Source organism: Stenotrophomonas aracearum (genome assembly GCF_031834615.1).
In the GTDB taxonomy this organism is placed as follows: Bacteria; Pseudomonadota; Gammaproteobacteria; order Xanthomonadales; family Xanthomonadaceae; genus Stenotrophomonas; species Stenotrophomonas aracearum.
Genome location: NZ_CP115543.1, coordinates 4,030,741 through 4,085,242 on the forward strand (window position 1 = coordinate 4,030,741; position 54,502 = coordinate 4,085,242).

57 protein-coding genes (2 of these 57 running past the window's edge) are annotated in these 54,502 nt (G+C 67.9%); 22 read left to right on the top strand and 35 right to left on the bottom strand.

Features of this window, described 5'->3' with window-relative positions; genetic code table 11:
* The 3 genes in view from PDM28_RS18055 to PDM28_RS18065 are tightly spaced (at most 50 nt apart) and all read left to right on the top strand, a layout consistent with a single transcriptional unit that may run on beyond the window.
* Positions 1-144, top strand: partial view of a DeoR family transcriptional regulator gene (locus PDM28_RS18055; RefSeq protein WP_102946284.1) — the 3' end only. The gene continues 633 nt to the left of window position 1, outside the view; 144 of the gene's 777 nt are visible here — the last part of the coding sequence; its start codon lies beyond the left edge, outside the window; the stop codon is at positions 142-144.
* The gene (nagA, locus tag PDM28_RS18060; RefSeq protein ID WP_311183097.1) at positions 141-1,256 is read left to right on the top strand and encodes an N-acetylglucosamine-6-phosphate deacetylase; all 1,116 of its coding nucleotides are present in this window, start codon (positions 141-143) and stop codon (positions 1,254-1,256) included. The genes PDM28_RS18055 and nagA overlap by 4 nt, the downstream gene beginning before the upstream one ends.
* A 50-nt stretch (positions 1,257-1,306) precedes the next feature.
* Positions 1,307-3,115: an MFS transporter gene (locus PDM28_RS18065; protein ID WP_311183099.1), complete on the top strand. Its 1,809-nt coding sequence runs from the start codon at positions 1,307-1,309 to the stop codon at positions 3,113-3,115.
* 16 nt (positions 3,116-3,131) lie between these two features.
* Here the strand turns inward: PDM28_RS18065 and PDM28_RS18070 are convergent, their stop codons facing one another.
* Positions 3,132-3,695, bottom strand: a complete 564-nt coding sequence (locus PDM28_RS18070) for an HdeD family acid-resistance protein (RefSeq protein WP_311183100.1) — start codon at positions 3,693-3,695, stop codon at positions 3,132-3,134.
* Between the two features lie 64 nt (positions 3,696-3,759).
* Positions 3,760-4,461, bottom strand: coding sequence for a ComFC family protein (locus PDM28_RS18075; protein WP_311183101.1), 702 nt, complete (start codon positions 4,459-4,461; stop codon positions 3,760-3,762).
* 70 nt (positions 4,462-4,531) lie between these two features.
* Here PDM28_RS18075 and bioB point away from each other — a divergent pair, with 70 nt between their 5' ends.
* From bioB to bioC, 5 genes are all read left to right on the top strand, one after another.
* Positions 4,532-5,566 carry a biotin synthase BioB gene (bioB, locus tag PDM28_RS18080; RefSeq protein ID WP_311183102.1) on the top strand — a complete coding sequence of 345 codons (1,035 nt, stop codon included), beginning with the start codon at positions 4,532-4,534 and terminating at the stop codon, positions 5,564-5,566.
* Positions 5,567-5,646: 80 nt separating this feature from the next.
* Entirely contained in the window at positions 5,647-6,858 is a 1,212-nt protein-coding gene (gene bioF, locus PDM28_RS18085; RefSeq protein WP_311183103.1) for an 8-amino-7-oxononanoate synthase, read from the top strand.
* Positions 6,859-6,880: 22 nt separating this feature from the next.
* Complete coding sequence (gene bioH / locus PDM28_RS18090; RefSeq protein ID WP_311184731.1) at positions 6,881-7,654, top strand: pimeloyl-ACP methyl ester esterase BioH; 774 nt, start codon at positions 6,881-6,883, stop codon at positions 7,652-7,654.
* Between the two features lie 3 nt (positions 7,655-7,657).
* Entirely contained in the window at positions 7,658-8,440 is a 783-nt protein-coding gene (locus PDM28_RS18095) for an SDR family oxidoreductase (protein ID WP_311183104.1), read from the top strand.
* A 47-nt stretch (positions 8,441-8,487) separates the two neighbouring features.
* Positions 8,488-9,372: a malonyl-ACP O-methyltransferase BioC gene (bioC, locus tag PDM28_RS18100; protein ID WP_311183105.1), complete on the top strand. Its 885-nt coding sequence runs from the start codon at positions 8,488-8,490 to the stop codon at positions 9,370-9,372.
* On the opposite strand, the gene PDM28_RS18105 is transcribed toward bioC, so the two are convergent.
* Together PDM28_RS18105 and PDM28_RS18110 are read right to left on the bottom strand one after the other, a co-directional pair.
* Positions 9,373-9,990 carry a YdcF family protein gene (locus tag PDM28_RS18105; protein WP_311183106.1) on the bottom strand — a complete coding sequence of 206 codons (618 nt, stop codon included), beginning with the start codon at positions 9,988-9,990 and terminating at the stop codon, positions 9,373-9,375.
* Complete coding sequence (locus PDM28_RS18110; RefSeq protein WP_311183107.1) at positions 9,975-10,934, bottom strand: pyridoxal-phosphate dependent enzyme; 960 nt, start codon at positions 10,932-10,934, stop codon at positions 9,975-9,977. Before PDM28_RS18110 ends, PDM28_RS18105 begins: the two co-directional genes overlap by 16 nt.
* Before the next feature lie 113 nt (positions 10,935-11,047).
* Between PDM28_RS18110 and PDM28_RS18115 the strand changes: the two genes are divergently transcribed.
* The 9 genes from PDM28_RS18115 to PDM28_RS18155 all read left to right on the top strand — a co-directional run bounded on the left by PDM28_RS18115 (position 11,048) and on the right by PDM28_RS18155 (position 21,416).
* Positions 11,048-11,578, top strand: coding sequence for a hypothetical protein (locus PDM28_RS18115; protein WP_311183108.1), 531 nt, complete (start codon positions 11,048-11,050; stop codon positions 11,576-11,578).
* A 532-nt stretch (positions 11,579-12,110) separates the two neighbouring features.
* On the top strand, positions 12,111-14,000 hold the full coding sequence (gene mnmG / locus PDM28_RS18120; RefSeq protein ID WP_311183109.1) for a tRNA uridine-5-carboxymethylaminomethyl(34) synthesis enzyme MnmG: 1,890 nt from the start codon (positions 12,111-12,113) through the stop codon (positions 13,998-14,000).
* A gap of 47 nt (positions 14,001-14,047) precedes the next feature.
* The gene (locus PDM28_RS18125) at positions 14,048-14,581 is read left to right on the top strand and encodes a gamma carbonic anhydrase family protein (protein WP_311183110.1); all 534 of its coding nucleotides are present in this window, start codon (positions 14,048-14,050) and stop codon (positions 14,579-14,581) included.
* 85 nt (positions 14,582-14,666) lie between these two features.
* A complete protein-coding gene (locus PDM28_RS18130; protein WP_311183111.1) occupies positions 14,667-15,356 on the top strand; it encodes an RDD family protein in 690 nt (229 codons plus the stop codon).
* Positions 15,353-16,345 (top strand): stage II sporulation protein M, encoded by a 993-nt coding sequence (locus tag PDM28_RS18135; protein WP_311183112.1) that lies wholly within the window; start codon positions 15,353-15,355, stop codon positions 16,343-16,345. Before PDM28_RS18130 ends, PDM28_RS18135 begins: the two co-directional genes overlap by 4 nt.
* Positions 16,335-17,951 (top strand): DUF4129 domain-containing protein, encoded by a 1,617-nt coding sequence (locus PDM28_RS18140; RefSeq protein ID WP_311183113.1) that lies wholly within the window; start codon positions 16,335-16,337, stop codon positions 17,949-17,951. The genes PDM28_RS18135 and PDM28_RS18140 overlap by 11 nt, the downstream gene beginning before the upstream one ends.
* The gene (locus PDM28_RS18145; protein ID WP_311183114.1) at positions 17,948-19,123 is read left to right on the top strand and encodes a DUF4350 domain-containing protein; all 1,176 of its coding nucleotides are present in this window, start codon (positions 17,948-17,950) and stop codon (positions 19,121-19,123) included. The genes PDM28_RS18140 and PDM28_RS18145 overlap by 4 nt, the downstream gene beginning before the upstream one ends.
* A complete protein-coding gene (locus PDM28_RS18150; protein ID WP_311183115.1) occupies positions 19,120-20,121 on the top strand; it encodes an AAA family ATPase in 1,002 nt (333 codons plus the stop codon). Before PDM28_RS18145 ends, PDM28_RS18150 begins: the two co-directional genes overlap by 4 nt.
* On the top strand, positions 20,118-21,416 hold the full coding sequence (locus PDM28_RS18155) for a DUF58 domain-containing protein (RefSeq protein ID WP_311183116.1): 1,299 nt from the start codon (positions 20,118-20,120) through the stop codon (positions 21,414-21,416). The genes PDM28_RS18150 and PDM28_RS18155 overlap by 4 nt, the downstream gene beginning before the upstream one ends.
* Positions 21,417-21,473: 57 nt before the next feature.
* On the opposite strand, the gene PDM28_RS18160 is transcribed toward PDM28_RS18155, so the two are convergent.
* Together PDM28_RS18160 and PDM28_RS18165 are read right to left on the bottom strand one after the other, a co-directional pair.
* Positions 21,474-22,652: a glutathionylspermidine synthase family protein gene (locus PDM28_RS18160; protein ID WP_311183117.1), complete on the bottom strand. Its 1,179-nt coding sequence runs from the start codon at positions 22,650-22,652 to the stop codon at positions 21,474-21,476.
* Positions 22,653-22,656: 4 nt separating this feature from the next.
* Entirely contained in the window at positions 22,657-23,220 is a 564-nt protein-coding gene (locus PDM28_RS18165) for a DUF1190 domain-containing protein (protein ID WP_102946268.1), read from the bottom strand.
* A 194-nt stretch (positions 23,221-23,414) separates the two neighbouring features.
* Here PDM28_RS18165 and ilvD point away from each other — a divergent pair, with 194 nt between their 5' ends.
* Positions 23,415-25,247: a dihydroxy-acid dehydratase gene (gene ilvD, locus PDM28_RS18170; RefSeq protein ID WP_311183118.1), complete on the top strand. Its 1,833-nt coding sequence runs from the start codon at positions 23,415-23,417 to the stop codon at positions 25,245-25,247.
* 41 nt (positions 25,248-25,288) lie between these two features.
* Here the strand turns inward: ilvD and PDM28_RS18175 are convergent, their stop codons facing one another.
* The 4 genes from PDM28_RS18175 to aroE form a co-directional block, all read right to left on the bottom strand.
* The gene (locus tag PDM28_RS18175) at positions 25,289-26,434 is read right to left on the bottom strand and encodes an ATP-binding protein (RefSeq protein ID WP_311183119.1); all 1,146 of its coding nucleotides are present in this window, start codon (positions 26,432-26,434) and stop codon (positions 25,289-25,291) included.
* A 113-nt stretch (positions 26,435-26,547) separates the two neighbouring features.
* Complete coding sequence (dinG, locus tag PDM28_RS18180) at positions 26,548-28,650, bottom strand: ATP-dependent DNA helicase DinG (RefSeq protein WP_311183120.1); 2,103 nt, start codon at positions 28,648-28,650, stop codon at positions 26,548-26,550.
* Positions 28,651-28,759: 109 nt separating this feature from the next.
* Positions 28,760-29,113: a hypothetical protein gene (locus PDM28_RS18185; protein ID WP_311183121.1), complete on the bottom strand. Its 354-nt coding sequence runs from the start codon at positions 29,111-29,113 to the stop codon at positions 28,760-28,762.
* Complete coding sequence (aroE, locus tag PDM28_RS18190; RefSeq protein ID WP_311183122.1) at positions 29,110-29,952, bottom strand: shikimate dehydrogenase; 843 nt, start codon at positions 29,950-29,952, stop codon at positions 29,110-29,112. The genes PDM28_RS18185 and aroE overlap by 4 nt, the downstream gene beginning before the upstream one ends.
* Before the next feature lie 53 nt (positions 29,953-30,005).
* Between aroE and PDM28_RS18195 the strand changes: the two genes are divergently transcribed.
* Positions 30,006-30,878 (top strand): TolB family protein, encoded by an 873-nt coding sequence (locus PDM28_RS18195; protein ID WP_311183123.1) that lies wholly within the window; start codon positions 30,006-30,008, stop codon positions 30,876-30,878.
* Between the two features lie 8 nt (positions 30,879-30,886).
* Here PDM28_RS18195 and PDM28_RS18200 read toward each other — a convergent pair whose 3' ends face one another.
* The 4 genes from PDM28_RS18200 to PDM28_RS18215 are packed head-to-tail and all read right to left on the bottom strand — an operon-like array spanning position 30,887 to position 33,429.
* A complete protein-coding gene (locus PDM28_RS18200) occupies positions 30,887-31,156 on the bottom strand; it encodes an SHOCT domain-containing protein (RefSeq protein WP_311183124.1) in 270 nt (89 codons plus the stop codon).
* A 34-nt stretch (positions 31,157-31,190) separates the two neighbouring features.
* Complete coding sequence (gene hemB, locus PDM28_RS18205; protein WP_311183125.1) at positions 31,191-32,180, bottom strand: porphobilinogen synthase; 990 nt, start codon at positions 32,178-32,180, stop codon at positions 31,191-31,193.
* Positions 32,181-32,202: 22 nt separating this feature from the next.
* Positions 32,203-33,120 (bottom strand): bestrophin family protein, encoded by a 918-nt coding sequence (locus PDM28_RS18210; RefSeq protein ID WP_311183126.1) that lies wholly within the window; start codon positions 33,118-33,120, stop codon positions 32,203-32,205.
* Between the two features lie 60 nt (positions 33,121-33,180).
* Entirely contained in the window at positions 33,181-33,429 is a 249-nt protein-coding gene (locus PDM28_RS18215) for a hypothetical protein (protein ID WP_102946260.1), read from the bottom strand.
* Between the two features lie 201 nt (positions 33,430-33,630).
* On the opposite strand from PDM28_RS18215, the gene PDM28_RS18220 reads away from it, so the two are divergent.
* A complete protein-coding gene (locus PDM28_RS18220) occupies positions 33,631-34,056 on the top strand; it encodes a hypothetical protein (RefSeq protein WP_311183127.1) in 426 nt (141 codons plus the stop codon).
* A gap of 87 nt (positions 34,057-34,143) precedes the next feature.
* Here PDM28_RS18220 and PDM28_RS18225 read toward each other — a convergent pair whose 3' ends face one another.
* The 3 genes from PDM28_RS18225 to PDM28_RS18235 all read right to left on the bottom strand — a co-directional run bounded on the left by PDM28_RS18225 (position 34,144) and on the right by PDM28_RS18235 (position 39,089).
* The gene (locus tag PDM28_RS18225) at positions 34,144-35,943 is read right to left on the bottom strand and encodes a DUF885 domain-containing protein (protein ID WP_311183128.1); all 1,800 of its coding nucleotides are present in this window, start codon (positions 35,941-35,943) and stop codon (positions 34,144-34,146) included.
* A gap of 104 nt (positions 35,944-36,047) precedes the next feature.
* Positions 36,048-38,273 carry a S9 family peptidase gene (locus tag PDM28_RS18230; RefSeq protein WP_311183129.1) on the bottom strand — a complete coding sequence of 742 codons (2,226 nt, stop codon included), beginning with the start codon at positions 38,271-38,273 and terminating at the stop codon, positions 36,048-36,050.
* Between the two features lie 126 nt (positions 38,274-38,399).
* Positions 38,400-39,089 carry a glutathione S-transferase N-terminal domain-containing protein gene (locus tag PDM28_RS18235; RefSeq protein ID WP_311183130.1) on the bottom strand — a complete coding sequence of 230 codons (690 nt, stop codon included), beginning with the start codon at positions 39,087-39,089 and terminating at the stop codon, positions 38,400-38,402.
* Between the two features lie 107 nt (positions 39,090-39,196).
* Between PDM28_RS18235 and PDM28_RS18240 the strand changes: the two genes are divergently transcribed.
* On the top strand, positions 39,197-39,832 hold the full coding sequence (locus PDM28_RS18240; protein ID WP_311183132.1) for a TIGR00645 family protein: 636 nt from the start codon (positions 39,197-39,199) through the stop codon (positions 39,830-39,832).
* A gap of 186 nt (positions 39,833-40,018) precedes the next feature.
* Entirely contained in the window at positions 40,019-41,038 is a 1,020-nt protein-coding gene (locus PDM28_RS18245) for an energy transducer TonB (RefSeq protein ID WP_311183133.1), read from the top strand.
* 64 nt (positions 41,039-41,102) lie between these two features.
* Here the strand turns inward: PDM28_RS18245 and PDM28_RS18250 are convergent, their stop codons facing one another.
* The 18 genes from PDM28_RS18250 to PDM28_RS18335 form a co-directional block, all read right to left on the bottom strand.
* Positions 41,103-42,287: an ABC transporter permease gene (locus tag PDM28_RS18250; RefSeq protein WP_102946251.1), complete on the bottom strand. Its 1,185-nt coding sequence runs from the start codon at positions 42,285-42,287 to the stop codon at positions 41,103-41,105.
* A complete protein-coding gene (locus tag PDM28_RS18255; protein ID WP_070209537.1) occupies positions 42,284-43,030 on the bottom strand; it encodes an ABC transporter ATP-binding protein in 747 nt (248 codons plus the stop codon). Before PDM28_RS18255 ends, PDM28_RS18250 begins: the two co-directional genes overlap by 4 nt.
* Positions 43,027-44,538, bottom strand: coding sequence for an alpha/beta hydrolase (locus PDM28_RS18260; protein WP_311183134.1), 1,512 nt, complete (start codon positions 44,536-44,538; stop codon positions 43,027-43,029). The genes PDM28_RS18255 and PDM28_RS18260 overlap by 4 nt, the downstream gene beginning before the upstream one ends.
* A gap of 79 nt (positions 44,539-44,617) precedes the next feature.
* Complete coding sequence (locus PDM28_RS18265) at positions 44,618-45,319, bottom strand: sigma-70 family RNA polymerase sigma factor (protein ID WP_311183135.1); 702 nt, start codon at positions 45,317-45,319, stop codon at positions 44,618-44,620.
* A 5-nt stretch (positions 45,320-45,324) separates the two neighbouring features.
* Positions 45,325-46,086: a flagellar type III secretion system pore protein FliP gene (gene fliP / locus PDM28_RS18270; RefSeq protein WP_311183136.1), complete on the bottom strand. Its 762-nt coding sequence runs from the start codon at positions 46,084-46,086 to the stop codon at positions 45,325-45,327.
* Positions 46,073-46,423 carry a hypothetical protein gene (locus PDM28_RS18275; protein ID WP_311183137.1) on the bottom strand — a complete coding sequence of 117 codons (351 nt, stop codon included), beginning with the start codon at positions 46,421-46,423 and terminating at the stop codon, positions 46,073-46,075. The genes fliP and PDM28_RS18275 overlap by 14 nt, the downstream gene beginning before the upstream one ends.
* A complete protein-coding gene (locus PDM28_RS18280; protein WP_311183138.1) occupies positions 46,420-46,722 on the bottom strand; it encodes a FliM/FliN family flagellar motor C-terminal domain-containing protein in 303 nt (100 codons plus the stop codon). The genes PDM28_RS18275 and PDM28_RS18280 overlap by 4 nt, the downstream gene beginning before the upstream one ends.
* A 15-nt stretch (positions 46,723-46,737) precedes the next feature.
* On the bottom strand, positions 46,738-47,412 hold the full coding sequence (locus PDM28_RS18285; protein WP_311183139.1) for a hypothetical protein: 675 nt from the start codon (positions 47,410-47,412) through the stop codon (positions 46,738-46,740).
* A gap of 59 nt (positions 47,413-47,471) precedes the next feature.
* A complete protein-coding gene (locus PDM28_RS18290; protein ID WP_311183140.1) occupies positions 47,472-48,650 on the bottom strand; it encodes a flagellar hook-basal body complex protein in 1,179 nt (392 codons plus the stop codon).
* Positions 48,651-48,664: 14 nt separating this feature from the next.
* The gene (locus PDM28_RS18295) at positions 48,665-49,093 is read right to left on the bottom strand and encodes a flagellar hook assembly protein FlgD (RefSeq protein ID WP_311183141.1); all 429 of its coding nucleotides are present in this window, start codon (positions 49,091-49,093) and stop codon (positions 48,665-48,667) included.
* Positions 49,083-49,778 (bottom strand): hypothetical protein, encoded by a 696-nt coding sequence (locus PDM28_RS18300; RefSeq protein ID WP_311183142.1) that lies wholly within the window; start codon positions 49,776-49,778, stop codon positions 49,083-49,085. Before PDM28_RS18300 ends, PDM28_RS18295 begins: the two co-directional genes overlap by 11 nt.
* Complete coding sequence (locus tag PDM28_RS18305; protein ID WP_311183143.1) at positions 49,775-50,227, bottom strand: hypothetical protein; 453 nt, start codon at positions 50,225-50,227, stop codon at positions 49,775-49,777. The genes PDM28_RS18300 and PDM28_RS18305 overlap by 4 nt, the downstream gene beginning before the upstream one ends.
* Positions 50,224-51,552, bottom strand: coding sequence for a FliI/YscN family ATPase (locus tag PDM28_RS18310; RefSeq protein WP_311183145.1), 1,329 nt, complete (start codon positions 51,550-51,552; stop codon positions 50,224-50,226). The genes PDM28_RS18305 and PDM28_RS18310 overlap by 4 nt, the downstream gene beginning before the upstream one ends.
* The gene (locus PDM28_RS18315) at positions 51,549-52,217 is read right to left on the bottom strand and encodes a FliH/SctL family protein (protein WP_311183146.1); all 669 of its coding nucleotides are present in this window, start codon (positions 52,215-52,217) and stop codon (positions 51,549-51,551) included. Before PDM28_RS18315 ends, PDM28_RS18310 begins: the two co-directional genes overlap by 4 nt.
* 1 nt (position 52,218) lies before the next feature.
* Complete coding sequence (locus PDM28_RS18320) at positions 52,219-52,662, bottom strand: hypothetical protein (RefSeq protein ID WP_311183147.1); 444 nt, start codon at positions 52,660-52,662, stop codon at positions 52,219-52,221.
* The gene (fliF, locus tag PDM28_RS18325) at positions 52,659-54,044 is read right to left on the bottom strand and encodes a flagellar basal-body MS-ring/collar protein FliF (protein WP_311183148.1); all 1,386 of its coding nucleotides are present in this window, start codon (positions 54,042-54,044) and stop codon (positions 52,659-52,661) included. The genes PDM28_RS18320 and fliF overlap by 4 nt, the downstream gene beginning before the upstream one ends.
* Before the next feature lie 2 nt (positions 54,045-54,046).
* On the bottom strand, positions 54,047-54,340 hold the full coding sequence (gene fliE, locus PDM28_RS18330) for a flagellar hook-basal body complex protein FliE (RefSeq protein WP_311183149.1): 294 nt from the start codon (positions 54,338-54,340) through the stop codon (positions 54,047-54,049).
* Positions 54,340-54,502: the 3' end of a flagellar basal body rod protein FlgC gene (locus PDM28_RS18335; protein ID WP_311183150.1), read on the bottom strand. Its footprint extends 212 nt past the window's final position; 163 of the gene's 375 nt are visible here — the last part of the coding sequence; its start codon lies off the right edge, out of view; its stop codon occupies positions 54,340-54,342. Before PDM28_RS18335 ends, fliE begins: the two co-directional genes overlap by 1 nt.

Below are 54,502 nucleotides of genomic sequence, written 5' to 3' on the forward strand. Positions count from 1 at the left end.
AAGTTCGGCCACGTCAGCCTGCACCGCATCGCCCGCCTCGACCAGGTCCACACCATCATCACCGACGCCAGCATCGACCCGGACTACCTGGACGGGCTGCAGAAGCTGGGCATCGAAGTGATCATCGCCGAGTCCCCGCCGTGAACCCTGCCGCCTTCCTGCATGGCCGCGTACTGACCCCGTCCGGGTGGGTGCGTGGCGACATCCACTTCGACCAGCGCATCGTTGCGATCCGCAGCGAGCACGCCGACCCGCGTGGCGACAACGAGGTGCCGTACATCCTGCCGGGCTTCATCGACCTGCATGTGCATGGCGGTGCTGGGGTGGACATCATGCAGGGCGGCGACACGGCGGTGACCGTAGCGCGCGCGCATGCGCGGCATGGCACCACCGCCCTGCTGGGCACGACCATGACCGCCGAGGCGGACGACATCGTGCGTGCGCTGCAGGGGTTGGCAGGTGCGATCACGCAGCGCGCGCCGGGCACCGCCCGCGTGCTGGGCGTGCATCTGGAAGGGCCCTTCATCAGCGCCGAACGGCTGGGCGCGCAGCCGCCGCTGGTGGTGGAAGCCACGCTGGACGACGTGCGCCAGCTGCACGCCATCGCACCGATCAAGGTGCTGACCATGGCGCCGGAGATCGGCCAGCACCTGGCGCTGATTCCCGCCTTGAGTGCGCTGGGCATCCGCGTGCAGCTGGGTCACAGCGCCGGCAGTTATGAAGAGGGCGTAGCGGCGCTGGACGCCGGCGCAGCGGGCTTCACCCATCTGTTCAACGGCATGACCGGCGTGGACCACTACCACCCCGGCATCGCCACCGCGGCACTGGCGCATGCGCAGTACGCCGAACTCATCCCCGACCTGCAACACGTCCACCCCGGCGCGATCCGCACCGCATTGCGCGCGATCCCGCGCCTGTACTGCGTGACCGACGCCACCGCCGCCACCGGCATGCCCGATGGCGAGTACGCGCTCGGCGTGCAGCGGGTGCACAAGTGCCTGGGCTGCGTGCGCCTGGAAAGCGGTTCGCTGGCCGGCAGCGCACTGACCATGGACCAGGCGCTGCGCAACCTGGTTGCGCTGGGACTGGCGCTGGATGACGCCTCCGACCGTGTTTCACGCTTCCCGGCCGACTATCTGGGGCTGGAAGACCGGGGTCGCCTGCAACCTGGCGCCTGGGCGGACCTGGTGGTGCTCGACCGCGACCTGCGCGTGCAGCAGGTCGTGGTGGAAGGCGAACGCATCACGCTCGACTAAGTCACTCCGCGCCGGCTGCGGCGCGCTCAAAACGTAGACAGGACCGCACCATGAACGACGCTTCCGCCGCCATGCCCGTGCCCGCTGTCGCCGACGCACCGCGTTGGCCGGTGCGCTATCTGCTGTTCATTGGCGGCATGGGCGGCCTGCTCTACGGCATCGACATCGGCATCATCGCTGGCGCGCTGCCTTATCTCGAGGCCACCGCTACGGCCAGCTGGCATCTCACCACCCAGCAGCTGGGCTTCGTTGTGGCAGCGGTACTGCTGGGCAGCGTGCTCTCATCATTGTTTGCCGGCGCGGTGGCCGACCTGATCGGGCGGCGCGGGGCGATGGTGCTGGCCGGGCTGTTGTTCACCGCCAGCATTCCGGTGATGGCGCTCTCGGAGGGCTACGGACCGCTGTTGATGGGGCGGCTGTTGCAGGGCATCAGCGGCGGCCTGATCGGTGTGGTGGTGCCGCTGTACCTGGCTGAAGTCCTCAGCCCGGAGCGGCGCGGGCGCGGTGCGGCCATGTTCCAGCTGCTGCTCACCATCGGCCTGGTGTTGGCGGCGGTGATCGGCCTGTACCACGCCCACAGCGTTGACGTGGCCACGGCAGCCGTGGCGCACCTGCCCGGCGATGAGCAGCAGCGCCTGCTGTTCGCGGTGAAGGACCATGCATGGCGCACCATCTTCTGGAGCTGCCTGCTGCCGGGGCTAATGTTCACCGGCGGCGCGCTGCTGATCAGCGAATCGCCGCGTTGGCTGGTGCGCCGCGGTCGCATCGACAAAGCCCGCCGCGCACTGCAGCGCACCGTGGCGCCGACCGAGGTGGAAGCCACCCTGGCCCGCATGCAGGCGCCTGACGCCCCCGCCAGCGACGGCACGCCCGCAGAGCGCGACCCGCTCCTGAGCCGCCGTTACGTGTGGCCATTCATACTGGCCTGCCTGGTGCTGGCCTTCACCCAGGCCACCGGCATCAATTCGGTGCTGGCCTATGCGGTGAACATCCTGCACCAGGCCGGCCTGCCCGGAGCGGTGGCCAACTGGGCCGACGTTTCGATCAAGCTGCTCAATGCGCTGATGACCGTGGTCGCGTTGGTGCTGGTGGACCGCAAGGGCCGCAAGTTCCTGCTGATGCTGGGTACCGGCGGCATCACCGTGGCGTTGCTGTGCGCGGCGCTGCTGTTCGTGCGCAGCGAGCATGGCCGGTTGGACGTGCACGCCACGCTGCAGCAGCAGCTGGTCGGCGATTCCCTTGCGCTGCCGATGGACGCCGCGCAGTGGCGCCGCCTGGACGGCAGCGCCGAGGGGCAGCCGCTGCAGCTCACCGTGTCTTATTCCTATGGTGGCTTCAGCAACGTGCGCTCGCTGCGCAGCGACAACCCGGTCGATACCACCCTGCAGATCCGCCGCGAAGACGCGGTCTCGGCCGACAGTGTGATCGGCGCGTTCTTCCGCCGTATCCACCTCAATCCGTTCCCGGACCCGGCCGCCGCTGCAAGCGCGCCGCTGGTGATCGAACGTGCGGTGATCGGCCCGGTACCGTCGCCGACCCATGGCTGGCTGGTCGCCGGCTGCATCCTGCTGTTCGTGGCCTTCTTCGCGGTAGGTCCGGGCGTGTGCGTGTGGTTGGCACTGTCCGAGCTGATGCCCACCCGGATCCGTTCCAACGGCATGAGCATCGCGCTGCTGATCAACCAGTTCGTGTCCACCGTGATCGCCGCGATCTTCCTGCCCACGGTAGGCCACCACGGCTACGCCAGCATGTTCTTCTTCTGGGCCGGCTGCACGTTGCTGTACTTCCTGGTGGCCGCGTTCCTGCTGCCGGAAACCAAAGGCAAGACGCTGGAAGAGATCGAGGCGCGGTTCCGGTAAGAGCGCTTCGGAAGCCTCAGCGAAGCTTCCGCAGCCGGAACGCCACGGCGATCTGCAGGAAGCCGTACAGCAGGCTGCCGATACCGATCCACAGCGTGGTTACCGCCACCCCGCCCAGCGGGTTGGCGAACATCATGCCGCCCAGCACGATGGCCAGCAGGCCGCTGAGGATGAGCAGCCATTCGCCTTCGATCTGCTTGCGCACCCGGATCGCGTAGACGATGCGGTACACGCCGGCCATGACCAGCCAGATCGCCAGCAGCAGTACCAGGACCTTTGCGGTCACCAGTGGATTGATCACCGCCAGTGCACCGAAGCCGACGGACGCCACTGCGTACACCAGCGCCCAGCCGCGCGGCGCGCCGCTGTTGCCGCCGAATACCGCGAACAGGCTGATCAGGCCTTCGATCAGGGCCATGACCCCGATGGCCCAGGCCAGGCCGGCTGCCGCCGACAGGGGACGCATCACCGCGATCAGGCCGAAGCCGATGGCCACCAGCCCGTACAGCAGCAGTACCCACCAGCTGCGGCCCACCCACGACAACAACGAGGTACCGCGCAGATCCGACGCCTGGCTCATGACGGTGTTCCTGTGAAGGAGGTCAAGCGCGATGCTAGGCCTGCATGGGCGCCGCGACAAGGCGTCATGGCGCGCGGGCGCATACCCACAGCGTGGCCTGCTCCATCCCGGACCGTTTCAGTGCGCGCATGGCCGCGTCCAGGGTGGCGCCAGTGGTCATCACATCATCGACCAGGGTCAGCCGGGACGGCGGGGTGGCCGTTACGGCGAAGGCCCCGCGCAGGTTCTGGCGGCGGGCCTCCGCGTCCAGCGTCGACTGCGCCACCGTGGCGCGGCTGCGGCACAGCCCCGACCACAGCGGCACGCCCAGTTCACGCGCCAGGGGCCGGGCCAGCTCCCGCGCCTGGTCGTAACCGCGCTCGCGCAGCCGCCGCCGGTGCAGCGGCATCGGCATCAGCGGGTCCAACGCGAACTCCGGCACTGCCTGCAGCATCAACTGCGACAACAGCCGCCCCGCCGCCAGGTCCTGATGGAACTTGAAACGCAGCACCAGTCGGTCAATCGGCGGCGCATAGATGAAGGTGGCCGCAGCGCCCATCTGCCGTGGCGGCTGACGCAGACATGCCCCGCAGGCGGCTACAGGCTCGTCCGGCGGCAAAGGCAGCGCGCACAGCGGGCAGGCATGGTCGTTCCACGGCAGCTCGGCATAACAGGCGGCGCACAGGTCCAGCCCCTCGTTACCCGGATCGGCGCAGACCAGGCACCGCAGCGGCAAGACCTGATGTCCCAGCCACCACACGGCATCGTAAACTTTGCGGATATCCATATGGTTGACAGTCTCGTGCAACCTCACCAGACTGCCGCCCCTCGCTTCCGCAATCTGTCAGGACACTCCCATGGCTTCTGTCATCCGCCACGACTGGCACCCCGAGGAGCTGCTGGCGCTGTTTGAGCTGCCCCTCCCGGAGCTGCTGTACCGGGCCGCAGGCGTGCATCGGGAAGCGTTCGATCCGGCCGAGGTGCAGGTGTCCACCCTGCTCTCGGTGAAGACCGGCGGCTGCCCGGAAGACTGCGCGTACTGCCCGCAGGCGCAGCGCTATGACACCGGGGTGAGCGCGCAGAAGCTGATGGCCACCGACGAGGTGGTCGCCAAGGCGCGCCAGGCCAAGGCGGCGGGCGCGTCGCGGTTCTGCATGGGTGCGGCCTGGCGTTCGCCCAAGGACCGCGACATTCCGAAGGTGGCGGCGATGATCCGCGAGGTGAAGGCGCTGGGGCTGGAAACCTGCGCCACCCTGGGCATGCTCGACGGCCCGCAGGCAGCCGCGCTGCGCGAGGCCGGGCTGGACTACTACAACCACAACCTGGACACCGCGCCGGATTACTACGACTCGATCATCCATACCCGCAAGTACCAGGACCGGCTCGATACGCTGGAACACGTGCGCCAGGCCGGGCTGAAGACCTGCTGCGGCGGCATCGTCGGCATGGGCGAGACCCGTGCGCACCGCGCAGGGCTGCTGCTGGCGCTGGCCAACCTGCCGGCCCACCCCGATTCGGTGCCGATCAACCGGCTGGTGCAGGTGGCCGGCACGCCGCTGCACGGCAGCGCCGAGCTGGACCCGTTCGAGTTCGTGCGCATGATCGCAGTGGCCCGCATCACCATGCCCAAGGCAATGGTGCGGCTCTCGGCAGGGCGCGAGACGATGAGCGACGAGCTGCAGGCGCTGTGCTTCCTGGCCGGGGCCAACTCCATCTTCTACGGGGAGAAGCTGCTGACCACCGGCAACCCGGACACCGAGCGCGACCTTGCCCTGTTCAGCCGGTTGGGACTGCGCCCGATGGCGGTGCAGGTCGACGCGGAAGGGCATGACCACCCGGGCACCGTGCATGCCGACATCACCTGCGGCGGCGGTTGCGGACAAGCGGCCTGAGCCCCGCCCCGGGCGGTGCAGCGCAACGCCCGGCAACCGGGTACGCTAGCTCCCCTGCCCGCCCATGAGACATGACGACCATGGCCCGTCCTGACCTGCACGACCGTATTCAGTCCCAGCGCAAGCTTCGCGATGCGCAGGGCCGGATCCGCGTGCGCCGCACCGTGACCCGCCGGGATGGCGTGCGTCTGGAACTCAATGGCCAGTGGCTCACTGGCTTCTGCAGCAACGACTACCTGGGCCTGTCCCAGCAGTTCGGCGTGGTCAGTGCGCTGCAGGACGCTGCCGCGCGCGAAGGCGCCGGCGCCACCGCCTCGCACCTGATCTGCGGCCACCATGCGCTGCACGAGGCGCTGGAGCAGGAAGTGGCCGACTGGCTCGGCTACCCGCGCGCGCTGCTGTTCGGCAGCGGCTTCGCCGCCAACCTGGCCGTGCAGCAGGCGCTGCTGACCGAAGAAGATGACGTGTGCGTGCAGGACCGGCTCAACCACGCCAGCCTGCTCGACGCCGCGCGGCTGGCCGGTTGCCGCCTGCGCCGCTACCCGCACCTGGACACCGAAGGCGCGCTGCGCCAGCTCAAGCATGCGGCCGAAGGCGCGGCGATGCTGGTCACCGACGGCGTCTTCAGCATGGACGGCGATATCGCGCCGCTGCGCTCGCTGTCGCTGGTGGCGCGCATGCAGCAGGCCCTGCTGTATGTCGACGACGCGCACGGCGTGGGCGTGGTTGGCGAGCATGGCCGGGGCTGCGTGGCCGAGGCCGGGCTGGGCGTGGCCGACGTGCCGCTGCAGCTGGTGACGCTCGGCAAGGCACTGGGTGGCAGTGGTGCGGTGGTGGTCGGCGATGACGCGCTGATCCAGCATTTGGCCGAAACCGCACGCCCCTACATCTACACCACCGCCGTGCCGCCGGCGCAGGCCGCTGCCGCCCTGGCGGCGGTGAAGCTGGCCCGCCGCGACGACTGGCGCCGCGAGAAGCTGGCCGAACTGGTCGGCGTGTTCCGTGCCGGCGCACGCCAGCACGGGCTCGAACTGATGCCGTCGGACACGCCGATCCAGCCGCTGCTGTGCGGCGCCGAGTCGACCGTGATGGCGCTGTCGGCCGAGTTGGAAGCAGCCGGTTTCCTGGTCAGCGCGATCCGTCCGCCGACCGTGCCCGAGGGCAAGGCACGCCTGCGCGTGACCCTGTCCGCGCTGCACACCGTTCCGGAAGTGCGCGCATTGACCGACGCGATCGCGCACGCGCGCGACCATGTGCTGCGCCAGCAGTCACTGGATGCACTGAGCGCGTGATGCACGGGCGGTACCGGTGAGCATGCAGATCGAGGTGACCGGCAGCGGGCCGGCGCTGGTGCTGATCCACGGCTGGGCCCTGCATGGCGGCGTGTTCGCACCGCTGGTGGAGCGGCTGGCCGCACAGTTCGAGCTGCATCGGGTGGACCTGCCCGGGCATGGCCACAGCCGCGACGATGCCACGCCGCTGCGCCTGCCTTTCGTGGTCAACGCGATTGCCGCCGCCACCCCGCCGGCCGTGTGGTGCGGCTGGTCGCTGGGCGGCCTGTTCGCACTGCACGCCGCGGCCACCGTGCCCAAGGTGCGCGGCTTGGCGATGATCGCGGCCACGCCGCGCTTCGTGCGTGGCGAGGACTGGCCGCACGCAGTGGAACCGTCCGTGTTCGAACAGTTCGGCCAGGATCTGGCCACCGACTACCGCGGCACGCTGGAGCGCTTCCTGGCACTGGATGCGATGGGCTCCGAGCACGCCCGCCAGGAGCTGCGCAGCCTGCGCGCGATGCTGGTGGAGCGCGGCGAGCCCGCGCCGCACGCCCTGCAGGAAGGCCTGCGCCTGCTCGAGGGCACCGACCTGCGCGGCGCCCTGCCCAGCCTGCCGGTCCCCAGCCTGTGGCTGGCCGGGCAGCGCGACCGGCTGGTGTCGGCGCGTGGCATGCAGGCCGCTGCGGCGCTGGCACCGCGTTCCAGCGTGCATGTGGTCGCCCATGGCGGCCACGCGCCGTTCCTCGGCCACACCGACGACGTGGCCGCACAGCTGCTCCACTTTGTTTCCACCCTTCCGCCTTTACGGAACTGAGCCATGGACCTTGGAATTGCCGGCCGCTGGGCCCTCGTCTGCGCCGCCAGCAAGGGATTGGGCCTGGGCTGCGCCCGCGCACTCGCCCGCGAAGGGGTGAACGTGGTGATCGCCGCACGCGGTGAACAGGCACTGGAACAAGCGGGTGCGGAACTGCGGGCGCTTCCCGGTGCCGGCAAGGTGGTCACCGTGGTCGCCGACGTCACCACCGACGCCGGCCGCGCCGCCGCACTGGCGGCCTGCCCGCAGGTGGACATCCTGGTCACCAATGCCGGCGGCCCGCCGGCCGGCGACTTCCGCCAGTTCGAACGCGCGGACTGGATCGCGGCGCTGGACGCGAACATGCTGGCGCCGATCGCGCTGATCCGCGCCACCGTGGACGGCATGATCGAGCGCGGCTTCGGCCGCGTGGTCAACATCACCTCGTCGTCGGTGAAGGCACCGATCGACATCCTGGCGCTGTCCAACGGTGCGCGATCGGGCCTGACCGGTTTCGTGGCCGGGCTGGCGCGGCGCACCGTGGCCCACAACGTGACCCTCAACAACCTGCTGCCCGGCCAGTTCGATACCGACCGCCTGCGCGGCAATTTCGCCTACATGGCGCAGCAGCAGGGCGTCGACGCCGGGCAGATCGCCGAACGCAAGCGCACCCATATTCCCGCCGGCCGCTTCGGCAGGGCCGACGAATTCGGCGCGGCCTGTGCATTCCTGTGCAGCGCGCAGGCCGGCTACATCACCGGGCAGAACCTGCTGATCGACGGCGGCGCCTACCCTGGCACGTTCTGACCCGTACCTTCCTGTTTTCCGCAGTTGCTTTCCGCAGTGAGCCTTGCATGACCACCGACTTCGATCCCCAGCATGTCCGCCGCGCGTTCTCGCGTGCCGCCACCAGTTACGACGCCGCCGCTGCCCTGCAGCGCGAGGTCGAAAAGCGCCTGCTCGAGTCGCTGGATTACCTGGAAGCGCGGCAGCCGGAGGTGGTGCTGGACGTTGGCAGCGGCACCGGGCATGCGAGCGCGGCAATGAAGAAGCGCTGGCCGAAGGCGCAGGTGATCGCGCTGGACATGGCCCTGCCGATGCTGCGCGAGTCGAAGAAGCAGGCCGGTTGGTGGAAGCCGTTCTCGCGCGTGTGCGGCGACGCGCGCGCGTTGCCGCTGCTGGACCAGAGCGTTGACGTGATCTACAGCAACCTGTGCCTGCAGTGGGTGGACGACCTGCCGGCGGTGTTCGCTGGCTTCCGCCGCGCGCTCAAGCCGGGCGGGCTGCTGGTGTGTTCGACCTTCGGGCCGGAAACGCTGATCGAACTGCGCGACGCGTTCGCCAGCGCCGACGACGTCCCGCATGTGAGCCGCTTCCCGCCGATCGCGCAGTTTGGCGACGCGCTGATGATGTCCGGGTTCCGCGACCCGGTGCTGGACCGCGACCTGTTCACCCTGACCTACAAGGACATGGACGCGTTGATGCGCGAGCTGCGCGCGATCGGCGCCACCAACGCGCGCCAGGACCGCCGCCACACCTTGACCGGGCGTGGCCGTTTCGCCGCCGCGCGCGCCGCCTACGAACCGCTGCGCCGCGAAGACGGCACGTTGCCGAGCAGCTGGGAAGTGATCTACGCGCATGCGTGGGCGCCCGAAGCCGGCGCGCCGATCAGGGAGCACGGACATGACGTCGCCACGGTGCCGGTGTCGGCCATTCCGATCCGTCGCAGGACGACCTGATCAGGCCCCGGTCGAGATCATGTCGCGGTGGAAGAAATAGATCTCCTGCGCCAGGAACTTCCAGCTGGTGTGGAAACTGCGGAAGCGCGTGCTAGGCGTTGACGAGGCCAGCGCATCGATCCCGAGCTCTCGCGCCAAGCGCAGCGCGCGCGCCATGTGCAGCGGGTCGCTGACGATGATCACCCGGTGCAGCTTGCGCTTCTCCATCAGGCGCTGCGCTTCCACCAGGTTCTGCCGGGTGGTGCGCGACGCGGTTTCGATCAGGATCGCGTTTTCCGGCACGCCCTGCTTCAGCGCATAGCGGCGCGCCACCTGCGATTCGGAAAAACGCGCTCCAGTGCCGCCATAGCCGCCGGTGAAGATCAGCAGTGGCGCATAGCCCTGGTGGTACAGGTCCAAACCATGTCGGATGCGCTCTTCGAACACCGGCGAGGGCTTGGCGTCGTAGGCGGCAGCGCCCAGCACGATGATCGCGTCGGCCTTCGCCGCCTGGTCGCGCTCACCGACCCAGACGATCCACGCGGTCACGCACAGCAGCCACGCCGCCAGCAGCAGGCACAACCGCCACAGCCAGCCGGCCAGTCCGACCCGGTGGCGCCGGGTCATGCCAGCGCCCATGGCAGCGCGTCAAGGTCGACATTGCCGCCGGACAGCACAACGCCGACCCGCTGCCCGGCAAAGCGCGCCGGTTCGGCCAGGATCGCGGCCAGTGCGATGGCCGATGAAGGTTCCACCACCTGCTTGAGCACCTGCCAGAGCAGGCGCATGGCCGCCACGGTCGCCGCGTCATCCACCACGACCACGTCGGCCGCGCCGTGCAGCAGCGCGAAGTTGGGCGCACCCAGGGTGCCGCGCAGGCCGTCGCAGATCGTGTCAGGGACGAAATCCAGGCGCAGCGCGCCTGCGGCCAGCGAACGTGCGGTATCGGCCGCGCCAGCCGGTTCGGCCAGTACCAGCCGGGCATTCGGAGCGGCCGCCTGGAGTGCCAACCGGGTGCCGGCCGCCAGCCCGCCACCGCCCACCGGCACCACCAGGGTGTCGAAGGGTCCGTGGCTGCCGATCAGCTCCAACGCGGCGGTGCCCTGCCCGGCGATCACCCGCGCGTCGGCATAGGGATGCACCAGCGTCGCACCGGTGTCGGCTTCAACCTGGGCGCACATCGCCTCACGTGCGGCGATGCTGGGCGTGCAGCGCCACAAGGTGGCCCCGTGGCGTTCGATATTGGCCAGCTTGGCCGCGACCGCGCCGGCGGGCACCACCACGTGGCAGGCAATGCCCCGGGTGCGCGCGGCCAACGCAAGCGCGGCACCGTGATTACCCGAGGAATGCGTGACCACGCCGCGCGCGGCGACCGTCTCGGGCAGGGCCCAGACCGCATTGCAGGCGCCGCGGAACTTGAACGCGCCGCCACGCTGCAGATGTTCGGCCTTGAACGCCAGCCGTGCGCCGCTCAACGCGTCCAGCGCGCGCGACTGCAGCACCGGGGTTACGCTGGCATGCGGCGCGATCCGCGCGGCGGCGGCCAACAGGTCATCGACGCAGGGCAGGGATGAATCGGTCATGACACAAGATTAACGGATGAAACGGCAACGGTTCATCCGCACCGGCCCGAGTTAAGGGCCGATTCAATGCCCCGGCCCGAAGCTGGACACCTACCCTAGGGGGGACTCGAATCATGAAGATGCGCCTGATGTTCGCCGGCGGCCTGTTGTTGGCCCTGTCCGGCTGCGCGACCTACGACTACGTGGGCGGCGGCGGTGGTGGCAGCGGCTACTACCACGGTGCGCCGTCGGTGGAGTACCGCTACCCGGCCGGCTATCCGTACGGCTACGGCAGCGGTTACTACGGTGGCGGTGGCTACTACGGCTATGGCGGCTACGGTGGCTATTACAACTACCCGATCTACCGTCCGTATCCGAACTACCGCCCGCCGCACAACCATCGCCCGCCGCCGCGTCCCGGCAACGGCAATGGCGGCCAGGTGCGTCCGCCGGACCGTCCGCGCCCGCCGTACAACGGCGGCTCGCCGTGGCGGAACATGGACTCGGTGGGCCGCCCGCAGCGTCCGGATCGTCCGCCGCAGCAGGTCCAGCAGCAGCGCCCGCCCAGCGTGCCGCAGTCCCGGCCGAATCCGCCGCAGCAGCGGAACAATGGCTCGCCGTGGCGGAACATGAACAAGTTGAACCAGCGCTCGGAACGTGAATAAGTTGAACCAGCGCACACAAGAGTGCGGAGACCGCTTGATTTTCACCCGGCTGGCAGTCCACTCTAGGCAGGCAGTGACGACCTCGGTCGAAAAGTGACAAAAACGACCACGGGCGTCACATTGAGCTCTACGTCGATATCCGACAGGAACATCTGGATCCCCCCTGTTCCGGCCCTGTCGGATGTCGGCACCTACAAAGCAGAAGGCCCCGCCAATGGCGGGGCCTTCTGCTTTACGGGCGTAAGCGGGACAAAAAAAAACAGGGCCGACAGTCCCCCGACTGCCGGCCCCTCTGCTTCCCCGGGATGCGCATGGATCAGCCCCTGTTCCAATTCCGATCCGTAGCGCCTGACGGCGCCTGCCATCCTGGGTGCTATTGGGTTATCTGCAGATAACGTGCCAACTTGAGGGTCAGGTGCGGATTTTTTTGCATGCCCCCATTCAGGGAAGCGCCCGGAACGGCGCTAAAATTGTCACCCGCGCCCTGCCCCAGGGCTGATCCGGGCCGTTCCGGCCCCGCTCCGAGCACCCCATGACCGATTCTTTCTACGGCTACGACGTCATCGTGATCGGCGGCGGCCATGCCGGCACCGAAGCCGCGCTGGCGGCTGCCCGCAGTGGCGTACGCACCCTGCTGCTGACCCACAACGTGGAAACCATCGGCGCGATGAGCTGCAACCCGGCCATCGGCGGGATCGGCAAGGGCCATCTGGTCAAGGAGATCGACGCCCTCGGCGGCGCCATGGCGCATGCCGCGGATCGTGCCGGCATCCAGTGGCGCACGCTCAATGCGTCCAAGGGCCCGGCCGTGCGCGCCACCCGCTGCCAGGCCGACCGCAACCTGTACCGCATGGCCATCCGCGGCATGGTCGAGGCCCAGCCGAACCTCACCGTGTTCCAGGCCGCGGTGGACGACCTGGTCATTGAAGGCGACGCGGTGCGCGGTGTGATCACCCAGACTGGGCTGCAGTTCAACGCACCGGCGGTGGTGCTGACCGCCGGCACCTTCCTGGCCGGCAAGATCCATGTCGGCCAGACCCAGTACGCCGCCGGCCGCATGGGCGACCCGCCGGCCACCACGTTGGCTGCACGCCTGCGCGAGCGCCCGTTCGCGATCGACCGGCTCAAGACCGGCACGCCCCCGCGCATCGATGGCCGCTCGCTGGACTACAGCGTGATGGAGGAGCAGCCCGGCGACGATCCGCGCCCGGTGATGTCGTTCCTGGGCAGCGTGGACGAGCACCCGCAGCAGGTGAGCTGCTGGATCACCCACACCAGCGAGCACACCCACGAGATCATCCGCAGCGCGCTGCACCGCTCGCCGCTGTACAGCGGGCAGATCGAAGGCATCGGCCCGCGCTACTGCCCGTCGATCGAAGACAAGGTGGTGCGCTTTGCCGAAAAGACCAGCCACCAGATCTTCGTCGAACCCGAAGGGTTGGACGTGGTGGAGATCTACCCCAACGGCATTTCCACCTCGCTGCCGTTCGATGTGCAACTGGCACTGGTGCGCAGCATCCGCGGTTTCGAGAACGCGCACATCACCCGCCCGGGTTACGCCATCGAATACGACTTCTTCGATCCGCGCGGACTGAACAACACGCTGGAAACCAAGGCGGTGTCGGGGCTGTTCTTCGCCGGCCAGATCAACGGCACCACCGGCTATGAAGAAGCCGCCGCGCAGGGCCTGCTGGCCGGCTTGAACGCCGCGCGCCACGTGCGCGACGAAGCGGGCTGGTGCCCGCGCCGCGACGAGGCCTACCTGGGCGTGCTGGTCGATGACCTGATCACCCACGGCACCACCGAGCCGTACCGCATGTTCACCAGCCGCGCCGAGTACCGGCTGCAGCTGCGCGAAGACAACGCCGACGTGCGCCTGACCGGGATCGGTCGTGGGCTGGGCGTGGTCGACGACCGCCGCTGGGCTGCGTTCCAGGCCAAGCAGGAGGCGGTGGCGCAGGAGTCGGCGCGCCTGCGTGCGCTGTGGGCGACCCCGGCCAATGCGCTGGGTCGTGAAGTGGAAGCGACGCTGGGCGTGGCGGTGAGCCGCGAAACCAACGTGCTGGACCTGATCAAGCGCCCCGAACTGGACTACGCCAAGCTGATGCAGGTGCCCTCGCTGGGCCCGGGCGTGGACGATGCGAAGGTGGCCGAGCAAGTGGAGATCGGCGTGAAGTACGCCGGTTACCTGGACCGCCAGCGCGAGGAGATCGAGCGCCAGCAGCGGCATGAGAACACCGCCATCGACGCCGGCTTCGATTACGCGGGCGTGCGCGGGCTCTCGGCGGAGGTGCAGCAGAAGCTGGAGCGGGTGCGGCCGCAGACCATTGGGCAGGCACAGCGGATTCCGGGCATGACCCCGGCGGCGATTTCGCTGCTGCTGGTGCATCTGGAGCGCGCGCGGCGTAGTCGCGTCGCCTGATTGATTGCTTCAGCCACGCAGGGCGTGGCTCTACCGGAATTTTTCCCATGGTTTCTCTTCGTCCTTTTCTTGACACCTTCCCCGTCGTCGGCGAACGCGCCTATATCGACCCGGCCTGCACCATCATCGGTGACGTGGTGCTGGGCGACGACGTGTCGGTGTGGCCCGGCACGGTGATCCGTGGCGACGTCAACCATGTGCGGATCGGCGCGCGCAGCAACATCCAGGACGGCACCATCATCCATGTCAGCCACCACAGCCCGTACAACAAGGGCGGCTACCCGACCCTGATCGGCGAAGGGGTCACCGTGGGCCATGGCACCATCATCCACGCCTGCACCATCGGCGAGTACAGCCTGATCGGCATGGGCGCCTGCATCCTGGACGGGGCCACGGTCAGCCGGCACAGCTTCGTCGGGGCCGGCGCGGTGATCGGGCCGGGCAAGGTGGTCGGCGAAGGCGAATTGTGGGTGGGCAACCCGGCGCGCCCGGTGCGCACGCTCAGCGCCCAGGAGATCGAGTCGCTGCACTACTCGGCCGACCACTACGTGCGCTTGAAGGACAAGTATTTGGGAATGTGAGCGGCGCGCGGTACAGTCGACACCCGACCCAGGAAGCCGTCGAGAACCGCATGCCGTTGGCAGCCGTCCGGAGTGACGTGTGCGCATGAGCGCGCCCATGCTGGATACCTACCGTGAAGTGATCACGCCCGAAGGCGTGCCCCTGCACCTGCCCGCCGCCGGCCCGGTGCCGCGCGCGCTGGCCTGGGCGATCGACTTCGTGATCCGTGTCGGCGCGCTGATGCTGCTCAGCATTCCGCTCACCGTGCTGGGCGAGTTCGGCCAAGGCCTGTACCTGGGCCTGATGTTCCTGCTGATGTGGGCCTACACCATCGTGCAGGAAGCCCTGTGGGGCCGCACCCTGGGCAAGCGCGTGCTGGGGCTGCGCGTGGTCGCGCAGGACGGCGCGCCGATCGGCTGGATGGCGGCCATCACCCGCAACCTGCTGCGCACCGTGGACATGCTGCCGTTCGCCTATGCACTGGGGCTGCTGTCGAGCCTGTTCGACCGCAACGGGCGCCGCCTCGGCGACCTGGTGGCCGGCACCGTGGTCGTGCACGACAGCGCCCGGCCGCTCTCGGGCAGCGTGGCCATCGACACCGTGCTGGCCCCGCCGCAGCCGCTGCAGCCGGCCGAACAGGCCGCCATCATCGCCTTCGCCGAACGCGCGCCGCGCCTGTCCGGCCCGCGCCAGCAGGAACTGGCCGCAGTGGCCGCACCGATCAGCGGCGGCCAGGGCCAGGTCGGCGTGCTGCGCCTGTATGCCATGGCCAACTGGCTGCTGGGGCGCCGATGAGGCAGGAACAGTTCGTGGCCCGGTACCAGGCCGAGTGGCAGGCATTGGAGCGTTGGTTCGCGCTGCGTGGCGACCGTGCGCGGCACGCGCGCAACACCCTGGACCCGACCACGCTCAACGACGAAGATTTTCCGCAACGCTACCGGCGCCTGTGCCAGCAGTTGGCGCTGGCCCGCCGGCGCGGCTACAGCCCGCAGCTGGTGGCGCGCCTGCAGCTGTTGATGCAGCAGGGCCACGGCGTGCTCTACCGCACGCCGCCCCCGCGCTGGCGGCGTGCGCTGGAATTCCTGCTGGCTGATTTCCCGCAGCTGGTACGCAGCCAGGCGCGCAGCATGTGGGTGGCCACCGCGCTGTTCGTGCTGCCGCTGGTGGGCAGCTTCGCGCTGCTGCAGTGGCACCCGGAACTGGTCCACCTGCTGATGGACAACGCGCAGATCGCCTCGATGGAACGCATGTACGACCCGTCCTCGCCGCACCTGGGGCGGGACAGCGGTACCGACTGGATGATGTTCGGCTACTACATCATGAACAACATCAGCATCGGCCTGCGCACCTTCGCCAGCGGCCTGCTGGCAGGACTGGGCACGGTGCTGGTGCTGCTGTTCAACGGGCTCACCATCGGCGCCGCTGCCGGCCACCTGCAGCACATCGGCCACGGCGACCCGTTCTGGCGCTTCGTGGTCGGCCACGGTGCATTCGAGCTGACCGCCATCGTGATCGCCGGCGGTGCCGGCCTGCAGCTGGGCATGAAGCTGCTGGCGCCCGGACGGCGCCGACGCATCGACGCGCTGGTCGACGGTGGCCGCATCGGCGCACGCCTGTGCCTGGGGGTGGCGGCGATGCTGTTGGTGGCCGCCTTCATCGAAGCGTTCTGGTCGTCCATTGCCGAAGTCCCCGCGTGGGGCAAGTACAGCGTGGCCGCCGTGTTGTGGATGGGGGTGCTGGTGTGGCTGTGGCGCGGTGGACGCGGAGCCGGCGATGCGGATTGACCAGCTCAACGTCACCCTGCGCGCGCGCTCGGAATGGGAAGCGATGGAACTGGGCACCGCACTGGTGCGCCGCCATGCGCGCGCGATCTGGCTGCCGCTGGTGTGCGTGTCGCTGCCGCTGTTCGCGCTGGTCAACGCCGCGGCCTGGTGGGCCGATGCGTTCGGTTGGGCCTGGCTGCTGATGTGGTGGCTCAAGCCGATCTCCGACCGGATCGCACTGTATGTGATGTCGCGCGGCGTGTTCGGCGAGGAGCCACGCCCGCTGCAGACCTTGCGCGCGCAGCGCCACTGGGGCTGGCGCGGCTTCTGGGGCTACCTGGGCTGGCGCCGCTTCAGCCCGTTCCGCTCCCTGCTGTTGCCGGTGAACCTGCTGGAAGGCAGCGATGCCGCACAGCGCAGCGTGCGGCGCCGCGCGGTGCTGGGCGGCACGTTCGGACACGCGGTGCTGCTCACGTCCATGTGCATGGTGTTCGAGCTGGTCGTCGTCAGCGGCTGCATCGCGGCGATCTTCCTGTTCGTGCCGCTGGAGCTGCTCTCCGATTCCTGGCGCGCGGCCTGGGAGATGGTGCGCCAGGACATGCCGGCCTGGGCGAAGCTGGGGGTGAATTTCCTGTTCTGGCTGGCGGCCACCTTGATCGGGCCGTTCTACGCCGGGGCCGGCTTCGCGCTGTACCTCAACCGTCGTACCGAAATGGAAGCCTGGGACGTGGAGATCGCCTTCCGCGGCCTGCGCGAACGCCTGCAGCAGGCGGCGCCATTGCTGGTGCTGGCCCTGGTGCTGTGCTGGCCGATGGGTGCGCTGCATGCGCAGGCGTCCGATGAGGCACCCAGCTGCGGGACGCCGGACGGCTTCCATGAAGATGCCGACGCGGACGCGGACGATGAAGGCATTCCCGAAGACGTACCGGCTGACGATCCGTCCAACACCCCGGCGGTCATTTTCGGTGGCACGCCCGACACCGCCGGCTTCCGCCAGGCCGTGCAGCGCGCCTATGAGGATCCGCTGGTGACGCCCACCCGCGAGGTCAGTCGCTGGGAACGCACGCAGAGCGATGCGGAGAAGGAAAAGGAAAAGCGCGGGAAGGACCGGAACAAGGATGCCAACCCATTCGCCAAGGGTCCGCGCCTGCCGGCGCAGATCGCCGAATGGCTGCTGTGGGGTCTGGTCGGCGCGCTGGTGCTGTTCCTGCTGGTCACCTCCCCCTGGTGGATTCGCTGGTTGCGCGGCACCGGCACGCGCCGACGCCGAACGGAAGGCGCGGTGGTGGAAGAAGCGGTGGAACTGCCCGAGGTGATTCCGCCGGATCCGGCCGCGCGCGCGCGCGACCTGTGGCAGCAGGGCCGCCCACGCCAGGCGCTGGCCCTGCTGTACCGCGCCAGCGTGGAGTCGATGAGCGAACGCGCCGGGGTGGTGCTGCCGCCGGGCGCGACCGAATCGCAGTGCCTGCGTGCGTCGCGACGCATGCCCGACGAAGCCGACCGCACGCTGTTCGCACGCGTGGTGCGGGTCTGGCAGTACGCGGCCTACGCCGGGCGCCTGCCCGAGCCGGATGACTTCGAGAACCTGGCCAGCACCCTGCAGTCGCAGTTCCGGTGGCGCGCATGAGCGCCCGCCTGCGCTGGCTGCTGGTGCTGGGCGTGCTGCTGGCGATCGGCGTGCCGCTGTCGATCGTGTTCCTGCGCACGCACGAAAAAGTGACCCACACCGAACACCTGCCGCCGCAGGGCGAGGCCAGTTACAACCCGTTGTACGTGCTGGGTCAGGCGCTGCGCGCCGACGGACTCACCACGCATAGCAGTCCGCGCATCGACCTGCCGCGCATGCAGCTCGCGCCGGCCGACACGGTGCTGTTGCTGCAGGACAGTGTCGACGTGCCCGCGCCCACCGCGCAGGCCCTGCTGGCCTGGGTCGAGCGCGGTGGCCATCTGCTGCTGCGCACCTCCGTGCCCTACCGGGGCGAGGACGCCGCGCAGGGCCCGCTGCTGGATGCATTGGGCGTGGACACCGAGTACTACGAGGGCGTGTGCAAGCCGTTCCATGTGGCCGACGACCCGGGGCACTCCGAGTTCTGCGCAGGGCTGCGTTTCGGCATCGACCCGCCGCAGGGCATCCGCGTGGAACGCGAGTGGGGCGACGACGACGGCCTGGTGTTCGTCCGGCTGCGCAAAGGGGCCGGCACCATCGATGTGCTGTCGGACATGGAGTTCCTGAAGGGCACGCCGCGCAGCTTCACCGCGGACGACCCCAAGGACAGCCTGGCCGACGGCCTGCACGACACGGCCCACCGAGACCTGACCCGCTACCTGCTTGAGCCCAACTACGGCAAGGGCACGGTGTGGCTGATCTACGGCTCGCGTCCGCCGACCCTGTGGTCGCGCATCTTCTACCAGGGCTGGCCGGTGTGGGTGCCGCTGCTGCTGGCGCTGCTCGGCTGGCTGTGGCAACGCGCGCAGCGGCTGGGCAGCGAACTGCCGGCGCCGGCCACCGAACGCCGCTCGCTGCTCGAACACGTGCGTGGCAGCGGCGAACACCTGCTGCGCTATGGCAAGGCGCCGCTGCTGTACGACGCCGTGCGCCGCGCGTTCCTCGCGCGCCTGCGTCGGCGCGCGCCGACCGCCGCCGCGTTGAGCGGCGACGCGCAGGTGCACGCCATCGCCACCCTGCTGCAGTGGCCATACACCCGCGTCCAGACCGCCCTGCAGGTACCGGCATCGAAGGATGTCGCGGCCCTGCGTGACCGCATCCGCCTGCTGATCCAGATGAGAAACCTGCTATGACCGAGCCGACCGTTCCGCCGCCGCTGTCCCTTCCCGCGCTGACCGGCCAGAGCCTGGTCGAGCGTGTCGATGCCGTGCGCGAGGCCGTCGGCCGCGCCTTCATCGGCCAGGCCGAGGTGCTCGACCAGATCCTGATCGCGCTGCTGGCCGGTGGCCACGTGCTGATCGAAGGCGTACCCGGGCTGGGCAAGACCCTGCTGGTGCGTGCATTGGCGCAGGCGCTGGAGCTGGACTATGGCCGCGTGCAGTTCACCCCCGACCTGATGCCCAGCGACGTCAGCGGGCATGCGGTGTACGACCCGAAGTCGGAAAGCTTCAAGATCCGGCGCGGCCCGGTGTTCACCAACCTGCTGCTGGCCGACGAGATCAACCGCGCCCCGGCCAAGACCCAGTCGGCGCTGCTGGAAGTGATGCAGGAAGGCCAGGTCACCATCGAAGGCAAGGCCTTCGTGCTGAGCCCGCCGTTCCTGGCACTGGCCACGCAGAACCCGGTGGAGCAGGAAGGCACCTACCCCCTGCCCGAAGCGCAGCTGGACCGCTTCCTGCTCAAGGTGATCATCGACTACCCGGCGCTGGAGGACGAGAAGCGCATGGTGGACGCGATCACCACCGGGCGCAGCGCGTCCGACTTCGACCTGTCGCAGGTGCCGCGCGTGCTCAACGCCGCCGAGGTGATCGCGCTGCAGCAGGCCACCGCGGCGATCACGGTGGATCCGGAGGTGGTGGACTATGCGGTGCGCATCGTCGCCGCCACCCGCCACTTCCCCGGCATCGCACTGGGCGCCGGTCCGCGCGGCAGCATCGCGCTGGTGCGTGCGGCGCGCGCGCAGGCGGTCCTGGCCGGGCGCGACTTCGTCACTCCCGATGACGTGCGCGAAGTGGCCCGCCCGGCGCTGCGCCATCGCATTGCGCTGGCCCCGGAGCTGCAGATCGAGGGCCAGTCGGCCGACGATGCACTGACCGCGTTGCTGGCCAAGGTGGAAGCGCCGCGCAAATGAGGCCAGGCCCGCTGCTGCTGGCGTTGCTGGTGGGCTGGGGACTGCTCGGCCTGCCGGTGGCGTTCGGGTTGCTGCCCCTGTGGGCGTGGCAGGCCACCGCCGCTGCGATCGCGGTGTTGGCGCTGATCGACCTGTTGCGGTTGCGCGGGCTGCCTTCGCCAACCGTGCAGCGCGAGCTGCCTGAGGCGCTGGCGCTGAACGTGGAACGGCGCACCACGCTGCGGTTTGAATCCAGCCGCCGCCAGCGCGTGGACGTGTTCGACCTGGTGCCGGGTGCGTGGACGCTGCAGGGCCTGCCGCGTGCGCTCACGCTCAAGCCGCTGGTGGCCAGCAGCGTGGAGTACACGCTCACGCCGACCGCGCGTGGTCGCTTCGCCTTCGAAGGCGTGCACCTGCGCGTGCATGCACCGTGGCGGCTGTGGCGCCAGCGGCGCGTGTTGCCGCCGGCGCTGACCGTGCGTGTGTACCCCAACTTCGCGCCGCTGACCCGCTTCGCATTGTTCAGCGCCGAACAGGCCTCGCGGCTGGTCGGCGCGCACCTCAAGCGGCGGCGCGGTGAAGGCACCGACTTCCACCAGATGCGCGAATACCGCATCGGCGACAGCCTGCGCCAGATCGACTGGAAGGCGACCTCACGCGCGCGCAAGCTGGTCTCGCGCGAGTACCAGGACGAGAAGAACCAGCAGCTGGTGCTGATGATCGACACCGGCCGACGGATGATGGCCAGCGAAGGTGGCATTTCGCATTTCGACCACGTGCTCAACGCGTCGCTGGTGGTGTCCTACCTGGCGCTGCGCCAGGGCGACGGGGTGGGCCTGTTTGCGGCCGGGGGCGAAAGCCGCTGGGTGGCACCACAGCGCGGCATGGGCGCGATCGACGCGCTGCTGCGCGCCAGCTACGACCTGCAGGCGCAGCCGGTGGCCACCGACTACCTGGCGGCGGCTACCGAACTCAGCCTGCGCCAGCGCCGACGTTCATTGGTGATGCTGGTCACCAACGTGCGCGACGAAGACATCGAAGACCTGCTGGTGGCGGTACGCCTGCTGCAGCGCCAGCACCTGGTGTGCGTGGCCAGCCTGCGCGAGCGCGAGCTGGACGCGGCGCTGGAGCAGGAGGTGGAAACGCTGCAGGACGCGGTGCAGGCGGGTGCGATCGCGCGTTACCTGCAGCAGCGCAATGACGCGCATGAGGCGCTGCGCAGTCACCGGGTGATGGTGCTGGATGTGACGGCGGATGCGTTGCCGGGAGCGCTTGTGGAGCGGTATCTGGCGGTGAAGCGCGACGGGTTGCTGTGAGACCTGCCGGGCAGAGCCCGGCACTACCCGTAGAGCCGGGCTCTGCCCGGCCCGCAATCAAACAAAGATGCGCGTTGGCGCTTCGTCGATGATCGCGTGCGGTACGAAGCGGGCGCTGTCGCGGGTGATCCGGCTGTCGTCTTCGCGGATACCCATGCCACAGGCGTGGTCGCCGACCACCCAGCTGCCGATCAGCGGGTAGCCGCCGTCGAACGCGGTGAGCGGGTGCGCGGCCTGGCGGATCGCCGGACCGGTGTACGGGCCTTCGCTCTCCTGCCAGCTGCCGTCGGCCAGATGCATGGCCACGTTCGCACCTTCGCGCGAGAACAGCGGCTTGCGCACCCAACCCGCGGGCAATGCGCTGCCGTCGTCGAACTCGGCCGCGAGCAGGTTGGGGTGGCCCCGGTGGCGCTGCCACAGCAGCGGCAGCACGCCCTTGTTGCTGAGGATGGCCTTCCACGCCGGTTCCAGCAGCTGCACGCCGGAGCTGGGCAGCGCCTGGCCGAACGATTCGGTCATCAGGTCTTCCAGCGGGTACAGCTTGAACAGGCTGCCAATGACCGTGTCGTCCAGCGCGGTGAAGCGGCCATCTTCGGACAGGCCGATGTCTTCGATCGCGATCGCCTCGCCGCGCAACCCGGCCTGGGCCGCGCAGTCGCGCAGGTAGTCCACGGTGCCCTGGTCTTCCTCCGAACTGCCTACCGCGCTGAAGTACAGCGGCGGCGGCAGCTGCGCGCTCAGTTCGGCAAACCGCTCCACCAGCGCTTCATGGATCGCGTTGAACTGGTCGGCCTGCGGCGGCAGGCGGTTCTGGTTGCGCTGGTCTTCCAGCCATTGCCACTGGAAGAACGAGGCTTCGAACAGCGAGGTCGGCGTGTCGTAATTGAGCTCGTAGAGCTTGGCCGGGCCGGTGCCGTCATAGGCGAAGTCCAAGCGGCCGTACAGGTGCGGCTCGCGGCGGCGCCAGCTGTCGGCGATCCAGTCGCGGAAGGCCGGCGGAATCGCCAGCTGGTCCATCAGCTGTTCGCTGCGCACCACCTCGTCGACCAGGTCCATCGCCATGGCATGCAGCTGGGCGCTGGGGTCTTCGATGTCGTTTTCGATCTGGCGCAGGGTGAACGCGTAGTACGCGGTTTCATCCCAGTACGGCAGCCCGTCGATGGTGTGGAAGCGGAAGCCGGACTCGGCCGCACGAGCGCGCCACTGGCTGCGCTCGTCGATACGCACACGCTTCATTGGATCAACCGCCGTAGCTGCTGCGGCTGCTGCTGGTATTGCCGAAGCCGCCACGGCTGGCGGTCACGGCGCGGTTCGGGGTGGCGTTGACCGGGGCCAGGCCGGCCTTGCCGGCGCCGATGCCGCTGGCGGTGTTGAGGCCACCACTGCCGCCCGGGGCCGGACGCGCCCAGCCGTTGGCCTTGTCCTGGTACGCCGGCGATGCCGCCGGAGCCTGCGCCAGGCCGGCGCCACGGTTGCTGAGCATCTGCGACATGAAGAAGCCCATCATCATCGGCCCGATGAACGAATGGCCGGTGGAGGTGGTCTGCTGTTTGCACTGCTCGGCCGGGTAATCGGCTTCGCATTCGGCACGCGAAGCGTACTTGGGCGCCGCGTCGGCCGACTGCTTCTGCGCTTCGGCAAAGGCGGTACGGCAGCTGGAGGGGTCGCCGGTGGCTTCGGTACAGGCCTCCACCGAGGTGTAAAGCCCTTCCTGCGTCTGCACGCCTTCCTGCTTGGAGCAGGCGGTGAACAGCAGCGGTGCGGCGCTCATCAGCAGCAGTGCGGTGGTCCTGGAACGTTTCATGGCGGCGTGCCCCCCTTTTTGCGGTTATCCCCTCAATCATGCCTGATCGGGGCCAACAACCAAAACCGGCAAAGTCGAAAAGATGAACGGCGTTTCAGGATGGCGCGCTGCTACGGTTGCAAACGCAACCGGATTTTTTCGGCAGAATCGAGTGGCAACGCGCCCCCACGGCCCGCCAGATCCTGCCAGCCCCCATGCCTGAATACCGCTCCCGTACCTCCACCGCCGGCCGCAACATGGCCGGTGCCCGCGCCCTGTGGCGCGCCACCGGCATGACCGATGCGGACTTCCACAAGCCGATCATCGCCATCGCCAATTCATTCACCCAGTTCGTGCCCGGCCACGTGCACCTCAAGGACCTGGGCCAGCTGGTGGCGCGCGAGATCGAACAGGTGGGCGGGGTCGCCAAGGAGTTCAACACCATCGCGGTGGACGACGGCATCGCGATGGGCCACGACGGCATGCTGTACTCGCTGCCCAGCCGCGAGATCATCGCCGACTCGGTGGAGTACATGGTCAATGCGCACTGCGCCGACGCGCTGGTGTGCATTTCCAACTGCGACAAGATCACCCCGGGCATGCTGATGGCTGCGCTGCGGCTGAACATTCCCGTTGTGTTCGTGTCTGGCGGCCCGATGGAAGCGGGAAAGACCCGCCTGGCCGAGCACAAGCTGGACCTGGTGGACGCGATGGTGATTGCCGCCGACGCCAGTGCCTCCGACGAAAAGGTGGCCGAGTACGAGCGCAGCGCCTGCCCCACCTGCGGGTCGTGCTCGGGCATGTTCACCGCCAATTCGATGAACTGCCTGACCGAAGCGTTGGGGCTGTCGCTGCCGGGCAACGGCTCGACCCTGGCGACCCATGCCGACCGCGAGCAGCTGTTCCGCCGCGCCGGGCGGCTGGTGGTGGAGCTGTGCCATCGCTGGTACGGCGGCGAAGATGCCACCGCGTTGCCGCGCGGCATCGCCACCCGCGACGCGTTCGAGAATGCGATGACGCTGGACATCGCGATGGGCGGTTCGACCAATACCATCCTGCATCTGCTGGCGGCCGCGCAGGAGGCGGAGGTCGACTTCGACCTGCATGCCATCGATGCGTTGTCGCGGCGCGTGCCGCAGCTGTGCAAGGTGGCGCCGAACACGCCGAAGTACCACATGGAAGACGTGCACCGCGCCGGTGGCGTGTTCGCGATCCTGGGCTCGCTGGCGCGCGGCGGACTGCTGCATACGCAGGTGCCGACCGTGCACAGCCGCACCCTGGCGGACGCGATTGCACGCTGGGACGTGGCGGTGACCGACGATGCGGGCGTGCATGAATTCTTCAAGGCCGGCCCAGCCGGTATTCCCACCCAGATCGCCTTCAGCCAGGCGACGCGCTGGCCGTCGCTGGACGTGGACCGCGCCGAGGGCTGCATCCGAGATGTCGCCAATGCGTACTCGGCCGAAGGCGGCTTGGCGGTGCTGCGGGGCAACCTGGCCGAAGACGGGTGCGTGGTGAAAACCGCCGGGGTGGATGAATCCATCCATGTGTTCGAGGGAACGGCGCGCGTGTTCGAAAGCCAGGATGCGGCCGTGCAGGGGATTCTCGCCGACCAGGTGAAGGCAGGCGACGTGGTGGTGATCCGCTACGAAGGTCCGCGCGGTGGGCCTGGAATGCAGGAGATGCTGTACCCGACCAGCTATCTCAAGTCCAAGGGGCTGGGCAAGCAGTGCGCCTTGCTCACTGACGGTCGTTTTTCCGGCGGTACCTCCGGGCTGTCGATCGGGCATGCGTCGCCGGAAGCGGCGGCCGGGGGCACCATTGGCCTGGTACGCGATGGTGACCGGATCCGGATCGACATTCCGGCGCGGCGGATCGATGTGTTGCTGGATGAGGGCGTGCTGGCGACACGGCGTGCGGAGCAGGATGCGCTGGGCTGGCAGCCGCGTGAGGCGCGGCCGCGCAAGGTGACCGGGGCGTTGAAGGCGTATGCGTTGTTGGCGACCAGTGCTGACAAGGGCGCCGTCAGGGATCTGGGAAAGCTGTAGAGAGAAGATTCATCCGTTGATCGGATCCGGTGAACCAGCAGTTATGCAGCAGGCGGCCATTTGCCTTCTGCTGCGCGCGCGAGGTACCAGTCACGCATTTGAGTGTCTTCCAACGCATAGTCTCCCCGGTCTGACTTCCAGATGAGGGGACTATCCAAGGCGCGCATCTTTTCCAGTGCGTTCTGGATCTGGTTGTCAGTGAGGAGGGTTCCGGCGATGTGCCTGTACTCGGCCTTTGCGTCGGGGGTGAACATACCCTGGCCGCGGCCTCCAAGGATTCTTGAGAGAACAGCTCTGGGTGCGTGCTTGAGTGCGGTGTACGTATTCTGGTAATGCGCTTCGCGCTCCAAACGCTGCGCGGTTGCGCGGGCCTCCACCTCCTCATTGAAGCGCTCGGCGGGCGGGCGTCCCAGCCCGGTCAGGTCCCGGATGATCTGACCAAGCAGTTGTGGCCGATACCCCAGCATGACGAAGGCTTCGTCGAGAACGTCCCGGTCAACCTGTATGTCAGGTCGGTCTTCTTCTATCAGCGCAGCCAGGGAATCGGTGTACTCCCTGCCCAGCGTCGGCATCACGTTGATCTCGGATCCATAGAACGGTGCCTGGTTGGAGTTGACCAAGCGGCACAGTTTGTCCCTGTCAGAACCCGTCATCACGATAGCCAGCGTGTACTCGCCGCCCAGGTTGAGCTGATCACGCGCCGACTTCAGGGCCGCCATCGCTTCCATTCCCCCTTTGCCAGGCGCGGTGGCCTGCTGCGCTTCGTCGATGATCAGGACAATTTTCCTGCGTGCCGTCCGGTGCAGCTCCGCCAGAAGGTCGGTCAGTGTGGCCTGCTCCGGGAGCTGGGGACTGCTCACCTCCACGGCTACCCCCAACACCGTGACCTTTCTCAGTCCGGCACGGACGGCTTTCGCGCCAAGACCTTCATGTCGCCGAATGGCGCTAGCGATTGCCTTTGCGATCAGCGCTCCGGGCTCTGCCTGTTGATCCGCCCAGAGATCAACGTAGATCGCCACTGCTCCCAGGTTCTCGAGCGCCGGAACAAGGTCGGCGAGCAGGAAGGTGCTCTTTCCTGTGCGGCGCCGATTAGCCAGGAACAATCCACTGGTGGCACCGAAACGGCGAACACCCAGCAGGCTTTCCGCATACTCCCTGGCCAGGTCGGGACGATGGAAGGTGTTCACGCGCTTTATCCAAGATTATTTCCCCCCAAGATAAATTATCAAGATGAGAAATAATTCCAGATAATGCTCATGCGATGCGCTCTGCGAAGCGCCTTTTCACGTTCCTGAGCCAATCAACCGATAACCCGCTTGAACGGCGGCAACGCATCGATGATGCGCTTGCCATAGCGCCGGCTGATCAACCGCGAATCCAGGATGATCACGCGCCCGGTGTCGGTGGAGGTACGGATCAAGCGTCCGGCGAACTGGGTCAGCGTGCGCAGCGCATGCGGAATCGCAATCAGGTTGAACGCGTTCAACCCACGGCTCTCGAACCACTCACTCAACGTGGATGTCTGGGGGTCGGTCGGTACCGCGAACGGCACCTGGGTGATCACCACCGTGGTGCAGGCTTCGCCCGGCAGGTCCAGGCCTTCGCCGAACGAGTTCAAGCCGAACAACACCGACCCCTCCCCCGCCGCCGTACGCCGCAGATGTTCGTCGATCATCTTCTGCTTGGCGGTCTCGCCCTGCACCAGCACCTGCTTGCGCTGCGCGGCCGGCATCAGCTCGGCCACCTTCTCCATCTTCCAGCGCGAGGTGAACAGCACGATGCTGCCCTTGCTCCAGTCCAGTTCCTTGACCAGGTACTTGGCCACTTCCTTCGGATGACGGTCGCGGTCGTCCGGAGTCACCGGGAAGTTCGGCACGATCAGCTCGGCCTGGTTGGGCAGGTCGAAGGGCGAGGCCAGCGAGACCATTTCGGCGTCGGGCGGAATGCCGTTGTCGATCGCCAGCGCCTGGAAGTCGCCGCCACCGGTCAGGGTGGCCGAGGTCATCACCACCGAGTCCACTTCGTCCCACAGCAGCTTGCGCAGCACGTTGGCCGCCGACACCGGTGAGCCATGCAGGATCAGGTCGCCGTCGCGCGACAGGGTGACCCAGCGCGCGGTGGGCGGCTGGCCGTCCTTGTCTTCTCGACGCCAAGCGGTCCAGAGGTTGTGCTGCTGTTCGATCATCTCCAGCGCCATGCCCAAAGTGCGCTGCAGGCGCTCGCGCGCGGCGTCCTCGGGCTTGCCCTTGGCCACCTGCGACTGCGCGGCGTGGGCCCAGTTGAACAGCGCGCGGGTGTCATCAGCCAGCGCTTCGATGTCGGCCATCCAGATGTCCGGCAGGCGCCCGTTCGGCGCGCGCCACATCGGTTCCTGCGCGGTCGGGTCCGGCTGCCAGCTGCGGTCGATGACGTCGCGGAACGCGCGCAGCTGCTTGCTGACCCGCGCGGCCACGTCGATGGCCTCGTTCGGCAGCAGGTTGCCCAGCTTGTCCTTGTCCACCGCGCGGTAGGCGGCGGCGATCAGGATCTGCAGGCGGCCGGTGCGCTTGGCCATTTCGTCCAGGGCCAGGCTGGCCGCGCCCTGGTCGATGGCCACGTTGCCGATATGGTGGCCTTCGTCCAGCACCAGCAGCATGTCCGACGGCGGCGCGATCAACGGCTGGCCGTTGTCGCTCTCGCCAATGGACAGCGCCGAGAGCAGCAGCGCGTGGTTGGTGACCACGATCTGCGCGTCGCGCACGGTGTTGCGGGCGCGCAACACCGCGCACTGCGCCGAGTACGCGCATTTGCGCCCCGCGCAGCCCGAGGCCGGGGTGGTGATGCGCGAGCGCAGCGAGGGGCTGATGGTGTCCGGGGCGTTGTCCAGGTCGCCGTTCCAGCGCCCTTCCACGAAGTCCTTGCTCAGCTTCTGCGCCAGGTCCATTTCAATCGGCGCCAACGGGCGGTCGAACAGCGGCTGCTCGTCCTCGAACATGCCTTCCTGGGCGCCGTCGCCATGGGCTTCAGCGGCATTGCGCGTGCACAGGTAGCGGGTGCGGCCCTTGGCCAGGGCAACGGTGGCGTCCAGCCCGGTGGCCTTGAGGAAGTTGGGGATGTCGCGCTCGACCAGCTGCGACTGCAGGGCCACGGTGCCGGTGCTGATCACCAGCTTCTTCTTGGTCGCCAGCGCAATCGGCACGCCGGCGGTGAGGTAGCCCAGGCTCTTGCCGACGCCGGTGGGCGCTTCAACCACGCCCACGCCACCGCTCTGCGACAGCGCACGCGAGACCACGCCGATCATCTGGCTCTGCGAACGCCGCGTGCTGAAGCCGGGGGTATTGGCCTGCAGCTTGGCGTAGGCATCGCGGATGACAGTCTTGAGCTCGTCGTTCAGCGCGCGCGGGGCTTCAACTTTTTCGGTCACGCCGGAAGGGTCCTGCCTGGATCAGGCGGGTATTTTCTCATGCCCGGGGGCCGGGACCGGCGCGGAGTTTTCCGCGCCGGTTCAGATCCGTGACCGGGGTCGCCCTGGATCAGGGCACCGGTGGCGCGCTGCGGTTGCGCAGGGCCCGGGTCATGGCCCAGACCAGCAGCACCATGCCCAGCGCGTTGACCAGGCTGAGCGCGAAGTGGCCGCCGCGCAGCCACCACGACAACATCTGCACGTTGCCGTAGTTGCCCTGCTGGACCAGGTACGTGGGCACGATGTTCAGCACCAGCCCGGCCAGGGTGCCGAGCGCCAGCAGCGCCAATGCCCACAGCGCCACGCTGCGGATCGCGCCGCGCGGGGTGTCCACCACCCACACCAGCGAGATCCCCAGCGCGATCAGCAGCGGCAGCCGCACGGCGGCCATGCCGAGCAGGCTGAGCAGCAGGTCGAGATTCACTCGGCGCCTGCCAGCACGTGGCGGGCGCGAAGCTCGGCGTACACCGGATCGGTTTCCGGACGCACTTCGTGCCACTGCTGGAAGCTGCTGGCGGCCTGCTCCACCAGCATGCCCAGGCCATCGACCCTGTTGCGGCAGTTCATGGCGCGGGCCCAGGCAAGGAAGGCAATGGCGGCCTCACCGTAGTTCAGGTCCACCGCCGTGGTCATGCTGTTGACCAGCGACATCGGCAGGACGAAGTTGGCGGTGGGATCGCGGCCGGCCGAGGTGGCGTTGACGATCAGCTCGAAGTCGCCAAGCTCGTGCAGGTCTTCCCAGCGCCGGGTCTTGGCGCGGCCGGGTTCGCCGATGGCGTCCACCAGTTCGTCGGCGCGCTCCGAGGTACGGTTGACCACCATCAACTCCAGGATGCCGGCATCGAGCAGGGCCGGGGCCACGCTGCGTGCCGAGCCACCCGCGCCCAGCATCAGCACGCGGCGGCCACGCAGGTCCAGCAGGTGGCGTTCGGTCAGGTCGCGCACCAGGCCGACGCCGTCGGTGGTGTCGCCGTGCCAGCTGTCGCCCTTGCGCAGCAGGGTGTTGACCGAACCGGCCAGCTTGGCGCGCGAGGTGAAGGTCCTGCACAGCGCAAACGCCACTTCCTTCAGCGGCGCGGTCACGTTGGCGCCCATGCCACCGTTGGCGGCGAACGCTTCAAGCACGGCCGAAAACTCGGCGGCACTGGCTTCAATGGCCTCGTACTCCATCGCGATGCCTTCCTGCCGCGCGAACGCGGTGTGGATGTGCGGCGACAGCGAGTGGGCGATGGGCTGGCCGAATACGGCGTAACGGGCGGTCATGGGTGTCTTAAACTCCGGCCTGGATTGAAACGCAAACCCCAATGGAAGCGACTATGCGCACTCCCTTGTCTCTGCTCGCGCTGAGCCTGAGTTTACTCTTCGCACCGGGCGCGATGGCGCTTTCCGAGTTCGGCATCGAGGGCATGGGCGTGGTCTCGACCAAGGCCAATGAAGCCCAAGCCACGATCTCACCCGACGGGCAGCGGATCGTGTGGGCCAGCGACCGGGCCGGCGGCGCCGGGGGCTGGGACCTGTGGCAGGCCCGCCTGCGGGATGGGCGCTGGCAGGACCCGGAGCCGCTGGCGGTGAACACCGGCGCCGACGAAACCGACCCCTATTTCAGCCATGACGGGAAAGCCCTGTTTTTCGCTTCGAACCGACCGGGTGGACGCGGGGGATTCGACCTGTACCGGCTGGCGGTGCTGGCGGACGGTGGATTTGGTCCGATGGCGGCGCTGCCGGTGTCGATCAACACGCGTGCGGACGAGCGTCGCCCTGCCCTGCGCCCGGACGGGCGGGTGCTGTTGTTCGCGCGCAATGGCAAGGGCGCCCGGGGCGGGTTTGATCTGTATCGGGCCGAGGTGGCCGGTAGCGGTTTTGCGGAAGCCTCGGCGTTGCCGGCGCCGCTGAACAGTGCGGCCGATGAGCTGGGTGCGGAATGGCTGGGGAACGACGGGGCGCTGGCGCTGACCCGCGTGGCCGATGGGCACTCGCAGGTGTGGGTGGTGGGGTGCGATCACGCGCAGGCGGCGGTGCCATTGGGGCTGTCGTTCAATACCGCCGAGGGGCAGACCGGGGCGCCGGTGGTGGATGTATCCAAGCCGGGGGAGCTGATGATGGCCGGGCAGGCGCGGTCGCCGAAGGCGGGTGGGTTGGATCTGTATCGGATGCGGGCGCCGGGGGTTTCTGGCTGCACCGTCCGGTGAGGCGTGGTTCAACCCGCGCGCAACAACGCGGCGCGCTGCTGTTCGTACTCGGCTTCGCTGATCTCGCCGTTGTCCTTGCGCCGGTTCAATGCGGCGAGGTCGGCCTGCACGGCCGGCGACAGGTTGGCTTCACGCGCCAGGCGGGCGGCCGCCGAGGGTTGCTCCGGCGCGCGCTTCGACGCACGCACCGCGCTGCGGATGACCAGGGCGATCACCACCGCGAACACCGTTACCCCGGTGCCCCAGGTCAGCCACTGTACCCATCCCATCGTCTGCATCGTCGTCGTCCTCGATTCCTGTTGGGGCGTATTGTCAGCGTTCGCGCAGCCAACGCGCCACCTGCGGCGCGAAATAGGTCAGCACGCCATCGGCGCCGGCACGCTTGAACCCGATCAGCGACTCCAGCACGCAGGCGCGTTCGTCCAGCCATCCGTTGGCGAAGGCGGCCTTCATCATCGCGTACTCGCCGCTCACCTGGTACGCAAACGTCGGCACGCCGAACTGCTGCTTCACCCGGCGCACCAGGTCCAGGTAGGGCATGCCCGGCTTGACCATCACCATGTCCGCGCCCTCTTCCAGGTCCAGCGCAATCTCGCGCAGGGCCTCGTCACCATTGGCCGGGTCCATCTGGTAGGTCTTCTTGTCGGCCTTGCCGAGGCTGGCCGAGCTGCCCACCGCGTCGCGGAACGGGCCGTAGAACGCCGAGGCGTACTTGGCCGAGTAGGCCATGATGCGCACGTTGACGTGGTTGGCCGCGTCCAGCGCGCGGCGGATCGCGCCGATGCGGCCGTCCATCATGTCCGACGGCGAGACGATGTCCACGCCGGCTTCAGCGTGCGACAGCGACTGCTTGACCAGCGCGGCGACAGTGATGTCGTTGAGCACGTACCCCTTGTCGTCGATGATCCCGTCCTGGCCATGCGTGGTGTACGGGTCCAGCGCCACGTCGGTCATCACCCCCAGCTCGGGGAAGCGCGACTTCAGCGCGCGGATCGCCCGCTGCGCCAGGCCGTTCTCGTCCCATGCCGCAGCGGCGTCCAGCGACTTGCCGGCCGGGTCGATCACCGGGAACAGGTCGATCACCGGAATGCCCAGCTCCAGCGCTTCCTCGGCCACCTTCAGCAGCTCGTCGATGGATAGGCGCTCCACGCCCGGCATCGAGGCCACCGGCGCGCGCCCGGCCAGCTCGTGCACGAACACCGGGTAGATCAGGTCGTCGGTGGTCAGCGTGTTCTCACGCATCAGCCGGCGCGAGAACTCGTCGTGGCGCATGCGGCGGGGGCGGTAGTCGGGGTGGGCCATGGAATGCTCCAGACAGGGTCGGTTACTGCAGCAGGTAGCGCTGCGGTTGCAGGGGGTCCGGCAGCGGGCGCTCGCCCAGGCTGTCGAGCAGGTCGATTTCCAGGGTACGCACCATGGCGTCCAGCGGCAGGTCGTTGGGCTCCAGCCCGAACGGCTCTTCCATTTCCTCGCCCAGCTGGTCCAGCCCGAAGAAGGCATAGGCCAGCACCGCCGACACCACCGGGGTGGCCCAGCCCAGCGAACTGGCCAGGCCGAACGGCAGCAGCACGCAGAACATCCACGCGCAGCGGTGCAGCAGCAGGGTGTAGGCGAACGGCAGCGGGGTCAGCAGGATCCGCTCGCAGCCGGCCTGGACGCTGGACAGCGCGTGCAGGCGGGTTTCGAACTGGGCATACAGGATCGAGTCGATCTCATCGGCGCGCAGTGCGGCGGTGGTTTCGGCGGCGATCATCGCCAGCAGCTGGTCCGGCATGTTCTGGCGCTGCGCGTAGCGCGCGCGGTCGGCCTCGTCCACCCACGGCAGGCCGGCCAGCGCCGCGTCCTGGCCACGCAGACGGGCGGCCAGGGCGTGCGCGAAGCCGATGCACAGGCGGCAGATGCGCGCGGCCCGCTGCGGCTGCCCGGCCAGCAGCGTGGTGCACAGCCGGGCCAGGCTGCGCGCTTCGAAGATGAGCTGGCCCCACAGCTTGCGCCCTTCCCACCAGCGGTCGAAGCAGGCGTTGTTGCGGAAGCTCAGGAAGATCGACAGCACCAGGCCCAGCAGGGTGAACGGTGCAACCGACACCCGCTCGATGCCCGGCGGGTGGGCCAGCTCGGCGAAGGCGGCCACGGCGACCGCCAGCACGAAGATGGAGGCGACCTTGGGCGCGATGGCAGGCACGATGGAGCCGCGCAGGATATACAGCAGCTGCCAGCCGTGGGGGCGGGGACGAATGATCATGGGGCGGTCATTCTACGCCCTTGGGTGCGGCACGCTGGCAGGTGCGACGGGGTGTCGCAGTCAGATCACGCCGCCGCCGATGGAGAGGCGGACGATGCCGACCACCACGACCACGGCGTTGAGGATCAGGCCGGTCCAGGCGCGGCCGCGCTTGGTGGGATGGGTGAACAGGATGCCCAGTGCGCCGATCACCGCGCCCACCGCGGCGAACGGGATCAGGAACCAGTTGCCCCAGCCCAGCAGCGGAATCAGCGCCAGGATCATCCACAACACGGCCAGCACACCCCACAACAGACTGATCAGTCCCATGCCCTGCTCCCCTTACCGAAAAATGCTGGCCGCAGCGTAGCGACCGGCCTGCCTGCGGCGTGTGATGGCGGCGGCAAGACCGGGATGCGGCGGACTCACCCGGTCGATGTTACCGTCTGCCAGAGTGGGGTTGGCACCGATTCAGCGGCCAGCCCGGATGATCCAGGCGCAGGCCGACCCGGCCGAACAAGGGGTGTAGCGATGAACCTTCGAATGCTTCCACTGCTGGGCGTGCTGCTGGTGACGGCCGGCTGCGCCAGCTCGTCCAAGGTGATGATCGGGCAGGCCCGTGCGCCGACCGATCCGGCACTGGTGCAGATCTACTCGACGCCGCCCCCGGGCTCGATCGAAATCGCGCAGCTGGAGTCGTCCAGCGCGGCGGGCTTCGGAACCCAGGGCCAGACCGATGCGGCGATCGCGCGGTTGAAGAAGGAAGCCGCGGCGCTGGGTGCCAACGGGGTGATCCTGATGGGCGTGGAGTCCAGCAGCTCGGGCGGCGGCCTGTCGGTGGGCGGCGGCAGCTACGGTTCGCACAGCGGTGGCGGCGTTGGCATCGGCATTCCGACCACGCAGCGGCGTGCGGCGGGCGTGGCCATCTGGGTGCCGAACCCGGCGCCGGCACGGTAGTCACGCGGTAGTGCCGGCCGCTGGCCGGCAACCACGTGGAGCCGCCGGAGATCGCGAGGAGCCGGCCGGCGGCCGGCACTACGTCCGTTAGCGATGCTTTGGGATGAACACTTCGTTGACCGCCTTGGCCAGCTGATCCGGCGGCAACAGGCCCTGGTCCAGCAGGAAGTTGTTGAAGGCCAAGCGGTCGAACTTGTCGCCCAGCGCCAGCTCGGTCTGCATGCGCAGTTCCAGGATCCGGGTGTAGCCGTAGAAGTAGCTGCCGGCCTGGCCCGGCGAACGGACCATATAGCGGTCCAGTTCCTGGGTGGCCATGGCCTGCGACAGGCCCACTTCGTCGATCAGTACGCGTTCGGCCTTCGCACGGTCGATCAGGCCCAGGTTGAGCATCGGGTCGAGCATCGCGCGGGCCGCGCGCAGCAGGCGGAACTGCAGCGCGATCAGCTGCCCGTCCAGCGGTTCGTAGGGGACCATTTCGGCTTCGGCATACAGCGCCCAGCCTTCCACGTTGACCGAATTGAACGCGAACATGGTGCGCGCCAGCGACACGCCACGCTCCACCATCGCGGTGAACTGCAGCTCATGGCCGGGGCGGCCTTCGTGCGCGCTCAGCGTCCACGCGGCCGAGCCAAAGTTGAAGTCGTCGTACTGCGCGGCCTTGTCGCCGGCGGCCGGGTTGCCCAGCGGCAACACGAAGGTGCCCTGCTGGCCGGTGTTGCCCACCAGCGGTGCCGGCAGGAAGTGCGGTGCGGGCGAGGCGGCGCTCTCGGCAGCCGAGCCCAGGCGCATCTGCATCGGGCGCTGCGGCACGTCGACGATCTTCTGCGCGCGGATGATCGGGTCGATCGCATCGATCACGCCACGGTAGTGGTGCTCGAGCTGGTCGTCGACGATCTTGTCGGTCTTCAGCGCGCGGATCACCGCGACCGGGTCGGTCGGGTCGGCCACCTTCAGGCCCTTCGCCTTCACCACCAGCGGCGCCAGCTGGCGCATCGCCGAACGGGTTTCCATGAATTCCAGCTGCGCACGCTGCATCAGCAGCTGCGGGTCGATGTCGATGCCCACGCGCTTGAGCTGGAACGCGTACAGCGGTGCGGGCAGGCGCGCGTCGGCGCGGGCCTTGGGCAGCACCTCTGCACGGGTCCAGTCGCGGTACTCGCGCAGCTGGGTGGCGATGGTCTTCAGCGCCTCGTCCGCACCGGCGACCTTGTACTTCCCGAACAGCTTCTCGATACCCGTGATGTAAGTGTCGACATTCTCGAGTGACTGCTCCACCTCGATCTTCGTCGGCTGCAGAAGGCTGGAGTCTTTCAGGCGCTCTTCGTAGCGCTGGCGCGACAGTGTGGTCACCGCGGTGCTTCCGGGGGCCAGGCCGGCATACGCCTTCAGGCGGTCCAGCGCCTTGGCGCGGCGTTCGGCCGGCACCTGGTCGGAGAGCAGCAGGTTGATGCCGCTGAACACCACCTGCGGAGTGTCGGTCCACGGCAGCAGGTACTTCTCGTTGAGTTCGCTGCCTTCGATGTTCTCAGTGGCGGCGGCGATCATGATCGCCAGGTCCTGGCGCACGTTCGGGTCGCGCTCGGTCGCGAGCTTTGCCTGCAGTTCGCTGCGCGCCTTGGCCATCGCTTCGCGGTAGCGCTTGCCGTTGTCCGGGCCGAAGTCGGCCACCTTGTCGTCGTAGCCGGGCACGCCGAAGAAGCCGGTTTCTTCCGGCTGGAACGGGCCCTGCGCATTGAGCAGGATCTGGGCCAGTTCGTTGCTGCGGGTCACCCACGCGGCACTGGCCGGCGCCTTGCTGGCAACAGGAGCGGCGGCAAGGGCCGGCGGCGCACTGAGCGCGGCGGGAACGGAAAGGACCAACGCGACGGCAAGGGCAAGCGGCTTCATGCAGGACTCCGGTGAGCGGTTCCCTGCGACCCTACGCACTCAGGCCTCCAGCGGCAATCGGCCGGAGGTCATGCCCGCCCCCGGGCAGCGGGGGCGGAAACCGGTTACGGCTTCAGGCAGCGGCCGAGGAAGTCTTCGGCCAGGCGGTAGCGATGCAGCGCATTGCTGCCGGACAGGCCGTGCTTGGCGCCCGGGTAGGTCATCAGCTCGAACGGCTGGCCGCGCTTCTGAAGGGCGCTCATCAGCGAGGTCGAGTTGGTGAACAGCACGTTGTCGTCGGCCATGCCGTGGATCAGCAGCAGGCGCGAGCGCAGGCCGTCGACGTGGGCCAGCACGCGCGCCTCCTCATAGCCCTTGGCGTTGCGCGCCGGCAGGTCCATGTAGCGTTCGGTGTAGTGGCTGTCGTACAGGCCCCAGTCGGTCACCGGTGCGCCGGCCACGCCGCAGGCGTACTGGTCCGAGGCCTTGGCCAGCAGCATCAGGGTCATGTAGCCGCCGTTGGACCAGCCCTGCACGCCGATGCGCGCCGGGTCCACCCACGGCTGCTGCTTCAGCCATTCCACGCCCTTGAGCTGGTCGGCCACTTCTACGGTGCCCTGAACGCCGTACAGCGCGCCGCCGAAATCGCGGCCACGGCGCGGCGTGCCGCGGTTGTCCAGCGAGAACACCACGTAGCCCTGCTGGGCCAGGTACTGGTTGAACAGGTGATCGCCACGGCCGGGCCAGCTGTCGGTGACGGTCTGGCTGGCCGGGCCGCCATACACGTACACCACCACCGGGTAGCGCTTGGACGGATCGAACCCGGCGGGCTTGATCAGGCTGTAGTTGAGCGGGGTGCGGCCATCGGCAGCGGGGAGCGTGCCGAAGGTCACCGGGCGCTGCGCGTCCAGGTAGCGCGCGTACGGGTGGTTGGGATCTTCCAGGTTGTTTTCCACCAGCGTGGCGATCTTCTCGCCGCTGGCCCGGTGCAGCGCGATCTGCGGCGGCGTGGTGGTGTTGGACCAGCTGTCCACGTACACGCTGGCGTTGCGCGCGAAGCTGGCGGTATGCATGCCCGGCTGCTGCGACAGGCGCTGCAGCGGCCCGCCCTGCAGCGGCACCGTGTAGATCTGGCTTTCGCGTGCGTTTTCCACACCGGCGCGGAAGTAGACCTTGCCGGCGTCTTCGTCCACTGCCAGCAGTTCGTCCACCGGCCAGTTGCCCTGGGTCAGGGCGACGGTCGTGCCGTCGTCGGACACGCGGTACAGATGTTCGAAGCCGCTGCGCTCGGACGACCACACGAAGCCGCCCTGCTTCAGGAAGCGCAGGCTGTTGTGCAGCGGCACCCAGGTCGGCGAGGTTTCGGTCACCAGCGTCCGCTGTTTCCCGCTGGCCAGGTCGGCCTGGATCAGCTCCAGGGTCTTCTGGTCGCGCGACTGGCGCTGGAAGGTCAGGCGCTGCGGGTCGCGCCAGTCGACGCGGGCCAGGTAGATGTCTTCATTGCGGCCGAGGTCGATCCACTTGGGGGCGGCTTCGACGCGCGGGGCGATCACGCCCAGCTTCACGGTGACGTTGTGGTCGCCGGCAGCCGGGTAGCGCTGCTCGATCATCTCGGTGCGATCGGCGTACATTTCGTAGCGCTTCTGCACCGGCACCGGCGATTCGTCGATGCGGGCGAAGGCAATCGCCGAGTCATCCGGCGCCCACCAGTAACCGGTGTGGCGGTCCATTTCCTCGTCTGCCACGAATTCGGCCACGCCGTTGCCGATGGTGTCGCTGCCGTCGCGGGTGAGCTGGAGCTGCTTGCCGCTGGCCAGGTCGATCACCCACAGGTTGCGGTCGCGCACGAAGCTGACGAAACCGCCCTTGGGCGAGAGCTTGGCGTCGGTGGCAAAGCCTTCGCCATGGGTGAGCTGGCGCACGGCGGCCTTGCCCTGCTTGCCGAGGTCGTACAGGTACAGTTCGCCGCCCAGCGGGAACAGCAGGGTGCGGGCGTCCGGCGACCACTGGTAATCGACGATGCCGGTCATCGCGGCAATGCGCTGGCGTTCGCGGCGCGCCTTCTCGGCATCGCTCAGGGTTTCATCGCCGGGCAGCACCGCCTTGGAGTCCACCAGCAGGCGGGTCTGGCCGCTGCCGATGTCATAGGCCCACAGGTCCAGCTGGTTGCGGTCGGCCTCCTTGCCACGCAGGAAGCTCACCCGCGAACCGTCCGGCGCCACCTTCGGCTTCATCAGGGTCGGCCCGGACAGCGGCAGCGGCCCGGTGATGGCGTCCAGGGTCAGCTTTTCGGCGTGGGCGACGGTGGTGGTGGCGAGCATGAGGGCGAGCGAGGCAACAAGGTGGCGCATGGATGGGTCCGGCGACGGCAGGCGGACATCCTAGCGTGTGGCCTCGGTGGGGGGAAACGTCGGGGGTAGCGCCGGCCGTTGGCCGGCCCAAACGGTGCCGGCCACGCCCATGTATTCCGAACGGCGTTACCGCTTGCCGAACAGGTGCTTGCGCTCTTCGTCGCTCAGCGGCTTGCCCGCGTCCGGATTTACCTTCTGGCGCAACGCGTAGGCCCGCCCGGTGGCCGGGCGCGCGGCAATCGCCTCGTGCCAGCGCTTCAGGTTCGGGAACGCGGCGAAATCGGCCGGCAGCTTGTCGTAGGCGCCAATCCACGGGTAGCTGGCCATGTCGGCAATGCTGTACTCGTCCCCGGCCAGGAACGCGCTTTCGGCCAAACGCTTGTCCATCACCCCGTGAAGGCGGCGCACTTCATTGCCGTAGCGCTCGATGGCATACGGAATCTGCTCGGGCGCATACACACTGAAATGCCCCATCTGACCGCTCATCGGGCCCAGCCCGGCCATCTGCCAGAACAGCCATTCCAGCACCGCCACCCGGCCACGGGTATCGGCCGGCAGGAATTTGCCGGTCTTCTCGGCCAGGTACAGCAGGATCGCACCGGACTCGAACACGCTCTGCGGCGCGCCGCCATCAGTGGGCTGGTGGTCCACCAGCGCCGGCATCTTGTTATTCGGCGAGATCGCCAGGAACTCCGGCTTGAACTGGTCGCCGCTGCCGATGTTCACCGGCTTGATGGTGTACGGCAGGCCCAGCTCTTCCAGCAGCAGGGTGACTTTGTGGCCATTGGGGGTAGGCCAGTAGTACAGATCGATCATGACAGGACCCAGCGGTTCAGGAATCCCGAGTCTAGTGCGTCAGTCGGGTTGGCAGGGTCATGAAGGCCCGGTACCCTGCGGCGTCCCCAGCAACGCAGCATTCCAGCATGAGTTCTTCCGCCAAGCCCATCAGTCCCCTGTCGTCCCTGATCTTCGCCTCGCGCTGGCTGCAGCTGCCGCTGTACCTGGGCCTGATCCTGGCGCAGTGCGTTTACGTGTTCCTGTTCGGCAAGGAGCTGTGGCACCTGGTGCACAAGGCCAATGCCATGGGCGAGCAGGAGATCATGCTGCTGGTGCTGGGCCTGATCGACGTGGTGATGATCTCCAACCTGCTGGTCATGGTGATCGTGGGTGGCTACGAGACCTTCGTTTCCCGCCTGCGCCTGGAGAACCACCCGGACCAGCCGGAGTGGCTGAGCCACGTCAACGCCAGCGTGCTGAAGGTGAAGCTGGCCCTGTCGATCATCGGCATCTCCTCGATCCACCTGCTCAAGACCTTCATCGGTGCGGGCAACCTGGACGGGCTCCCGTCCTGCGGCAATCCGGAATACGTCACCGCCGTGCTCGACGCCGTTGCCAAGTACGGTCCGGCAGTGGAAGCGTCCTTCAAGTGCACGACCATGACCGGCAGCGGCGTGATGTGGCAGACCATCATCCATGGCGCCTTCATCCTGTCGGCGATCGGCATCGCCTACACCGACAAGCTGATGGCCCACACCCCGAGCAAGTCGCTGGCCCACTGAGACCGGCCCTTGGGCGGCGGTGCGCCCCGGCGTGCCGCCCTGCCCCACCTGCCGCCCCCCAGCGGGGCGCGGGGATGCTAGATTGAGCACTTGTTGCATGGCCTGGACGCTGGGAATCGTCCAGGGCCCTCGGTCGGCCTGACCGCATCAGGCCCTACGTATCGCCGTTCTTCAAAGGGGAGTTGGATGTCGCACGTCAACACGAACGCCAAGGCGCGCCTGCTGGTGCCGCTGACCCTGGTGGTGGCTCTGGCCGCCTGCTCGGGCAAGGATGAAACCGCTGCGCCGGCCGCGCCGACCGCCGCAGCACCGGCTGCCGCACCCGCCGCCACGCCGGCACCGGCACCGGCGGTGTCGGCCAAGGTCCAGTCGATGGGCACCGAGGAACTGCGCGAGCTGGCCAGCAAGGCCCTGCGCGAGAACCGCATGTACGCCCCGGCCGGCGACAACGCCATGGAGTACTACCTGGCGCTGCGCGAGAAGACCCCGGACGACGCCTCGATCAAGAGCGCGCTGACCGACCTGCAGCCGTACGTGCTGATTGCCGCCGAGCAGAGCCTGGCCCGTGAGGACTTCACCGAAGGCCAGCGCCTGGTGGCGCTGATCGAGAAGGTCGACCCCAACGCTGCCGCCCTGCCGCGCCTGAAGAGCGGCATCACCAAGGGCACCGAGATCGCGCTGAAGCGGACCCAGGAAGAGACCGACAAGGTCAAGAAGGACGCCGAGAACAAAACCAAGCAGCTGGCCGAACAGCAGCGCCAGCAGCAGGCCAGCGAGGCCGAAGCGGCCAGGCAGATCGCCGCGCAGCAGGATGCGGCCCGCCGCGAAAGCGAACGCCAGGACGGCGAGCGCCAGGCCGCGGCCCGTCGTGAAGCCGAACAGCGCCAGCAGGCGGCTGCTGCCGCGCAGGCCGCTGCGGCCCGCGCGCCGGCCGCCGCAGCGGCTGCCGCTGCCACCCTGCGCCCGATCAGCACCCCGGCACCGCGTTACCCGGCCGACGCGCTGCGCTCGGGCACCTCGGGCGAAGTGCTGGTCGAAATCACCGTGGGCACCGACGGTTCGGTCACCAACGCGCGCGTGCTGCGCGCCACCCCGGCCCGCATCTTCGATCGCGAAGCGCTGGGCGCGGTGAAGAAGTGGAAGTTCGAGCCGGTGGCCGCACCGACCACCACCCGCCGCACGCTGGCGTTCGCGCCGGGCGGTTGATCGGCGGCATTGCCGTAAAAGAAAAACCCCGGAGCGATCCGGGGTTTTTTGTTGGTCGGTACCGTCAGCCTGAGATCGCCAGGCGCTCCTGGTGGTAACGGCGCACCGCCGCGAACCACAGCAGCGCCGCCAGGCCGAAGCCAGCCGCCAGGTACACGCCCCACATCTGCGCGCTGATCGGCTCGTGGCGGATGATCTTCAGCAACATCTGGTTCTGCGCCAGGAACGGCACCGCCAGCTGCCACAGCTCGCTCTTCACCGGGTACACCATGAGCGCATAGCCCGGCAGCATCGGCAGCAGCATCAGCCAGGTCATGTGGCTCTGCGCTTCCTTCATGCTCTTGGCCGCGGCCGAGAGGAAGGTCAGCAGCGAGGTGCCGATGAACAGGATCGGCATCATCACGAACAGCATCTGCAGCATGGACAGCAGGCCCATGTTGAGCTGCCGCGCGGCCGCGCCGGTGGACAATTGCGCGCTGAGCTTAAACGCGGCCAGCGTCAGCAGCAGCGAGACCACGCCCACCACGCAGGCCGCCGCGATCTTGCCGCTGACGATGGCACCGCGCTTGGCCGGGGTGGCCAGCAGCGGCTCCAGCGACTGCCGCTCACGCTCGCCGGCGGTGGTATCCATCACCAGGTACGCACCCCCGAGGAACGAGGTGATGGTGAGCAGGATCGGCATCAGCATCGACAGCATCACCCCACGCTTGGCCTCGACCGTGGCCAGGTCCTGGGTAGCCACGTCCAGCGGACGCGCCACCTGGGCGTCGATACCGCGCGCCAGCAGCCGCAGCGAACCGACCTGCTGGCTGTAGCCGCTGAGCGCGGCCTTCAGGCGGGCGGTCGGGATGTCCGCGTCGCGGCGGGTGCTGTCCTGCACGATCTCCACCAGCGCCGGGCGGCCTTCGGCCCAGTCCTTGCCGAAGTCCGGGCTGATGCGCAGCGCGATGTCGATCTTCTGGTCGCGGATCTCGGCGGTCAGGTCCTTCGGCGGGTCGACCGCGTTGAGCCCCTGCGAGGCGAGGAAGCGGACCAGGTTGGGGGCGTTCTCGCGGCCGATGGTGGGGATGTCCAGTGGCTTGTCGATCTGGGTCTTGACCCGGCTTTCGGCCAGCTTGCCCATGCCCAGGAACAGCACCGGGTACAGCAGCGGCCCGAGCAGCAGGGTGAGCGCCAGGGTGCGGCGGTCACGCGAGAGGTCGCGCAGTTCCTTGCGCATTACGGTCAACAACGTGGCAAACGCGCTCATGCGTGCAGTCCTTCTTCATTGCCGATCGCCTTCACGAAGGCGTCTTCCAGGTTCGCTTCACCGGTCTGCGCGCGCAGTTCGTCGGCGGTGCCGGCCGCCATCACCGTGCCCTTGGCGATGACCACGATGGTGTCGCACAGCGCGGCCACCTCCTGCATGATGTGGCTGGAGAAGATCACGCAGCGGCCTTCGTCGCGCAGCTCGCGCAGGAATCCGCGCAGGGCGCGGGTGGTCATCACGTCCAGGCCGTTGGTCGGCTCGTCCAGGATCACGTTGCGCGGGTCATGCACCAGCGCCCGCGCGATGGCGGTCTTGGTGCGCTGCCCCTGCGAGAAGCCGTCGGTCTGGCGGTCGAGGATGTCTTCCATGTCCAGCGCCTTGGAGAGCACCTTGGTGCGCTCGCGGATGTGCGCTGCACTCATCCCGTGCAGCTCACCGAAGTAGGCGATGTTCTCGCGCGCGGTCAGCCGCTTGTACACGCCGCGCGCGTCGGGCAGCACGCCCAGGCGGCGACGGACTTCCACCGCCTGGGTGGAGGCATCCAGGCCATCCACCAGCACCCGGCCCTGGTCGGGCGTCATCAGGGTGTAGAGCATGCGCATGGTGGTGGTCTTGCCGGCGCCATTCGGGCCGAGCAGGCCGGTGATGCGGCCGTCCTCGGCCTGGAAGCCCACGTTCTCCACCGCCTTGATCAGGCCGGTTTTGGTCTTGAAGGCTTTATGCAGGTTCTCGGCGACGATCATGGTGCCCATCCGTTGAACGAGGTGAAGGCCGGTACCGGCGCGAGGGTATCCAGGCAGGCGGCATCGAGCGTTTTGGCGTTGGCCGTGTCCATGAACTGCGCGAGCAGGCGCGGCATGCAGCCGGCACCGAGGGTGCCGTGGCCCTGCCCCTTGGCCACGATGTGGCGGCCGTTGGGCAGGTGCTTGAGCACCTGTTCGGCGTAGCGCGGCGGGGTGACCGGGTCGAACTCGCCGGACAGCAGCAGCACCGGCACGTCGGTGCTCAACGGTGCGGTGAAGTTCTTTGGGCGGCTGCCGACGTTCCAGACCGGGCAGGCGGCGAAGAACATGCGCGCCACCTCCGGGCCAAGGATGCGGTCGCCGGCGGGTGCTTCCACATAGCGGTCGGCATCTTCCGCGCAGATCACTGACCACTGCATGCCCTGGTTCATCTGACCGGCCATGTTGCGGGTGGCCAGGCTGTTGAGCGACATCAGCGGCGCGTAGCGGCCTTGGGCGGCTTCATCCAGCACCACCGGCAGCAGCGAGGCCGACTCCGGCATGTACGAGAACATGAAGGCCAGGTTGATCACGGTGTTGGAGCTGATCGGGTCACGCCGGACCGCAGCGGTGCCCGGGTCGCGATACTCGACCTCCACCGGGGCCTTGGCCAGCGTGGAGATGACGTTGCGCAGCTGGGTGTGGGTGTCCACCGGGAAACGCTTGGCGCAGGCCGCGTCCTTCCGGCACTGGGCCGACTGCAGTTCGATCGCCGACTCGAAGGTGTTGGCGAAGTCGCCGCCCACCGCCAGGTCGTTCGGTGCCACGCCGTCGATCACCACCGCACGGATGTGCTGCGGGAAGCGCGCGGCGTACTGCTGGGCCACGCGGGTGCCGTAGGAGCCGCCGACCAGGTTGATCCTGTCCACGCCCAGCGCGGCGCGCACGGCATCCAGGTCGCCGATGGCTTCGGTGGTGGTGTAGAAGCGGGTGTCGGCCCGGTCCACCAGCGCCGCCGCGCAGCGCTTGGCGTACTCAGCCATTACCTCGGGCGTGGGGTCCGCGTTCTCGTCGAACGTCAGCGCCTTGCCGTCGGCGTCGACGCAGCTGAGCGGGTTGGACTTGCCGGTGCCACGCTGGTCGACCAGGATGATGTCACGCTTCTTGCGCACCTCACGCAGCGACTGGTTGATGATGGCCGCTACTTCGGTGGCCGACTGGCCCGGGCCGCCGGCCAGGAAGAACACCGGGTCCTGCTTGCCCTCCCCCTCGTTCTCGGTATCGAGCAGGGCGATGTTCAGGCCGATCCTGCGGCCATCCGGCGCGGCCGGGTTTTCCGGCACCTGCAGCGTGGCGCATTCGGCTTCCACGTTGCTGCTGGCCCGGGCGCTGGTCAGGGTGCAGGGCTTGAACGTCAGTGTTCCGTACTGGCGCGCCGCCCCTTGCGGGGGCGCTTCCGGAGTGGCCTGGCAGGCAGCCAGCAGCAGCACGGCTGCACTGGCGGCCAGGGGACCGCGGGAAAGTCGCATTTCGATCACGTCCTTGGTTGAAGGGGCTCAGCATGCCATGACGGATGGGCGGGCTGGATGTGACCGAAGTGGGGGGCGGTCACGGCCGTTCGATCGGCGCGGCAGGCGACAGCGCGCGGCGGAGGTCCAGCAGGGCAACATGATGGAGTTGCGACACCCTGCCCCTGCTTACGCCCAAGCGCTCCGCCAGCGTCTTGAAGGGAAGGTGCTCGAAGTAGTGGGCCTGGATCAGCAACCGGGAGCGCTCCGGCAGCCGCTGCATCGCCCAGCGCAGACGTGTGTTCATCAGGCTGCGCTCGGTGTATTCCTGGGCACTGCAGAACTGCTCGTCGGCCTGGGCGGCTTCACTGTCGAGCAGGAACGCCAAGCCCAGTCCCACGATGTCCTCGACCAGTTGCTCCAGGGGACCGACCTCGTCGCCCGGAGGGCGCCTGCGCATGGACTGGAGCCGCTCAACCACCCGCGCCCCCGGGTGCTCATCACGGCCGGCGCTGAACTGCCGGACCTCGTTGAAGATTGCCCCACGCACGCGCGCGATCGCATAGCCCGGAAAGGGGATTCCGCGAGACGGGTCGAATCGTGTCATGGCTTCGAGCAGCCCGACGGTGGCGCTCTGGCGCAGGTCTTCGCGCGGCACGCGCAGCCCGGCCACGCGGCGGTGGATCCGGTCGGCAAGCATCTCCGCCCACGGCAGGTAGCGCGCCACGAGTACGTCGCGGGCCGCGCTTTCGCCTGAACGCAGGGTCTGCCACGCCTCCATGTCAGCCGGGTCGGTCTGCACCGCGATCAGTTCCAGAAACTCCCCAGCAGCGCCTTGGCCGTCAACACCCAGCCATCGATCAGGATGAACAGCAGGATCTTCAACGGCAGGCTGATGGTGGTTGGCGGCAGCATGATCATGCCCAGCGCCATGAGAATCGCGCTTACCACCAGATCGATGAGCAGGAACGGCAGGAAGATGACGAAGCCGATCTGGAACGCGGTCTTCAGCTCGCTCAGCAGAAACGCGGGCACCAGGTGCGTGAACGCCACATCCCTGGCCGTGGCCGGCATGGGCGCCTTCGCCATCTCCAGCACCACTTTGAGATCGCTCTCGCGCGTCTGCGAGATCATGAACTGACGCATGGGATCCTTGCCACGCTCGATGGCCTCTCCGGCGGTAATCTGCTGGCTGAGGTACGGCGTCAATGCGTCCTGGTCGATCTTGCCTGCCACCGGCGCCATGGTGAACCAGGTCAGGCACAACGACAGGGTGATGATGACGCTGTTCGGCGGCGTCTGCGGCAGGCCCAACGCGTGGCGCAACAGCGAGAGCACGATCACGATGCGCGTGAACGAGGTCATCGCGATCAGCATCACCGGTACCAGCGACAGCAGGCTGAGCAGCACGAAGTTGCGCAGCACCGGCGAGAAGTCCTGGCGCGCGACTTCATCGGCCACGCTGTCGAGGGCGCTGGCATCGGCGTGCAGGGCAAAGGAGAGTACGCACCCGCCTGCCAGCAACGCCAGTCCATGAGACAGCCGGAGCCGGGTGTCACGCCTTGTCATGGGACGTCTCCACGCGATGCATCTGGACCTGCGCGCTGGATTCCACCACCAGATACTCGCCGTCACCGCTCTGGATCCTGTGCACGGACGTGCGCGGACTGAGCCGGAGCGTGCCGGTCAAGCGCAGATCCTGCTCGGCGGTCGGCTTTGCAAGAACGGCTGCCCCCAACCAGCGTTGAAGCCAGCCTCGGCGCCGCGCCGCGTACAGACCCACCAGTACCACGGCCAGCAGCAGCACGGTCATGCCGAGCGCCTGGATTGCATCGGCGCCGCCAGCGCTGCCCTCTTCGCGGAATGCGATGGGCACCGGAGTGGCACTGGAGACCGTTGCGGTCACAGCAGCTCCAGGATGCGGATGGCGTAGTGATCGTCCACGGCGAGCAACTCGGCGCTGGCCACCACGCGGTCGTTGAGCAACAACGACACCGGTGCCTCCAGTCCCTGGTCCAGCTTCAACTGGTCGCCGCTCTTCATCGCCAGCAGCTGTTCGATGCTCAGGGTAAGCGAGCCGATCTGCGCGGTCATGCGTACCTCTACATGGCCGACCAGAGCCAGGGCGGGGTGGGTAGTACCAAGGCCGGAAAGCTCCTGGGCAAGGCTGCCAGCCGCAGCGGCGGGTGTGGAAAGGGTTTCCATCGTAGTGAGCACCTGTCAGTGAATGTGTTCGGCCGTGATGGCCTTTGCCTGGCCGATGGCGGTGAGCCGACCGGTCAGGAGTGGCGGGCTGCCTGCGGCCCCCAATGCGTCCGGCGCACTCAGTGGAATGCCGGTGCCGAGGATGTCGCCCGGGCGCAGTGAGCTGACCAGCGAGATATCCACGCTTCCCAACTCGAGCGTGGCGGTCAGCGCAACCGCGGTTCCCGCGAGGGCCGCCGTTCTGGACTCCAGTGGGGCTGCGATCCTTCGCTGCGGGTCGAGTCTGTTACAAGTCACAGGGTCCAGCAGAAGGTGGAAGCGCACGTCGCCGACGGATATCTCCATGCAGATCCACCCGTAGCGGTCGGTGAAAACCTCCGCCGGCGCTTGGTCCTGCTCGACCAGCACCGATGCAGCTCCCACCAGCGAGGACAGCAACGCTGCAAGCGCCTCTGCTCCTACCGCCAGCGCGACGTTGAAGTCGGCAGCCACGCGCGTAGGCACCGCAGCGAGCGCGCCGCCCAGCCGGGCCATTGCTGCGCGGTCCATACCGGCAAGAGCGCGGCCATCATCGGCGGTGGCCAGCTGCCACGCCGCTGCCTGCGCCTGGGCGCGGGCAAGCTCGTCGACGGATACGGCGGCGGGTGTAACTGCCCAGTTGCGTTGCCAGTCCAGCACCAGCGCGTGCACCGCCGTGCGCACCGCGCGGCAACGGGTAGGCCCCTGCCATCGAATCGGATGCCCTGCCATCAGCCGCCCTTTGTACTGTTGTAGAGCTGTTCGATCATTTCGTTGCTGACCGTCATGACCCTGGAACTGGCCTGGTAGCCGCGCTGGATGATGATCATGTCGGCGAACTCGCGGGTCAGGTCGATGTTGGACATCTCCAGACTGGCGCCGGCGATCTTGCCGTAGCGACCACTACCGGCGGTGCCGATCTCGCGCTGCGATGCATCCACGCCCGAGACAATCCGGCCACCACTGAGCTTCAACGCGCTCTCGTTGGCGAACAGCGCCAGTGCAACCTGGCCGCCTGTGCGCTTCTTGGTAGTCGAATAGCTGAGCTGCAGGATGCCTTTCTCGTCGAACTTCATCGTGGTGATCGGCAACACACCATGGCCGTCGTCAACTTTCGCAGTCAGGCCGGAGGGCGTTCCCGACTGGGAGGTCATGCCATTGAATGAGCCAGGGGTACCGAAGTCGAACGTCAGCGTCTGGTCGCCGCCCGCGCTGCTGAGCACGATATCCATGGTGCTGTAGCCAGCCTGTGGCAGGCCCTGCACGCTGAAGCGCACCTCACCCGTGCCGATGCTGGCCCCTGTGTCGTCCAACACGGCCACATCGAACGCGCCGGGGATCTGGGTAGCGCTACGGGTGAACTGCATCTTCAGCACCCGCGCCGTGCCGGTGGTGTCATAGACAGTGATGGAGTTGAGGTCCACCGGCGTCGCAGGCGCGGTGGGAGACGCACTGGAAGGCAGCAGATTGCCGCTGATGTGCACTCCGGTGGTCGGCACGGCACCTACCGTGCGCAACCCTTCAATCGTGATCGACGCAAGGGCACCGGTGGTATCCGCAGCCATGACTTCGTAGCTGTTGACACTGTCAACCAGCACGCCATCGTCGTTGAAGCGGAACTGACCGGCTCGCGTGTAGTGCAGTGCGCCAGCGGCGTCGCGCAGCACGAAGTACCCGTCTCCATCGACCGCAAGGTCGGTCGCGTTTCCGGTCTGGCGGGTGTCGCCCGCCACGGTGCGCAGGTCTTCGCCCACGATGCGCGTGCCGAGGTTGCCTTCAATGTTGGCGAAGAAGGAATCACTGCCCCGGAATCCGGGTGTGTTCATGTTCGATACGTTGTTGGAAACGGTATTCAGGCTTCGCGAGAAGCTGAACAATCCTGAGAGGCTGGTGAAAAGGGCCTGGAACATGGCGGTTTCCTATATCAGGGACTGCTGGAGGGCTGCACCAACGACACCTGCGACAGCTTCACGCCGGTGCTGACCTGCCCGGCGCTGTCGCGCACGCTCAGCTCGGGTCCGCTGGTGCCGAACTGCACGGCAATGACGCGGCCGGATACCTTGCCGCCCTCGCCCGCAATTTCAACCTGGCGGTCGATCAGGCTGACCGCCTGACTGGCGGCCGACATGGTGAGCTGGTCGGCGGTGTTCTGGCTCAGCTGGCGCGACTGTTCGAGCGCGGAAAACTGCGCCAGCTGCGCCAGGAATTCACGGTTGTCGACCGGCTCCATCGGGTCCTGGAACTGCAGCTGCGCCAGGAACAGCCGGATGAAGTCGTCCTGGTTGATGGTGTTGTTGTTGGTCAACTCGCTCTGCTGCGTGCCCAACGTGCTTCCAATTGCATCAACGGCCATGGTGGTTTCCTGTTGCGGGTTCGGGCATGCGCCAGAGTTCATGGCCATTGACGGTGACGCGCGTCAGTGCCATGCCCTGGTCACGAGCAAAGCGATGCAGCTGTTGCAGCAGCTGCGGGTGGTTGGTTTCGTCCAGGCGGTAGTCGCGTAGGCGCAGTTGGACGTCGCCACCGCTTCCACGCAGCCACTGCAGCCAGCGCTCCTGCCACGGCACGCCGGCATCCGGATGCTGGGCCGCCGCACTGGCGGCGGTGGCAAGTGACGGGGTCTGCGCGGGCTCGCGTGTTGCCACTATTGCCATGCCCGCTGTCGGACGTACGGAAGTAGCCAGCGCCATAAAGGGCCCGGGCGCGACAGGGACGCCATGGGTGACTGGCGCCGTATCTGCCGTTCCGGTCAGCGCAGCCCCGGGCTGCAGCAGGAGGAACAGCTGCGTCTGCAACGCGGCCCCGGCTTCGCTCTGGGACAAGCGCGGAGTTGCAGCCAGGCCCCAGGGCAACGAGATGGTACGGGTTGAACCGTGTTCGTCACGCAAGTCCAGCTCGATCGGATCGGTCGCAGGGGTGGCTGCTGCCGGGGAGTGTGCAACGGCCTTCTCAAATGCACGGGGCGATGGGTCCGAGGTACGGCGCTCGGTAGCACGCACCAGCGGAATCTGGTTGGGGTCGAGCAGTGGGGGAATCATGTTCTATCTCCGCATCGCAGCCGCGCCAACAGCAGGTCGCTGTTGTCGTCGAAGTCACGCATGTCCTGCACTTGCTGCAGGCGGTCACGTTCCAAGGCCAGATGGTCGCCCACCTGGTCACGCTGGCGCTGAGCCGCCAGATGCGCAGTCGCAGCGGCGGCGGCGCGCTGTTGGGCCTGGGCATGCACGTGGAGCTGTTGAGCTACCCTGTCGTGCAACCCCTCCAGAACCTGTGTCACCAGCCCGGCACGGCCGAGGTCCAGCGCCAGGCCCTGCCCCGCATTACCGGCTTGTTGCTGAGCATCACCCAGATCCGATCTGGCCCGCGTAAGTGCGTCGTGCTGCGTGCGCTCGTCACGTTGGGCCAGGAGATGGGCCGCTTCCTGCCTGCCGTGCTGAAAATCGCGCAGACGGTGCAATGCCGACAAGGCGCGCTCTCGTTGGCTCATGCAGCTGCCCCTTCCGCAAGCAAGCTGCGGAGCTGCTGCAGCGCGTCCTTCCGACCGTAGCGTTTATCGGCCACCTGCTGCAGGAAGGCTTCCATGGCAGGACGTCGCAGCAACACTCCGTCCAGCTCCAGGTTCACGCCGGGCTGGTGAGCGCCGAGCTCCACCAGATCGCGTGCGCCCTCGTAAAGCGCCAACTCGCGCCGGGCGCGACGCGCAGTGTCCTGCTCGGTACCGCTGGCGACCGCGCCGATCAGGCGGCTGGCGCTATGCAGCACGTCGATGGCCGGATGGTGGCCGCGCGCGGCCAGTTCCCGGTCCAGCACGATATGTCCGTCCAGGATGGCCCGCATGTGGTCCGTGACGGGCTCGTTCATGTCGTCGCCCTCTACCAGCACGCTGTAGATGCCCGTGATGGACCCGCCACCCCGCACCCGGCCGCAACGTTCGAGCATGCGAGGCAGCTGTGCGAAGACGGACGGCGTGTAGCCGCGGAACGTTGGCGGCTCGCCGATCGACAGCCCGATGTCCCGCTGCGCCATCGCAAACCGGGTCATCGAATCGACCACCAGCAGGACCGCCTTGCCTTGGTCCCGGAAGTACTCCGCCACTGCGTGAGCGGCGTAGGCCGCTTGGGTACGCATCAACGCGGGTTCGTCGGCGGTAGCCACCACCACCACCGAGCGTTTCAATCCTTCGCTGCCCAGTGAGTGCTGCAGGAAGTCGTTGACTTCGCGACCGCGCTCGCCGATCAGGGCAAGCACGGTGACATCTGCGTCGACCTGGCGTGCCAGTGCACCCAGCAGCGTGCTTTTGCCCACTCCGCTGCCGGCCATGATTCCAACCCGCTGCCCTTCGCCGAGAGTCAGCAGCGTGTCGATCGCACGCACCCCGGTTTCCATCACCCGCTCGATCGGCAGTCGGTGTAGGGGATTGATGGGCGGGCGGGCCAGCGGATAGCGCTGCTCGAGTTCCAGTGCGGGACCGTCGTCCAGCGGGGTTCCGTGCGCATTGATGACCCGGCCCAGCAACGCCTCGCCAACACCCACATCGACACCCCGCCCCAGCGGACGCACCAGATGGCCCGGTGCTATGCCGGTCAGCTCGCCGTAGGGCATGAGCTGGGTCATGCCGGCGCGGAAGCCCACCACCATGGCGTCCAACTGGTGGCCGCCGTTGCCCTCGATCAGGCAACGCTCGCCCAGCACCACGTCTGGCCCAAGTGCCTCGACCACCAGCCCGTTGAACGACTCCACGCGGCCCAGTCGGCGCACCATCGGTGCAACACGCAGGTGCTCCAGCAGAGTGTCGATACCTGCGCTGTTCATCGTGGCTGCGCTGCCAGTCCAGAGAGAAACGCTGCGCGGATCGCGTCCAGCCGGACATCCAGGCCGCCATCTACAATGCCGTTACTGGTCTGCAGCTGTACCTGGCCCGGCAACAATCCCACGGCCGGCTCAACGCGCACCTGGGCATCGGCCAGACCTTCCACCAATGGATGCAGGCTTGGGGCCACGCGCAGCAGTACCGGGCGTTCGCGCTGCTCGTCCAGCAACTGTGCACAGACCTGGCGGAAGTCCGCGCTGGATGACCCGCACACGCGCACCACAGCGGCATACGCCAGCACGACGGCGTCCTCCAACAACTGCGTCTCCATCCTGTCCACACACACAGGCACCTGAGCCAGCAGCTCGCTCAGATGCCGCTGTTGTTCTTCCAGCATCTGCAGGCGCGTGTCGTGCGCCGCTTGCAGCGCGTTGGTCTGCTCGCGCAGGTGCTTTTCCAGCGCAGCAGCGGCGGCTGCTTCGCCGGCGCGCAAGCCCTCGATCCGTGCCTGTTCCAGCGTGGCGGCACGTTCCTCGGCCAGCGTGGGACCGGCGGGGATGGCGGGGGCTACATCAGCCGCAGTCGCCGCGCCAGCAGCCGGTGTTGCCGCACCCAGTAGCTGCGAGAGGGTCCTTGCTGCCCCCGGAGTCGGGTCTACACGCTGCATGTCAGCCCGCCTCAACCATGTCGAGGAGATGCCTGCGCAGCGACGCTTCCAGGGCGGTCGGCAGCACGGACACGTTCGCCAGCATCGGAACCACCGCAGCGCGGCTCGCCGGTTCCAGGGCCGCAATGCAGAACTCGCGTTCGGCTCCCTGCAGGCAGGTGAGGCCGCGTGCCAGCCAGGGCGACGAAACGCGGCCGGCCATCGTGTTCCAGTCGATGCGGACGGCAGGCAGATCAGTTTGCACGGACGAGCCAGCCTCGAGTCCCTCCGCTGATACAGCGTCGATGGGAAGCGACGACGCCAGCAGCTCGCGCAGCACCTGCCGCACCAGCGGTTCATCCGACGACGGAAGTGCGGCGATCAAGGCGCTCTGGTCACGCGGGTGAAGCGGCGCCAGCAGCAGCGCACAGCGGCGGTGCGCTTCGGTAGCGACTGCGACGCTCATGACAGGCGTCCGTCTTGCAACCACAGGCGCATCTTCCGGAGGGCTTCTTCGCGCTGCTGTGCTGTGAGACGGGCCGGTTGCCGTCGGCGCAGCCCGAGCCACAGCCAGGTCGCCACCACCCCAAGCAGCGCCGCTGCGATCAGCCGCCAACCATACTCCGGCGCCGGCTTCTGCACGCTCGGTGGCGCCGGTGCACGCACGCTGGGAGCCGAAACCTGCGGGCCCGCATCTGCTGCCGCCGCCGCGGAGGCGGGCCCGGTCGCATGGCCCTGGCCCAGACGCGAGATCTCCAATTGGTCACCGCGCTCGAAATCCATTCCGGCGGCAGCGGCAACCAACGCGCGCAGCCGGTACAGCTCAACCTCGTCCAGGCGGGCGGGGACTACCACCGCCACCGACAGGCGTTCGACACGGCCCGGGGCCCGGTTTACTTCCTGCCGGGTCGTGCCGAGCACGTACTCGGTGTCTTCCTCCTGGCGTGGCGTGGCTGCGCCCTCCTGCTGCGGTTGCGAGGTGGTCCGCCGCCGCTGGATCAGCCCGCTGCCCTGGTCTCCGAGAGCCACCGGGCGTTCGCTGACTTCGCGCACCGCGTCGTAGTTCAGGGTGGCATCGACCGACACGGCGAAGTCGCCCGCATTCATGGTCTTGCCCAGCAGCGAGGCCACCCGCGTGGTGATGGCCCGCTCAACTTCACCCTTGCGCTCGCCCTGTACCTGCTCGCCGCCAGTCGCGATGTCCGCGGCGCCGCCGGACAACAGCGCGCCTTCTGAGTCGAGCACCGACACATGCTCTGGCTTGAGCCCTTCCACCGATGCCGCCACCAGACTGCGAATACCGTCGAGCTGACCGCGACTCAGGCTCTGGCCAGGCGACAGCGACAGGGCCACCGAGGCCTTGGAGCCGTCTTCCTGCTCGGCGAACAACCCCTGACGACGAATGGTCAGGTGAACCCGGGCATCCAGCACGCCGGGGAGGCTGGTGATGGTGCGCTCGATCTCACCCTGCAGCGCCCGCTGGTAGTTCACCTTCTGGGCGAACTCGGTGACCCCGAAGTCGGACTCGTTGAACAGCTCAAAGCCAACATGCCCTCCCTTGGGGATGCCCGCCGAGACCAGGCGCATGCGTGTTTCATAGACCTTCGCTTCGTCCACGCTGATCGAGGTGCCGCCTTCACCAAGGCTATAGGGCACCTTCCATTCGCCCAGCGTCTGCACGATTTCTGCCGCGTCGGACTGCCGGAGATTACTGAACAGCGTCTGATGCCGAGGGGCGACCAGCCATGCAACCACCGCGATGGTTGCGCCCACCACCAGCAGGCTGCCAACCAGCAGACCGGCGCGCGCAGGCTGGGAAAGCGATCTGTAGAAAGACAAGGCATTCATGGTCAGAGCTGCATCCGTGCCAGTTCCTGGTACGACTCAAGCAGGCGGTTGCGGACCTCTACTGCAAAAGTCAGCTCCATTCGGGCCTGTTCCAGGGCAATCATCACTTCGTGCACTGGCACGTCCTTGCCACTGGCCAGCGCTTTGGTGGCCGCGTCGGCCGCCTGCAGGCGGCCTTCAAGATGCTGGACGCCCTGCCCGATTGCTGCAGAGAAATCCGCCGTTCGGCCGGGCTCGGCCGGTCCGGTGGGCAGCAATCTGAGTGCATCGACAGCGCCAATTGCTTCAACAGCCATTACTTCGCTCCAATATCGAGTGCGCGCAGCGTCATGCCACGCAGCATGTTGAACGAACGCACGTTGGCCTCGTAGCCGCGGCTGGCCGTCATCAACGTGGTCATTTCCTGCACCATGTCGACCCGGGCGTAGTGCACGAAGCCCTGTGCGTCAGCCATGGGG

What these genes read in the sequence shown, in the direction of transcription:
- PDM28_RS18065 (WP_311183099.1), top strand. Translation starts at nt 1,307, where the DNA reads ATGAACGACGCTTCCGCCGCCATGCCCGTGCCCGCTGTCGCCGACGCA.
- PDM28_RS18070 (WP_311183100.1), bottom strand. Translation starts at nt 3,695, where the DNA reads ATGAGCCAGGCGTCGGATCTGCGCGGTACCTCGTTGTTGTCGTGGGTG.
- PDM28_RS18075 (WP_311183101.1), bottom strand. Translation starts at nt 4,461, where the DNA reads ATGGATATCCGCAAAGTTTACGATGCCGTGTGGTGGCTGGGACATCAG.
- bioB (WP_311183102.1), top strand. Translation starts at nt 4,532, where the DNA reads ATGGCTTCTGTCATCCGCCACGACTGGCACCCCGAGGAGCTGCTGGCG.
- bioF (WP_311183103.1), top strand. Translation starts at nt 5,647, where the DNA reads ATGGCCCGTCCTGACCTGCACGACCGTATTCAGTCCCAGCGCAAGCTT.
- bioH (WP_311184731.1), top strand. Translation starts at nt 6,881, where the DNA reads ATGCAGATCGAGGTGACCGGCAGCGGGCCGGCGCTGGTGCTGATCCAC.
- PDM28_RS18095 (WP_311183104.1), top strand. Translation starts at nt 7,658, where the DNA reads ATGGACCTTGGAATTGCCGGCCGCTGGGCCCTCGTCTGCGCCGCCAGC.
- bioC (WP_311183105.1), top strand. Translation starts at nt 8,488, where the DNA reads ATGACCACCGACTTCGATCCCCAGCATGTCCGCCGCGCGTTCTCGCGT.
- PDM28_RS18105 (WP_311183106.1), bottom strand. Translation starts at nt 9,990, where the DNA reads ATGGGCGCTGGCATGACCCGGCGCCACCGGGTCGGACTGGCCGGCTGG.
- PDM28_RS18110 (WP_311183107.1), bottom strand. Translation starts at nt 10,934, where the DNA reads ATGACCGATTCATCCCTGCCCTGCGTCGATGACCTGTTGGCCGCCGCC.
- PDM28_RS18115 (WP_311183108.1), top strand. Translation starts at nt 11,048, where the DNA reads ATGAAGATGCGCCTGATGTTCGCCGGCGGCCTGTTGTTGGCCCTGTCC.
- mnmG (WP_311183109.1), top strand. Translation starts at nt 12,111, where the DNA reads ATGACCGATTCTTTCTACGGCTACGACGTCATCGTGATCGGCGGCGGC.
- PDM28_RS18125 (WP_311183110.1), top strand. Translation starts at nt 14,048, where the DNA reads ATGGTTTCTCTTCGTCCTTTTCTTGACACCTTCCCCGTCGTCGGCGAA.
- PDM28_RS18130 (WP_311183111.1), top strand. Translation starts at nt 14,667, where the DNA reads ATGAGCGCGCCCATGCTGGATACCTACCGTGAAGTGATCACGCCCGAA.
- PDM28_RS18135 (WP_311183112.1), top strand. Translation starts at nt 15,353, where the DNA reads ATGAGGCAGGAACAGTTCGTGGCCCGGTACCAGGCCGAGTGGCAGGCA.
- PDM28_RS18140 (WP_311183113.1), top strand. Translation starts at nt 16,335, where the DNA reads ATGCGGATTGACCAGCTCAACGTCACCCTGCGCGCGCGCTCGGAATGG.
- PDM28_RS18145 (WP_311183114.1), top strand. Translation starts at nt 17,948, where the DNA reads ATGAGCGCCCGCCTGCGCTGGCTGCTGGTGCTGGGCGTGCTGCTGGCG.
- PDM28_RS18150 (WP_311183115.1), top strand. Translation starts at nt 19,120, where the DNA reads ATGACCGAGCCGACCGTTCCGCCGCCGCTGTCCCTTCCCGCGCTGACC.
- PDM28_RS18155 (WP_311183116.1), top strand. Translation starts at nt 20,118, where the DNA reads ATGAGGCCAGGCCCGCTGCTGCTGGCGTTGCTGGTGGGCTGGGGACTG.
- PDM28_RS18160 (WP_311183117.1), bottom strand. Translation starts at nt 22,652, where the DNA reads ATGAAGCGTGTGCGTATCGACGAGCGCAGCCAGTGGCGCGCTCGTGCG.
- PDM28_RS18165 (WP_102946268.1), bottom strand. Translation starts at nt 23,220, where the DNA reads ATGAAACGTTCCAGGACCACCGCACTGCTGCTGATGAGCGCCGCACCG.
- ilvD (WP_311183118.1), top strand. Translation starts at nt 23,415, where the DNA reads ATGCCTGAATACCGCTCCCGTACCTCCACCGCCGGCCGCAACATGGCC.
- aroE (WP_311183122.1), bottom strand. Translation starts at nt 29,952, where the DNA reads ATGACCGCCCGTTACGCCGTATTCGGCCAGCCCATCGCCCACTCGCTG.
- PDM28_RS18195 (WP_311183123.1), top strand. Translation starts at nt 30,006, where the DNA reads ATGCGCACTCCCTTGTCTCTGCTCGCGCTGAGCCTGAGTTTACTCTTC.
- PDM28_RS18200 (WP_311183124.1), bottom strand. Translation starts at nt 31,156, where the DNA reads ATGCAGACGATGGGATGGGTACAGTGGCTGACCTGGGGCACCGGGGTA.
- hemB (WP_311183125.1), bottom strand. Translation starts at nt 32,180, where the DNA reads ATGGCCCACCCCGACTACCGCCCCCGCCGCATGCGCCACGACGAGTTC.
- PDM28_RS18210 (WP_311183126.1), bottom strand. Translation starts at nt 33,120, where the DNA reads ATGATCATTCGTCCCCGCCCCCACGGCTGGCAGCTGCTGTATATCCTG.
- PDM28_RS18215 (WP_102946260.1), bottom strand. Translation starts at nt 33,429, where the DNA reads ATGGGACTGATCAGTCTGTTGTGGGGTGTGCTGGCCGTGTTGTGGATG.
- PDM28_RS18220 (WP_311183127.1), top strand. Translation starts at nt 33,631, where the DNA reads ATGAACCTTCGAATGCTTCCACTGCTGGGCGTGCTGCTGGTGACGGCC.
- PDM28_RS18225 (WP_311183128.1), bottom strand. Translation starts at nt 35,943, where the DNA reads ATGAAGCCGCTTGCCCTTGCCGTCGCGTTGGTCCTTTCCGTTCCCGCC.
- PDM28_RS18230 (WP_311183129.1), bottom strand. Translation starts at nt 38,273, where the DNA reads ATGCGCCACCTTGTTGCCTCGCTCGCCCTCATGCTCGCCACCACCACC.
- PDM28_RS18235 (WP_311183130.1), bottom strand. Translation starts at nt 39,089, where the DNA reads ATGATCGATCTGTACTACTGGCCTACCCCCAATGGCCACAAAGTCACC.
- PDM28_RS18240 (WP_311183132.1), top strand. Translation starts at nt 39,197, where the DNA reads ATGAGTTCTTCCGCCAAGCCCATCAGTCCCCTGTCGTCCCTGATCTTC.
- PDM28_RS18245 (WP_311183133.1), top strand. Translation starts at nt 40,019, where the DNA reads ATGTCGCACGTCAACACGAACGCCAAGGCGCGCCTGCTGGTGCCGCTG.
- PDM28_RS18250 (WP_102946251.1), bottom strand. Translation starts at nt 42,287, where the DNA reads ATGAGCGCGTTTGCCACGTTGTTGACCGTAATGCGCAAGGAACTGCGC.
- PDM28_RS18255 (WP_070209537.1), bottom strand. Translation starts at nt 43,030, where the DNA reads ATGATCGTCGCCGAGAACCTGCATAAAGCCTTCAAGACCAAAACCGGC.
- PDM28_RS18260 (WP_311183134.1), bottom strand. Translation starts at nt 44,538, where the DNA reads ATGCGACTTTCCCGCGGTCCCCTGGCCGCCAGTGCAGCCGTGCTGCTG.
- fliP (WP_311183136.1), bottom strand. Translation starts at nt 46,086, where the DNA reads ATGACAAGGCGTGACACCCGGCTCCGGCTGTCTCATGGACTGGCGTTG.
- PDM28_RS18280 (WP_311183138.1), bottom strand. Translation starts at nt 46,722, where the DNA reads ATGGAAACCCTTTCCACACCCGCCGCTGCGGCTGGCAGCCTTGCCCAG.
- PDM28_RS18290 (WP_311183140.1), bottom strand. Translation starts at nt 48,650, where the DNA reads ATGTTCCAGGCCCTTTTCACCAGCCTCTCAGGATTGTTCAGCTTCTCG.
- PDM28_RS18295 (WP_311183141.1), bottom strand. Translation starts at nt 49,093, where the DNA reads ATGGCCGTTGATGCAATTGGAAGCACGTTGGGCACGCAGCAGAGCGAG.
- PDM28_RS18300 (WP_311183142.1), bottom strand. Translation starts at nt 49,778, where the DNA reads ATGATTCCCCCACTGCTCGACCCCAACCAGATTCCGCTGGTGCGTGCT.
- PDM28_RS18305 (WP_311183143.1), bottom strand. Translation starts at nt 50,227, where the DNA reads ATGAGCCAACGAGAGCGCGCCTTGTCGGCATTGCACCGTCTGCGCGAT.
- PDM28_RS18310 (WP_311183145.1), bottom strand. Translation starts at nt 51,552, where the DNA reads ATGAACAGCGCAGGTATCGACACTCTGCTGGAGCACCTGCGTGTTGCA.
- PDM28_RS18315 (WP_311183146.1), bottom strand. Translation starts at nt 52,217, where the DNA reads ATGCAGCGTGTAGACCCGACTCCGGGGGCAGCAAGGACCCTCTCGCAG.
- PDM28_RS18320 (WP_311183147.1), bottom strand. Translation starts at nt 52,662, where the DNA reads ATGAGCGTCGCAGTCGCTACCGAAGCGCACCGCCGCTGTGCGCTGCTG.
- fliF (WP_311183148.1), bottom strand. Translation starts at nt 54,044, where the DNA reads ATGAATGCCTTGTCTTTCTACAGATCGCTTTCCCAGCCTGCGCGCGCC.
- fliE (WP_311183149.1), bottom strand. Translation starts at nt 54,340, where the DNA reads ATGGCTGTTGAAGCAATTGGCGCTGTCGATGCACTCAGATTGCTGCCC.